At 63.9% G+C, this 56,907-nt stretch carries 51 protein-coding genes, 1 tRNA gene and 1 pseudogene (1 of these 53 only partly in view); 33 read left to right on the forward strand and 20 right to left on the reverse strand.

Annotated elements, in window-relative coordinates; translation table 11 throughout:
• The 4 genes and pseudogenes from F2P44_RS05335 to F2P44_RS05350 form a co-directional block, all read left to right on the forward strand.
• On the forward strand, positions 1-1,100 hold a 1,100-nt coding region (locus tag F2P44_RS05335), incomplete at its 5' end, for an ISL3 family transposase (RefSeq protein WP_229423398.1).
• Positions 1,101-1,423: 323 nt separating this feature from the next.
• A pseudogene (locus F2P44_RS05340) lies at positions 1,424-1,954 on the forward strand (ABC transporter substrate-binding protein); the annotation flags it as partial.
• A gap of 14 nt (positions 1,955-1,968) precedes the next feature.
• Positions 1,969-2,877, forward strand: coding sequence for a nitrate ABC transporter permease (gene ntrB / locus F2P44_RS05345; protein WP_187363247.1), 909 nt, complete (start codon positions 1,969-1,971; stop codon positions 2,875-2,877).
• 1 nt (position 2,878) lies between these two features.
• Positions 2,879-3,676, forward strand: a complete 798-nt coding sequence (locus F2P44_RS05350; protein WP_167085693.1) for an ABC transporter ATP-binding protein — start codon at positions 2,879-2,881, stop codon at positions 3,674-3,676.
• Positions 3,677-3,693: 17 nt separating this feature from the next.
• Here the strand turns inward: F2P44_RS05350 and F2P44_RS05355 are convergent, their stop codons facing one another.
• The 3 genes from F2P44_RS05355 to F2P44_RS05365 all read right to left on the reverse strand — a co-directional run bounded on the left by F2P44_RS05355 (position 3,694) and on the right by F2P44_RS05365 (position 6,920).
• Positions 3,694-4,539, reverse strand: coding sequence for an endonuclease/exonuclease/phosphatase family protein (locus tag F2P44_RS05355; protein WP_167085694.1), 846 nt, complete (start codon positions 4,537-4,539; stop codon positions 3,694-3,696).
• A 106-nt stretch (positions 4,540-4,645) separates the two neighbouring features.
• Positions 4,646-5,686: a tRNA (adenosine(37)-N6)-threonylcarbamoyltransferase complex transferase subunit TsaD gene (gene tsaD / locus F2P44_RS05360; protein WP_167085695.1), complete on the reverse strand. Its 1,041-nt coding sequence runs from the start codon at positions 5,684-5,686 to the stop codon at positions 4,646-4,648.
• Between the two features lie 175 nt (positions 5,687-5,861).
• Positions 5,862-6,920: a 3-deoxy-7-phosphoheptulonate synthase gene (locus tag F2P44_RS05365; protein ID WP_167085901.1), complete on the reverse strand. Its 1,059-nt coding sequence runs from the start codon at positions 6,918-6,920 to the stop codon at positions 5,862-5,864.
• Positions 6,921-7,106: 186 nt separating this feature from the next.
• Here F2P44_RS05365 and F2P44_RS05370 point away from each other — a divergent pair, with 186 nt between their 5' ends.
• Positions 7,107-8,795, forward strand: a complete 1,689-nt coding sequence (locus F2P44_RS05370; protein WP_167085696.1) for an alkaline phosphatase D family protein — start codon at positions 7,107-7,109, stop codon at positions 8,793-8,795.
• 61 nt (positions 8,796-8,856) lie between these two features.
• On the opposite strand, the gene F2P44_RS05375 is transcribed toward F2P44_RS05370, so the two are convergent.
• The 4 genes from F2P44_RS05375 to F2P44_RS05390 all read right to left on the reverse strand — a co-directional run bounded on the left by F2P44_RS05375 (position 8,857) and on the right by F2P44_RS05390 (position 13,031).
• Entirely contained in the window at positions 8,857-9,984 is a 1,128-nt protein-coding gene (locus F2P44_RS05375; RefSeq protein WP_167085697.1) for a HupE/UreJ family protein, read from the reverse strand.
• Entirely contained in the window at positions 9,981-11,174 is a 1,194-nt protein-coding gene (locus F2P44_RS05380; RefSeq protein ID WP_167085698.1) for a tetratricopeptide repeat protein, read from the reverse strand. The genes F2P44_RS05375 and F2P44_RS05380 overlap by 4 nt, the downstream gene beginning before the upstream one ends.
• A gap of 75 nt (positions 11,175-11,249) precedes the next feature.
• Positions 11,250-11,492 carry a hypothetical protein gene (locus tag F2P44_RS05385; RefSeq protein WP_167085699.1) on the reverse strand — a complete coding sequence of 81 codons (243 nt, stop codon included), beginning with the start codon at positions 11,490-11,492 and terminating at the stop codon, positions 11,250-11,252.
• A gap of 33 nt (positions 11,493-11,525) precedes the next feature.
• Positions 11,526-13,031 carry a DUF4331 domain-containing protein gene (locus F2P44_RS05390; RefSeq protein WP_167085700.1) on the reverse strand — a complete coding sequence of 502 codons (1,506 nt, stop codon included), beginning with the start codon at positions 13,029-13,031 and terminating at the stop codon, positions 11,526-11,528.
• Positions 13,032-13,151: 120 nt separating this feature from the next.
• Between F2P44_RS05390 and ybiB the strand changes: the two genes are divergently transcribed.
• From ybiB to F2P44_RS05435, 9 genes are all read left to right on the forward strand, one after another.
• Positions 13,152-14,141: a DNA-binding protein YbiB gene (gene ybiB / locus F2P44_RS05395; RefSeq protein WP_167085701.1), complete on the forward strand. Its 990-nt coding sequence runs from the start codon at positions 13,152-13,154 to the stop codon at positions 14,139-14,141.
• Positions 14,125-14,901 (forward strand): uroporphyrinogen-III C-methyltransferase, encoded by a 777-nt coding sequence (gene cobA / locus F2P44_RS05400; protein WP_167085702.1) that lies wholly within the window; start codon positions 14,125-14,127, stop codon positions 14,899-14,901. The genes ybiB and cobA overlap by 17 nt, the downstream gene beginning before the upstream one ends.
• A 217-nt stretch (positions 14,902-15,118) precedes the next feature.
• Positions 15,119-16,327, forward strand: coding sequence for a BaiN/RdsA family NAD(P)/FAD-dependent oxidoreductase (locus F2P44_RS05405; protein ID WP_167085703.1), 1,209 nt, complete (start codon positions 15,119-15,121; stop codon positions 16,325-16,327).
• Positions 16,328-16,449: 122 nt separating this feature from the next.
• Positions 16,450-16,662, forward strand: a complete 213-nt coding sequence (gene rpsU, locus F2P44_RS05410) for a 30S ribosomal protein S21 (RefSeq protein ID WP_008451879.1) — start codon at positions 16,450-16,452, stop codon at positions 16,660-16,662.
• 161 nt (positions 16,663-16,823) lie between these two features.
• Positions 16,824-17,273 (forward strand): GatB/YqeY domain-containing protein, encoded by a 450-nt coding sequence (locus F2P44_RS05415; protein WP_167085704.1) that lies wholly within the window; start codon positions 16,824-16,826, stop codon positions 17,271-17,273.
• Positions 17,274-17,398: 125 nt separating this feature from the next.
• A complete protein-coding gene (gene dnaG, locus F2P44_RS05420; protein ID WP_167085705.1) occupies positions 17,399-19,183 on the forward strand; it encodes a DNA primase in 1,785 nt (594 codons plus the stop codon).
• Positions 19,184-19,695: 512 nt separating this feature from the next.
• The gene (gene rpoD / locus F2P44_RS05425) at positions 19,696-21,900 is read left to right on the forward strand and encodes an RNA polymerase sigma factor RpoD (RefSeq protein WP_167085706.1); all 2,205 of its coding nucleotides are present in this window, start codon (positions 19,696-19,698) and stop codon (positions 21,898-21,900) included.
• A gap of 100 nt (positions 21,901-22,000) precedes the next feature.
• Positions 22,001-22,079, forward strand: a tRNA-Ile gene (locus tag F2P44_RS05430).
• 247 nt (positions 22,080-22,326) lie between these two features.
• On the forward strand, positions 22,327-22,812 hold the full coding sequence (locus tag F2P44_RS05435) for a nuclear transport factor 2 family protein (RefSeq protein ID WP_167085707.1): 486 nt from the start codon (positions 22,327-22,329) through the stop codon (positions 22,810-22,812).
• A gap of 167 nt (positions 22,813-22,979) precedes the next feature.
• Here F2P44_RS05435 and F2P44_RS05440 read toward each other — a convergent pair whose 3' ends face one another.
• The gene (locus tag F2P44_RS05440) at positions 22,980-24,251 is read right to left on the reverse strand and encodes a hypothetical protein (RefSeq protein ID WP_167085708.1); all 1,272 of its coding nucleotides are present in this window, start codon (positions 24,249-24,251) and stop codon (positions 22,980-22,982) included.
• Between the two features lie 204 nt (positions 24,252-24,455).
• Between F2P44_RS05440 and F2P44_RS05445 the strand changes: the two genes are divergently transcribed.
• Positions 24,456-25,424 carry a hypothetical protein gene (locus tag F2P44_RS05445; protein WP_167085709.1) on the forward strand — a complete coding sequence of 323 codons (969 nt, stop codon included), beginning with the start codon at positions 24,456-24,458 and terminating at the stop codon, positions 25,422-25,424.
• A gap of 50 nt (positions 25,425-25,474) precedes the next feature.
• Here the strand turns inward: F2P44_RS05445 and F2P44_RS05450 are convergent, their stop codons facing one another.
• Positions 25,475-25,972, reverse strand: a complete 498-nt coding sequence (locus tag F2P44_RS05450; protein WP_167085710.1) for a MarR family winged helix-turn-helix transcriptional regulator — start codon at positions 25,970-25,972, stop codon at positions 25,475-25,477.
• A 25-nt stretch (positions 25,973-25,997) separates the two neighbouring features.
• Between F2P44_RS05450 and F2P44_RS05455 the strand changes: the two genes are divergently transcribed.
• Entirely contained in the window at positions 25,998-26,732 is a 735-nt protein-coding gene (locus tag F2P44_RS05455; protein WP_167085711.1) for a siderophore-interacting protein, read from the forward strand.
• A 24-nt stretch (positions 26,733-26,756) separates the two neighbouring features.
• Here the strand turns inward: F2P44_RS05455 and F2P44_RS05460 are convergent, their stop codons facing one another.
• Together F2P44_RS05460 and F2P44_RS05465 are read right to left on the reverse strand one after the other, a co-directional pair.
• A complete protein-coding gene (locus F2P44_RS05460) occupies positions 26,757-27,236 on the reverse strand; it encodes a helix-turn-helix domain-containing protein (protein WP_229423399.1) in 480 nt (159 codons plus the stop codon).
• 95 nt (positions 27,237-27,331) lie between these two features.
• Entirely contained in the window at positions 27,332-28,762 is a 1,431-nt protein-coding gene (locus F2P44_RS05465) for a pyridoxal phosphate-dependent decarboxylase family protein (protein ID WP_167085712.1), read from the reverse strand.
• Between the two features lie 110 nt (positions 28,763-28,872).
• On the opposite strand from F2P44_RS05465, the gene F2P44_RS05470 reads away from it, so the two are divergent.
• Complete coding sequence (locus F2P44_RS05470) at positions 28,873-29,775, forward strand: LysR substrate-binding domain-containing protein (protein WP_167085713.1); 903 nt, start codon at positions 28,873-28,875, stop codon at positions 29,773-29,775.
• 106 nt (positions 29,776-29,881) lie between these two features.
• A complete protein-coding gene (locus F2P44_RS05475; protein ID WP_167085714.1) occupies positions 29,882-31,408 on the forward strand; it encodes a flavin monoamine oxidase family protein in 1,527 nt (508 codons plus the stop codon).
• An 8-nt stretch (positions 31,409-31,416) separates the two neighbouring features.
• Here the strand turns inward: F2P44_RS05475 and F2P44_RS05480 are convergent, their stop codons facing one another.
• Positions 31,417-32,058, reverse strand: coding sequence for a hypothetical protein (locus F2P44_RS05480; protein WP_167085715.1), 642 nt, complete (start codon positions 32,056-32,058; stop codon positions 31,417-31,419).
• A gap of 202 nt (positions 32,059-32,260) precedes the next feature.
• Between F2P44_RS05480 and F2P44_RS05485 the strand changes: the two genes are divergently transcribed.
• Positions 32,261-33,550, forward strand: a complete 1,290-nt coding sequence (locus F2P44_RS05485; RefSeq protein WP_167085716.1) for a hypothetical protein — start codon at positions 32,261-32,263, stop codon at positions 33,548-33,550.
• Between the two features lie 230 nt (positions 33,551-33,780).
• Positions 33,781-34,161 carry a translational machinery protein gene (locus F2P44_RS05490; protein ID WP_167085717.1) on the forward strand — a complete coding sequence of 127 codons (381 nt, stop codon included), beginning with the start codon at positions 33,781-33,783 and terminating at the stop codon, positions 34,159-34,161.
• An 86-nt stretch (positions 34,162-34,247) separates the two neighbouring features.
• Here F2P44_RS05490 and F2P44_RS05495 read toward each other — a convergent pair whose 3' ends face one another.
• The 4 genes from F2P44_RS05495 to F2P44_RS05510 form a co-directional block, all read right to left on the reverse strand.
• Positions 34,248-34,643: a YbaN family protein gene (locus tag F2P44_RS05495; RefSeq protein WP_054264462.1), complete on the reverse strand. Its 396-nt coding sequence runs from the start codon at positions 34,641-34,643 to the stop codon at positions 34,248-34,250.
• 74 nt (positions 34,644-34,717) lie between these two features.
• Positions 34,718-35,491, reverse strand: a complete 774-nt coding sequence (locus F2P44_RS05500) for a hypothetical protein (RefSeq protein ID WP_167085718.1) — start codon at positions 35,489-35,491, stop codon at positions 34,718-34,720.
• A 189-nt stretch (positions 35,492-35,680) separates the two neighbouring features.
• Positions 35,681-37,141, reverse strand: coding sequence for a catalase (locus tag F2P44_RS05505; RefSeq protein ID WP_167085719.1), 1,461 nt, complete (start codon positions 37,139-37,141; stop codon positions 35,681-35,683).
• A 254-nt stretch (positions 37,142-37,395) separates the two neighbouring features.
• On the reverse strand, positions 37,396-38,220 hold the full coding sequence (locus F2P44_RS05510; protein ID WP_167085720.1) for an alpha/beta fold hydrolase: 825 nt from the start codon (positions 38,218-38,220) through the stop codon (positions 37,396-37,398).
• A 315-nt stretch (positions 38,221-38,535) separates the two neighbouring features.
• On the opposite strand from F2P44_RS05510, the gene F2P44_RS05515 reads away from it, so the two are divergent.
• Both F2P44_RS05515 and F2P44_RS05520 read left to right on the forward strand, forming a co-directional pair.
• Positions 38,536-39,078, forward strand: coding sequence for a hypothetical protein (locus F2P44_RS05515; RefSeq protein WP_167085721.1), 543 nt, complete (start codon positions 38,536-38,538; stop codon positions 39,076-39,078).
• Positions 39,045-39,782: a substrate-binding periplasmic protein gene (locus tag F2P44_RS05520; RefSeq protein ID WP_167085722.1), complete on the forward strand. Its 738-nt coding sequence runs from the start codon at positions 39,045-39,047 to the stop codon at positions 39,780-39,782. Before F2P44_RS05515 ends, F2P44_RS05520 begins: the two co-directional genes overlap by 34 nt.
• Before the next feature lie 15 nt (positions 39,783-39,797).
• On the opposite strand, the gene trpS is transcribed toward F2P44_RS05520, so the two are convergent.
• Together trpS and F2P44_RS05530 are read right to left on the reverse strand one after the other, a co-directional pair.
• On the reverse strand, positions 39,798-40,817 hold the full coding sequence (gene trpS, locus F2P44_RS05525; protein WP_167085723.1) for a tryptophan--tRNA ligase: 1,020 nt from the start codon (positions 40,815-40,817) through the stop codon (positions 39,798-39,800).
• 210 nt (positions 40,818-41,027) lie between these two features.
• The gene (locus tag F2P44_RS05530; RefSeq protein ID WP_167085724.1) at positions 41,028-41,741 is read right to left on the reverse strand and encodes an aspartate/glutamate racemase family protein; all 714 of its coding nucleotides are present in this window, start codon (positions 41,739-41,741) and stop codon (positions 41,028-41,030) included.
• A 117-nt stretch (positions 41,742-41,858) separates the two neighbouring features.
• Here F2P44_RS05530 and F2P44_RS05535 point away from each other — a divergent pair, with 117 nt between their 5' ends.
• The gene (locus tag F2P44_RS05535) at positions 41,859-42,032 is read left to right on the forward strand and encodes a DUF6726 family protein (protein ID WP_167085725.1); all 174 of its coding nucleotides are present in this window, start codon (positions 41,859-41,861) and stop codon (positions 42,030-42,032) included.
• Positions 42,033-42,083: 51 nt separating this feature from the next.
• The gene (locus F2P44_RS05540) at positions 42,084-42,524 is read left to right on the forward strand and encodes a hypothetical protein (RefSeq protein ID WP_167085726.1); all 441 of its coding nucleotides are present in this window, start codon (positions 42,084-42,086) and stop codon (positions 42,522-42,524) included.
• On the opposite strand, the gene F2P44_RS05545 is transcribed toward F2P44_RS05540, so the two are convergent.
• Positions 42,518-44,176, reverse strand: coding sequence for a hypothetical protein (locus F2P44_RS05545; RefSeq protein ID WP_167085727.1), 1,659 nt, complete (start codon positions 44,174-44,176; stop codon positions 42,518-42,520). The genes F2P44_RS05540 and F2P44_RS05545 overlap by 7 nt on opposite strands.
• 192 nt (positions 44,177-44,368) lie before the next feature.
• Here F2P44_RS05545 and F2P44_RS05550 point away from each other — a divergent pair, with 192 nt between their 5' ends.
• The 4 genes from F2P44_RS05550 to F2P44_RS05565 all read left to right on the forward strand — a co-directional run bounded on the left by F2P44_RS05550 (position 44,369) and on the right by F2P44_RS05565 (position 47,108).
• Positions 44,369-44,986, forward strand: coding sequence for an LON peptidase substrate-binding domain-containing protein (locus F2P44_RS05550; RefSeq protein ID WP_167085728.1), 618 nt, complete (start codon positions 44,369-44,371; stop codon positions 44,984-44,986).
• Between the two features lie 123 nt (positions 44,987-45,109).
• Positions 45,110-45,856: a hypothetical protein gene (locus tag F2P44_RS05555; RefSeq protein WP_167085729.1), complete on the forward strand. Its 747-nt coding sequence runs from the start codon at positions 45,110-45,112 to the stop codon at positions 45,854-45,856.
• A 239-nt stretch (positions 45,857-46,095) separates the two neighbouring features.
• On the forward strand, positions 46,096-46,872 hold the full coding sequence (locus tag F2P44_RS05560) for a hypothetical protein (RefSeq protein WP_167085730.1): 777 nt from the start codon (positions 46,096-46,098) through the stop codon (positions 46,870-46,872).
• Entirely contained in the window at positions 46,869-47,108 is a 240-nt protein-coding gene (locus F2P44_RS05565; protein ID WP_167085731.1) for a hypothetical protein, read from the forward strand. Before F2P44_RS05560 ends, F2P44_RS05565 begins: the two co-directional genes overlap by 4 nt.
• 268 nt (positions 47,109-47,376) lie before the next feature.
• Here F2P44_RS05565 and F2P44_RS05570 read toward each other — a convergent pair whose 3' ends face one another.
• Entirely contained in the window at positions 47,377-50,499 is a 3,123-nt protein-coding gene (locus tag F2P44_RS05570) for a ligand-binding sensor domain-containing diguanylate cyclase (RefSeq protein ID WP_167085732.1), read from the reverse strand.
• Between the two features lie 312 nt (positions 50,500-50,811).
• On the opposite strand from F2P44_RS05570, the gene F2P44_RS05575 reads away from it, so the two are divergent.
• The 5 genes from F2P44_RS05575 to F2P44_RS05595 form a co-directional block, all read left to right on the forward strand.
• Positions 50,812-52,323 carry a DEAD/DEAH box helicase gene (locus tag F2P44_RS05575; RefSeq protein ID WP_167085733.1) on the forward strand — a complete coding sequence of 504 codons (1,512 nt, stop codon included), beginning with the start codon at positions 50,812-50,814 and terminating at the stop codon, positions 52,321-52,323.
• A 145-nt stretch (positions 52,324-52,468) separates the two neighbouring features.
• Positions 52,469-53,413 (forward strand): glycosyltransferase family 2 protein, encoded by a 945-nt coding sequence (locus tag F2P44_RS05580; protein WP_167085734.1) that lies wholly within the window; start codon positions 52,469-52,471, stop codon positions 53,411-53,413.
• Between the two features lie 15 nt (positions 53,414-53,428).
• Positions 53,429-53,815, forward strand: a complete 387-nt coding sequence (locus tag F2P44_RS05585; RefSeq protein WP_167085735.1) for a GtrA family protein — start codon at positions 53,429-53,431, stop codon at positions 53,813-53,815.
• Between the two features lie 40 nt (positions 53,816-53,855).
• A complete protein-coding gene (locus tag F2P44_RS05590) occupies positions 53,856-55,604 on the forward strand; it encodes a hypothetical protein (RefSeq protein ID WP_167085736.1) in 1,749 nt (582 codons plus the stop codon).
• A 143-nt stretch (positions 55,605-55,747) separates the two neighbouring features.
• A protein-coding gene (locus tag F2P44_RS05595; RefSeq protein ID WP_167085737.1) for an MBOAT family O-acyltransferase crosses the window boundary here: on the forward strand, positions 55,748-56,907 show its 5' portion. 265 nt of this gene lie beyond the right edge of the window; 1,160 of the gene's 1,425 nt are visible here — the first part of the coding sequence; it begins with the start codon at positions 55,748-55,750; its stop codon lies off the right edge, out of view.

Below are 56,907 nucleotides of genomic sequence, written 5' to 3' on the forward strand. Positions count from 1 at the left end.
TGCGCTGCCGCTCCTGCGGAAAGACCTCGCGCATCGAGGTCCCATGGTCGCGCCCTGGCAGTCATTTCACTCTACTGTTCGAGGCTCTGGCCATGTCCTTGTGCCAAACAATGACCGTGGCCGAGACAGCCCGGCTGCTGCGTGTGACGGCGCATCGCCTGTGGCGCAGCGTCGGCCATTACGTCGCCGTGGCGCGCGGCAAGGATGACATGAGCGAGGTGAAGCTCATCGGCATCGACGAGACCAGCCTTCGGCGCGGTCACCAGTACGTGACGGTCGTTCACGACCTGGATGCCAAGCGCCTGCTATTCGCCACCGAAGGCCGCGACCACGAGACGGTGGTCGCTTTCAAGGCCGATCTGATCGCCCATGGCGGGCAGCCACAGCGGATCGAGCACGTCTGCATGGACATGGGCCAGGCCTACATCAAGGGCGTCACCGAGCAATTGCCGCAGGCCCAGATCAGCTTCGACCGCTTCCACGTGATCGCCTTGGCCAACGATGCGATGGATAAGGTACGCAAGCTGGAAATGGCGGAGCATCCGCGCGTCGTTCGCAGCGCCTTGGGGACCGAACGCAAGACCGTCCGTGCGTTGATGTGGGGCATGCGCCGCGACGCGCACAGCTGGACGGCGCGCCAGCGCGACACGATGTATCTCTTGCAGCGTTCCCGACTCAAGAGCGCAAGGGCGTGGCGGCTGAAAGAAGCATTGCGGGACACCTATCGGCACGCCGTGGCCGCCAACAGCGCGGAAGCGGCGCAGGCGGCGCTGGAGCGTTGGATATCGTGGGCCCGCCGAAGCCGGCTCGAGCCGTTCAAGAAACTGGCGCTGACGCTGCGCGAGCGCCTGCCAGGCGTCGTGCGCGGCATGCTCGATGGCCGCAGCAACGCCTATGTCGAAGCGATGAACGGCATGCTTCAACAAGCCAAGCGAGCAGCACGCGGCTTCCGGAGCGCCGCCAACTTCATCGCTATCGCCTATCTGCGCATGTCCAAACTCGCTCATTTACCCGTCAATCCCTTGCAGGCCGCCGCGAAGCGGTCGGTTTCAATTAGGCGATACCGTGGCGGTCGTCAAGTTTCACCGAAAACGTCATAGAGCCCCCTTTTATCACGAGGGGGAATCGGTCGAATGAAGCATTCACCCATGCTGGCTTGCCATCCACACGCGAAGAAGCCGTATCTGTGAATTTATTGCGGGTGTAATAGGACGTGCCGTCCGGCAGTAAGATATTCGAGACCCCATCGCCAGGTCCATCAACTGTCTCCGTCAAAGTAAAACGTGGCAACACGATCCTACGAGAACCAACTTTCATCAAGATCCTTAAACTAGTCCGGGCCGCATCATAAAGGGCATCGAACATCTTGTCCATTTTTTAAAAGTACACCATGCTGTCTTGTCCCAATTAGTTTGTACATGGGAAAGACCACCCGGAAAAAACCCTGGGCACCACGCTCGACTGGGCCAGGAAATACCCGAACAGCGCGCGCGCCCTGATCGCCGCCGTATTGGAGGCGAGCAAGTGGATCGACGCCGGCCTGGTCAACAAGACCAGGATGGCGGCCACCATCGCCGACAAGTCCTACGTGAACACCTCGGTCGACGTGATCAACCAGCGCATCCTGGGCCGCTACCAGAACGGCATGGGCAAGACCTGGGACGACCCCAACTACATGAAATTCTACAACGATGGCACGGTCAACTATCCCTACCTGTCGGATGGCATGTGGTTCCTGACCCAGCACAAGCGCTGGGGCTTGCTCAAGACCGAGCCCGACTACCTGGCCACCGCCACCAGCGTCAACCAGATCGGGCTGTACACCGAGGCCGCCGCCATGGCCAAGGTGAGCCTGCCCACCTCGCCGCTGCGCACGGTGAAAATGCTCGACGGAACGGTCTGGGATGGCAAGCATCCCAAGGCCTACGCCGACTCCTTCAAGATCAAAGCCTGAACCGGGAGCCCATGATGAGTGCCGTGCTGGAATCGATGTCGAACACCCCGAGTGGCGCCGCGCTGGCCGCGCCGGTGCCTGAAAAACGCCCGCGCAGCCAGCGTCTGGCCAGCCAGGGCGTGACCTTGAGCAATGGCAAGTCACGCCTGCGCGGCGTGCTCCTGGCGGTGCTGCCGCCGCTGATGGGACTGGGCCTGCTGGTGCTGCTGTGGCAGATTCTGTCGGTCAACAACAGCAGCTTTCCCTCGCCCGCCGTGACCTTCGCCGAAGCGCTGCGCATGTTCGCCGATCCCTTCTACCGCAACGGCCCCAACGACCAGGGCATCGGCTGGAACATCCTGGCCTCGCTCAAGCGCGTGGCGCTCGGCTTCGGCCTGGCGGCCGCGGCCGGGATTCCGCTCGGCTTCATGATCGGACGCTTCAATTTTCTGGCGGGCATGTTCAATCCCATCATCAGCCTGCTCAAGCCTGTCTCGCCGCTGGCCTGGCTGCCGATCGGCTTGCTGGTGTTCAAGTCGGCCGATCCAGCCGCGATCTGGTCGATCTTCATCTGCTCGATCTGGCCGATGATCGTCAACACCGCCGCCGGCGTGCGGCGCGTGCCGCAGGACTACATGAACGTCGCGCGCGTGCTGCAACTGTCGGAATGGAAAATCTTCACCAAGATCCTGCTGCCTTCGGTATTGCCCTACATGCTGACCGGCGTGCGCCTGGCCATCGGCACCGCCTGGCTGGTGATCGTCGCCGCTGAAATGCTGACCGGCGGCGTGGGCATCGGCTTCTGGGTGTGGGATGAGTGGAACAGCCTGAACGTGCCGCACATCCTGATCGCCATCGTCGTCATCGGCGTGGTCGGGCTGGTGCTCGAACTTGCCCTGGTGGCGCTGGCCAAGGCCTTTACCTATGAAGAAGCGGGGAACTGACATGAACAAGAAATTCATTGAAGTGCAGCACGCCGAGATGGTGTTCGAGACGCGCAAGGGACGCTTCCACGCGCTTCACGACATCAACCTGACGGTGGCGCAGGGTGAATTCGTGACCCTGATCGGCCACTCGGGCTGCGGCAAGTCGACCCTGCTCAACCTGCTGGCGGGATTGACCACGGCCACCGATGGGGCCCTGATCTGCGCCGGCCGCGAGATTGCCGGGCCGTCGCCCGAGCGCGCGGTCGTGTTCCAGAACCACTCGCTGCTGCCGTGGCTGAGCTGCTTCGAGAATGTGTACCTGGCGCTCGAGCGTGTGTTCTCGAACAAGGAATCGGCCAGCCAGCTGCGCGAGCGCGCCAGCGCGGCGCTGGCGCTGGTGGGACTGGGTGCGGCGGCGAGCAAGCGCCCCAACGAGATTTCGGGCGGCATGAAGCAGCGCGTCGGCATTGCGCGCGCGCTGTCGATGGAGCCGAAAGTGCTGCTGATGGACGAACCCTTCGGCGCGCTCGACGCCCTCACGCGCGCACACCTGCAGGACGAATTGCTGCGCATCGTGGCCCAGACCGGATCGACCGTGGTCATGGTGACCCACGACGTGGACGAGGCGGTACTGCTGTCCGACCGCATCGTGATGATGAGCAACGGGCCGGCGGCGACCATCGGCGACATCGTGCAGGTGCGGCTGGCGCGCCCGCGCGAGCGGGTGGCGCTGGCGCACGACGCGCTGTACATGGAGTACCGCACGCGGGTGCTGGAGTTCCTGTATCACCGCCAGTCCAGGCCGCAGGCGGCCTGAGCAAGCTGTGTTTGAGATCAGGCAATATCAAGCACGATCGGCTGATGGTCGGAGGCTGCCGTTTCCGACTGCACTTCCACCTCGGTCACGCGCGCGGCCAGATCGTCGGTGACGAAAAAATAGTCGAAGCAATCGGCCCGCTCTGGCCACTTGAACCCGTGCAAACCGGCGGTCGGCGCGCGCGCGATCTCCGGATGGCGCAAGCGCCAGGCGTCGACCAGCGGCAGCGCGATGCTGTCGTCCGGCGCGATCAATTCCTGGTAATCGGGCGAGTCGGGCGTGAAATTGAAGTCGCCGCAATAGATCGCCGAGCCGGGCCGGTATCCGAGCTGGTATGGCGGGTCCATGGTCGGGTCCGGTTGAAAGATGCGCGCCCGTTCGCAGGCTTCCCAATGCAAATACTTGATATGCCGGACCTGCGCCATGCGCTGCACCGGCGAGTAGTATTCCAGGTGCGTGGTCAGCACGCGCACCCGGCCGCCGGGCGCATCGACGACCGCCTCGATCAGGCCGCGCGGCATGCCGGCCGGACTGCCCGGATCGGGCGGCCACGGCAGCAGGTAGCGGTGCACCTGGTTGATTCTATATTTGGAGAGCAACATATTGCCGAACTGGCGCGGCAGATTGTTTTGGTAGATTTCACTGGTCGGTTCGATCACCGGCTGGTAGCCGCCAAAGGCTCCCGCCAGCTGGCGGAACTGGTTGGCGTTGGCGTTGCCTTCAAGCTCGGCATGATTTGACGCAACTTCCTGCAGGCAAATCACATCGGGATTTAATTTGCGCAACACATCGATGATGGCATGGATGCGGATCCTGCCATCCTTGCCGCAACCCCAGTGAATATTCCAGCTAACAACACGCATACAGCACCTCCGGAAAAACAGAACCGGGCGAGTTTGCCATTCTTTGGAAAAATACGGTACACGGTAGGATCGTCATCGGCGCCGCAAGTTCAGCGCATGGGTTTTTTCAGACCACCTTGATCTCGTCGAGCGGCCAGCGCGGGCGCACGTTGAAGCTGTAGTCGCGCGTCGCCGCGTTGGGATTGATTTGCAGGCGCATGGCGCCGGCAAAGGCGATCATGGCGCCGTTATCGGTGCAGAATTCCAGCTCCGGATAAAACACGCGGAATTTTTTGGCGGAAGCGGCCGCGTTGAGCGAGGCGCGCAGCTGGGCGTTGGCGCCCACGCCACCAGCGATCACCAGGCGCTTCAAGCCGGTGTGGCGCAGCGCGCTGATGCACTTGGCGGTGAGCACATCGACGATGGCATCGACGAAGCCGCGTGCGATGTTGGCCTTGTCCTGTTCGCAGATATTGGCGATGACTTTTTCCTCGTGGTTCTTCACCACCGTCAGCACGGCCGTTTTCAGGCCCGAGAAGCTGAAGTTGAAGTCCTTCGAGTGCAGCATGGGACGCGGCAGCTTGTAGGCCAGTGGATCGCCGAATTCGGCCAGGCGCGAAATCGCCGGGCCGCCGGGGTAGCCCAGGCCGAGCAGCTTGGCCGATTTGTCGAAGGCTTCGCCGGCCGCGTCGTCCAGCGTTTCCCCGAGCAGGGTGTACTGGCCGACGCCATCGACCCGCATCAGCTGCGTATGGCCGCCCGAGACCAGCAGCGCGATGAAGGGAAATTGCGGCGGATCGCTCGCTAGCAGCGGCGAGAGCAGATGGCCTTCGAGGTGGTGCACGCCGAGCACCGGCTTGTCGAGCGCCAGCGCGAGGCTGCAAGCGATCGAGGAGCCGACCAGCAGCGCGCCAGCCAGGCCCGGACCCTGGGTGTAGGCGATGGCGTCGATATCGGCCATGGCCACGCTGGCGCGGGACAGGGTTTCTTCGAGCAGGGGGATGGCGCGCCGGATATGGTCGCGCGAAGCCAGTTCGGGCACCACGCCGCCGTACTCCTCGTGCATGGCGACCTGCGAATGCAGGGCGTGGGAGAGCAAGCCGCGTTGCGTGTCGTACAACGCAAGGCCGGTTTCATCGCAGGAGGATTCGACGCCGAGAACAATCATGGGAGGTGCGCAAGATAAGAAGGAATGCGCCATTGTAAAGCACCACTGCGTCGTTCCCGCGCCAAGGCGGCACTCGGCGGGAACCCAAGTTTGTCGATAAGCCGTTAGCTGCGCTACGAACTTGGGTTGCCGTGGGGGCGCCTAGCCCTGCGCGGGAACGACGCTGGGGTGGGTTTTAAGGACGCTGCAACAGCTCCGCGTGCGCGGCACGCAGCATGGTCTCGGTCGCATCCCAATCGATGCAGCCATCGGTCACCGAGCAGCCATACTTCAACTGCGACAGATCGGCCGGAATCTTCTGGTTGCCGCCGACGATATTCGACTCGATCATCACACCGACCAGCGACTTGTTCCCGTGACGGATCTGCTGCACCACGTCCGACATTACCAGCGGCTGCAACTCAGGCTTCTTGTAGCTGTTCGCATGCGAGCAGTCGACCACCAGGTTGGCCGGCAGCTTGGCCTTTTCCAGCGCCTGCTCCGCGATCGCGATCGACACCGAATCGTAATTCGGACGTCCGTCGCCGCCGCGCAGCACCACGTGGCCGTACGCGTTGCCGCTGGTGCGCACGATCGATACCGTGCCCTGGCCGTTGATGCCCAAAAACGAGTGCGGATGCGCCGACGACAAAATGGCGTTGATCGCGATGCTGATATCGCCATCGGTACCGTTCTTGAAGCCGACCGGGGTCGACAAGCCCGACGACATCTCGCGGTGCGTCTGCGATTCGGTGGTGCGCGCGCCGATCGCGGTCCAGGCGATCAAATCGCCCAGGTACTGCGGCGAGATCGGGTCGAGCGCTTCGGTGGCGGTGGGCAGGCCCAGTTCGCACACGTCGAGCAGGAAGCGGCGCGCTTTTTCCATGCCTTCGTCGACGCGGAAGGAATCGTCCATGTGCGGATCGTTGATATAGCCCTTCCAGCCAGTCGTGGTGCGCGGTTTTTCGAAATACACACGCATCACCAGCAGCATGGTGTCGGCCACGTCGGCTTGCAGCGCCTTGAGGCGGCGCGCATAGTCGATGCCGGCCACCGGGTCGTGGATCGAGCACGGGCCGACGACAACGAACAGGCGCTTGTCCTTGCGGTCGATGATGTCGCGCAGCGCGGCGCGGCCCTGCATGACCGTGGCAAACGCGCTGTCGCTCAGGGGAAGGCGCTTGTGCAGCTCTTCCGGGGTCGGCATGGTCGCGAACGACGTGACGTTGGTATTTTCGATGTCTGGGGTAGTAATCATGAAGGCTGCTTTTTCTCGTGTTTTTCGGCGTGGATAGGGGAGTTTAGCCCGAATCGGCCCTTCTTGCACCGCTTGCATCAAAAACGCCGCCGCTTGGGCGCCGGCCGCCATTGACCGTGTCATCAGCGAGTCATGCCGCTCCTTTAAGCTTGCCGGCTTCTCAACTCCCTACAACGAGCTGTCATGACCCAACCGAATTCACGCCGCAAGTTCCTTCGCAACCTCTCGCTCGGGACCGTCGCGGCGTCCGGCGCCGCGCTGGCCGGCTGCGGCGGCAGCGACGGCGGCGACATCGATGTCCGCTTCGCGCACGGCGTCGCCAGCGGCGATCCGATGAGCGACCGCGTGATCCTGTGGACCCGCATCAGCACCGCCGCCAGCGGCGACATCGAGGTCAAATGGGAGCTCTCCGAGGATAGCAACTTCGCCGTCATCGCCGCCACCGGCACCACCCCCACCGGCCCGGCGCGCGACTACACCGTCAAGGTCGATGCGACCGGCCTGGCCGCCAACCGCGCGTATTACTACCGCTTCGTCGCGTACGGCGCCGCCTCGCCGGTCGGCCGTACCAAGACCCTCGGCACGGGCAACCTGGCGCAGGTCAAGCTGGCGGTGTTCAGCTGCACCAACTACCCGGCTGGCTACTTCCATGTCTACGCCGAAGCGGCAAAGCTGAACGATATCGACGCCGCCATCCACCTGGGCGACTACATCTACGAATACGCCAAGGACGGTTACGCCGCCAAGGACGCCGAGGCGATGGGCCGCGTGTCGGTGCCGGCCAACGAGATCATCACCCTGAGCGACTACCGGCGCCGCTACGCCCAGTATCGCGCCGACAAGGACCTGCAGGCGATCCACGCGCGCATGCCCTTCATCACCGTGTGGGACGATCACGAACTGGCCAACGACAGCTGGCGCGAAGGCGCGGAAAACCACGACCCGGCCACCGAAGGCCTGTTCCTGGCGCGCCGCCAGATGGCGATCCAGGCCTACAACGAATGGATGCCGATCCGCCTGCCGGACGCTGGCAAGCCTGAGCGCATCTACCGCTCCTTCGACTTCGGCAACCTGCTGTCGCTGCACATGCTCGACACGCGCATCATCGGCCGCGACAAGCAGCTTGGCTACGCCAGCTATGTCGGTGCCGGCGGCGCTTTTAATGGCGCCAGCTTCGCTGCCGCCGTGGGCGACCCGGCGCGCCAGCTGATGGGCGCCGACCAGACCACCTGGCTCAAAGGCCAGATGGGCAAATCGAACGCCACCTGGCAGATGCTGGGTCAGCAGGTACTGATGGCGCGCATGAACCTGCCGGCGCCGCTGGTGCTGGGCGCGATCGGTTTCGGCGCCTACGTCGCGCTGCTGGCAAAGGCGAAGAGCGCGCCAACGACCTTGACGGCAGCCGAGCAGCAGATCCTGGCCCAGCCATCGGTGCCGTACAACCTCGACGCGTGGGACGGCTACCAGGCCGCGCGTGAAACCGTGCTGGCCACGGCCAGGGCACTGAACAAGAACCTGGTGGTGCTGGCCGGCGACACGCACAACGCCTGGGCCAGCGACCTGGCCGACATGAACGGGCAGGCGGTCGGGGTGGAGTTCGGGGTGTCGTCGGTGACCTCGCCCGGCTTCGAAGACATCTTCAAGAATGAAGATCCGGCGCTGGTGGCGGCCGGCCTGGAACAGATCATCGGGCCGCTGGTGTATGCGGAAACGAAGTCGCGCGGCTTCATGGTGGTGACGGTAACGCCATCCGAAACGCGCGCCGAGTACCGCTATGTGAGCACGGTCAAGTCGGCCAGCTACACGGCCGTTGCCGGCAAGGTCCTCAAGACGCTGCCGGGCGCCGCCAACCGCAAGCTGATCGCGGTGTAAAAAAGGGGGACGGGGCGCACGGTGGAATGCGGCTCCGTCCCCAAAACCACGCACTTACCCCTTACACGGGCAGCACTTTCATATCGAAAGCGCGCTCGAACAGCCAGACGGCGGCTACCAAGGCGATGACGACCGAGCCGGTGGTCATCAACTGACCGTAAAACCAGGTGCGGCGCGTCAGGAACGCGAGCGGCAGGAATACCGCCACGATGGCCAGCTGCCCCAGTTCCACGCCCACGTTAAAGCCCGCGAGGCTCAACGCCAGCGCGCTTTGCGGCAGGCCCAGGTCGGCCAGTACGCCGGCAAAGCCGAAACCGTGAATCAGCCCGAACACGAAGGCCGCCAGCGGCCGCCGTCCGCGAAACAGCGGGATGACGTTATTCACCGCCGCCAGCAGCACCGAGGCCGCAATCGCCGATTCCACCCAACGCGTTGGCAGCGACAGCACCTGCAGGCTGGCCAGGGTCAAGGTCAGCGAGTGCGCCAGCGTGAACGCGGTCACCACCTTGAGTACATCGGTAAAGGCCGCCCTGAGCGGCTGCTCCTGTTGCATCGCGACAGGCGCCAGCACCGCCGGCAGCAGCAGCGAGAGCAGGAACAGGATGTGGTCGAAGCCGATCCAGATATGCCACACGCCGTGTTTGACGTAGCCGGCGAACTGGACGAACTTGCCGGGCGCGCGCAGCAGCAGATCCTGGCGCGCCGCGTCGGGGCTGAAAATGGCGGTCGAGGTCACGCCTTCGTGCTCCAGCTTGACCAGTCCCTTGTGCTGCGGATCGAGGTCGGCGAACAGGCGATAGCCGACGCCGAGCGCAGTCGCGGCGGCGCGGCAGGTGGCGCGAAAGCGCAGCACCGTGTAGGCGCCGTCGGTGTGCTGGTCGATCAGCTGCTCGCCGGCGACGATGGGGCAGGCGGCGCCGCCGCTGGTGAGTGCCAGGCGCGCCAGCGCGTAGTTGGCGATGGCGGCGTGCTGGCTGCGGATTTCATCCCAGGTCAGGTCGCCGTCGCCGTCCTGGTCGAGGTCCAGGGCAAAATCGAGGTCGCGCAGGGCGATGTCCCACTGGCCATCGACCTGCTGGCCGGCCACCCTGATGGTCAGGTAGCTGTCGCTCGGCTTGTGTGCGCGCGCCGGAGCGGCGACCAGGGCCAGCGCCAGCATCAGCAGGCCAATGAAGTAGCGGCCCATCATGCGCCCGCCTTGATTTGCCTGACCAGGCGCGCCACGGCCACGTCTTCCACCGCGTGTTTGGCCACCCAGTCGATGACCGGTGCGGCGGCGGCCTTGTCGCCGGCTTTGGCGGCCGCTTCCAGCAGCACCCGCATGTCGGCCGATTCCTTCTGCACCACCCAGTTTTGCTGCGCCAGCGCGAGCGCTGTTTTGGCGTCGCCGCGGATGTGCAGCTCGTAGCGTGCCTGTTCGCGCTGGTGGACGGTGTCGCCGCGCTGCATGGCGGCGTCGAAGCGGGCCTTGAGTTCGGCGTCGGCATTGCGCAGCGTATCGCTAGCCGGGCCGTCCTGGTGCAGGGCCAGCGCGTAGCGCAGCAGCAGGCCGTCGATGCGGGTGCGGTCCTTGACCAGGGCAAGCACCTCCGCTGCGCGCTGCTGCTCCAGCAGGAAGTCGGCGTAGGCGCCGAGCAGGTAGCTGTCGCGCGGGTCGAGCACCAGCGCGCGCTTGAAGCGTTCTTCGGCGGCCTTGGCGTCGCCGCGCCGCTGCGCCATTTCACCGAGCAGTGTCAAGACCCAGACCTGCATCCCGGCGTCGGCTTCCTGGTTGCGGCGCAGGGTGAGCTCGAGCAGGGCTTCGCTCCTGGCCGAGCGTCCGGTCATGGTGCCGACGTTGGCCACGCAGGTAATCGTCACCAGTTCGGTCGACAGTGACGACAGGCGGGCGCAGCTCGCGGTGGCCGCCTGGTACTCGCCGCGCACGGTCTGCACGATGGCGCGCGTGAGCCAGGCTTGCGGATTGCTTGAATCGGCGCTGACGATGGCGTCCAGGTCGCGCAAGGCTTCGGTGAAGTGGTGGGTACTTTGCAGCAGCATGGCACGCAGCAGGCGCACCTGCGGCGGGGGCGCCGGCATGGCCCACCATGGCGCCAGCGCGGCCTGCGCGTAGCCGAAATAGCGCGGATCGGTTTCCTGGCGCGCTACCGTGATGTAGCGCTGCGCGGTGCGCGTGGCCAGGGCCACGTCGCCGGGACGGGCGGCCAGTTGCGCGCGCAGTGCGGCCAGTTCGCGTTGAAGAGGGGCGGTGCGGCGCGCCAGGCGCTCGACGACGGTGCCGCCGCTGGCGGGAAGATAAGGTGCTGCCTGAATGGCCGGCACAGCGAGCGCGTACAGCAGCAGCGCGGGAACGGCAATGCGAGCGAATCGTTTCGGCATGATGTGTTCCCGGTGCGTGAGAAGAGTTTGGGTACGACAGCGGCCGGGACGCAAGCCTCCCGGCCGGATTGGTGCTTACAGCGCCGACGGTTCCGTGTCTTCCGGCGCGCTGCTGGCGATGGCGTCGATGCTGGCCGCGTCGCTATCGTCAGGCATGGCCGCCACGGTGGTCTTCACCGAGTTGTAGAAGGCATCGGCGAGCGGGCCCGCTGGTGGTGGCGGCGGTGGCGTCGGTACTTCCGGCGCGGACGAGGTGCGGGTATCGCTGCCGCATGCCGTCAACAGCAGCAAGGCACAGATCAGGCTCAGTTTTTTCATGGTGCTCTCCGGTTCATGTGATTGCGGCGGCCATTACTTCTGTGGCGAACCCGGGATCGGCGATTTCAGGTACGGGAAGCTGGCGTTGACCATGGTCTCGTCCAGATACGCGCCGTCGGTGAAGCGCAGGGCGCCGGCCGGTGCATCGGTTGGTGCGCAGCCGATGTTGAGGGTGCACAGCTTGCCCATGACGACGCGCAGCGCGACGTCGACCACGTCGTCGCCCGGACGGCGGCCGTTCGGGAAGCCGGCGTTGTCGCCTTCGATCACGCCGAGGCGTTTTTGCATGCCCGGTGCGGTCGGGGCGATCGAGGTGTTCAGGCGCAGCATTTCCGAGGCGGTGACGGTCTTCGGCTGGTTCACGCCCTTGATCCCGGTCAGGAAGGCGGCCACCAGGTCGTTGCGCGGGAAGTTGGTCGGCGCCTTGGCGCCAGCGCTGCCGTACAGGATTTCGACCAGCGCGGGCAGGGTCGGATTGGTCACGTAGTCGGCGAACTGGCCGTCGGCCGATGGCTTGCTGTGATTGAAGCGGTCCTTGTCCTTGAGGCCGATGACGACTTCGTTCACCAGCGGCATGCCCAGGCGCGAGACCTGGACCCAGGCGCCGCCTTCTTTCGAGACGTCGGTGTTGGACTTCGGCGTCGGGTTGATCAGGCGGCCCTGGCGCAGACTGGCCGTGGTCCAACCGCCGATGACCGGGTCGCCCGCAGTGGCGCTGACCAGGCACGACGTCGGCACTTCCATGCTCAAGGTGGTCACGTTCTTGTCGGCCAGGTCGTCCTTCGCGCCGGTTTCGGCGTTGGCGCTGAACTCGACGGCTGGCGCCTTGATGTTAATCAGGTCGAAGGTTTCGCCGAGGTTGACGACGAACGGATCCTTGCGCTGGCCGACGAACAGTCTGGCCGGGGCTGCGCAGCCGGGAATGGTGGCGTTGTACAGGTGGCGGGCGGCGTAGGCGTCGTAGTTCGGGATCGACTTGTTGCCGATGTTGTCTAACGGCTTGTCGAAGGCGGTGTGGCCGGTGTCGGCATTGGCGACGACGGCGCGGGTGCCGCTGCGGCGGTCGCCGCGGACCACGGTGACGGTGAAGGTTTCGCGCACGTTGGCGCCGGCGGCGTTGGTGTCGGCGATCGGGCCGCCGTTGATCACGAGGGGAATCGAGACCTTTTTACCGCCCACGGTCAGCTGCGTATCCTTATTGGTATTCTTGAAGCGGAACTGGAAGGTGATGTCTTCCTTGGCGTCGCCATTGTTATCGACATGGATTTCGTAGAGTGCGTCCGGGTCCATCATGAAGTAATTCGGGCCGCCGTAGGCATCCTGCAGCGGCACATAGTTGGCGATCAGCGTTGTAAAATCGCTGCGGCCGGCCTGGTAACTGCGGAACATGTAGAAGTCGGTGGCATCGATCTTCGGATTGCGCGTGATGAACGGCGCTTCGCGGTGGCTCGATGCGAATGCCGACGGCGCGAATGCGCAGGCCAGCAGCTTGCCTGCCAATACCGCGCCGATGGTCGCCCGTAGTCTCATCTGGTTCATGTTGCTCTCCTCGTTATAGGGTTTCACACTGATGTGTATGCAGATATACGTGGTGCCCCCGTCGCCGGATTCACTTTATGCCAAATAAATTTTTATCAATGCAGTGTTAAGCTGAACCCCATGAACAAAACAACCGAACCATTCCTGGCCGCCACTTTTATAAAAGAAATCGGGCGCGGTAAAAAAGGAGCGCGCAGCATGACGCGCGAAAATGCGCATGCGCTGTATGAAGCGATGCTCGACGGCAGGGTGTCCGACCTGGAGCTGGGCGGCATTTTGCTGGCGATGCGCATCAAGGGCGAGTCGGTGGAAGAGATCGCCGGTTTCCTCGATGCGGGCCAAGCCTCGTTTGCGCCGCTGGTGGCGCCGGCGGGGGCGTACGCGCCGGTGCTCATTCCGAGCTACAACGGCGCGCGCAAGATGGCCAACCTGACGCCGCTGCTGGCGCTGCTGCTGGCGCGCGAAGGCGTGCCGGTGCTGGTGCATGGCGTGAGCAGCGATCCGGGGCGCGTGACGACGGCCGAGATTTTCGCCGCGATGGGGATCGGGCCGGCGGGGTCACATGCCGATGTGCAGGCCGCATTTGCCGCCGGCAAGCCGGCCTTCATGCCGATCGAGACGCTGGCGCCGAAGATGGCGCACTTGCTGTCGCTGCGCCGCATTTTGGGTGTGCGCAACTCGACCCATACCCTGGTCAAAATTTTGCAACCGTTCGCGGGGCCGGCGCTGCGGCTGGTGTCGTACACCCATCCCGAGTACCTGGACATGCTCGGCGAATACTTCACGACCATCGCGCGCGAAGGGCGGGGCGACGCCTTCCTGATGCGCGGCACCGAAGGCGAAACGGTGGCCAATGCCAACCGGGCGCAGCAGATCGACTGGTTCCACGGCGTCGAGCGCACCGTGCTGGTGCAGCGCGATGCACCAACAGATGACGTGGCGGAGGGACCGGCCGAGCGTGACGCCGCCACCACGGCAGCCTGGATTACCCGCGCGCTGGAGGGCGGCGTGGCCGTGCCTGCCTCGATTACCGAACAAGTGGCACAGTGCTTGCTAGTTTCAAAGTCAATACAGGCAAACACGGGTGCGCATGATGGAGAGCAAAGGTAAGGTTTATCTGGTCGGGGCCGGTCCGGGCGATCCGGAGCTGCTGACCTTGAAAGCGGTGAAGGCGATTGCGGCGGCCGATGTGCTGCTGGTGGACGACCTGGTCAACCTGGCGATCCTGGAGCACGCCTCGCCGTCGGCGCGTATTGTGCCGGTGGGTAAGCGCGGAGGTTGCCGGTCGACCTCGCAAGAATTCATTGAACGGTTGATGGTGGCCGAGGCGCGGGCCGGGCGCACGGTGGTGCGGCTCAAGGGAGGCGATCCCTTCATTTTCGGGCGTGGCGGCGAAGAGCGCGCGCACTTGATGGCGGAAGGCATCGCGGTCGAGGTCATCAACGGCATCAGCAGCGGGTTGGCGGCACCGTCGTCGATTGGCGTGCCGCTGACGCACCGCGACTGGAGTTCGGGTGCCATCTTCGTGACCGGGCATGAGCGCGGTGACGAGCCCGGCAGCGCCCGCACGCCGGACTGGGCATTGTTGGCGCAGACCGGGCTGACGCTGGTGATCTACATGGGCGTGGCGCGTTGCAGGCAGATCCAGGCGGCGCTGCTGGCGGGCGGCAAGGCGGGCAGCACGCCGGTGGCCGTGATCCATTCGGCGACCGGGGCGGGGGAGACGCAGCTGCTGACGACCCTGGCTGATTTGGCGGAGGATCTCGCTGCTTCCGGGCTGGGCAGTCCCAGCATCATCGTGATTGGCGACGTGGTGCGCTGCGCCGACAGCGCGGTCGAGCATATCCAGGCACTCGCACGGCCAGCCTGAATTTCCTACCCTGTGCAGAGTTTCACTGAGCCCGGCCACCTTCAAACACCTACAACCGGGGTCTGACCTCTGATTAGCAATTATTTGTGTTGCTAATCAGAGGTCAGACCCCGGTTGTGGGAATTTCTACCGCTGGTTCGGACACGTTCGGGCACTTGGCGGCCCCGGCGCGGTTTACAATCACTGTTTTAGTGATTAGCGGAAACCGGCATACGCCATGGCAAAACAATTTGATGTAGCAGTGATCGGCGCGGGCGCGGCCGGGATGATGTGCGCGGCCGTCGCCGCCCAGCGCGGCAAACGCGTGGTGTTGATCGATCATGCGGAGAAGCTTGCAGAAAAGATCAGGATTTCGGGTGGGGGGCGTTGTAACTTCACTAATATCAATGCCGCGCCGCAGAATTTTTTGTCGGATAATCCCCATTTCTGCAAGAGCGCATTATCGCGTTATACCCCGCAGGATTTTCTGACCCTTGTGAAGAAACACCGTATCGGTTTTCACGAGAAGCATCGCGGCCAGCTGTTTTGCAATGAGTCGGCCGAACAGATCATCCAGATGCTCAAGGCCGAGTGCGCCAGCGGCGATGTGACCTGGCGCATGCCGTCCAAGGTCGAGTCGCTCGAAAAAACCGCCGAGGGTTTCTTCATCCTCACCGACAGCGGCGAGATCCTGGCCGATAGCGTCGTCATTGCCACCGGCGGCTTGTCGATCCCCAAGACCGGCGCGACCGATTTCGGCTACCGCATCGCGGCCCAGTTCGACCTGATGATGGTCGAGCCACGCCCGGGCCTGGTACCGCTGACCTTCGACGGCCCCGGCTGGGAAGCCTTCGCGCCGCTGGCCGGCATCGCCCTCGAAGTCGAGGTGGAAACCGGCAGCAACAAGGGCAAGGGCAACAAGCGCGGCCATTTCCGCGAGGATTTGCTGTTCACCCACCGCGGCCTGTCGGGCCCGGCCATCCTGCAAATTTCCAGCTACTGGCAGCCGGGCACGCCGATCATCGTCAACCTGTTGCCGGAGATGGATGTGGCGCAGGAGTTGATCGAGGGCAAGAGCACGCTCAAGAAGCAACTCGGCAACGTGCTCTCGCAGTGGCTGCCGGCGCGCCTGGCCGAGGTGGTGATCGCCATCGCCGGCCTGACGCCCGATGCGCGCCTGGCCGACCTGCCGGACGCGAAACTGCGCAAGCTGGGCGACGCCATCAACCGCTGGGCCATCGTGCCGACCGGCTCGGAAGGCTACCGCAAGGCCGAGGTGACCCTGGGCGGCATCGATACGCGCGAGCTGTCGCAGCAATCGATGATGGCCAACAAGGTGCCCGGCCTGTATTTCATCGGCGAGGCGGTCGACGTGACCGGCTGGCTGGGCGGCTATAACTTCCAGTGGGCATGGGCCTCGGGCGTGGCGGCCGGGCAGGCGGTGTAAACGGCGGCGCTGTGGCTGTTGCGAAACAGCAAAAACGGAAGAGGAAAAGCGAAATACTTCCAAAGCTGTGGGATCGGTGCTATTATCTCGTTCTTCCCTAAATCTAACGGTTTGATTTTTACATGACCACTATTCGCCTTAAAGAAAACGAGCCGTTCGAAGTCGCAATGCGTCGCTTCAAACGCACCATCGAAAAAACGGGTCTGCTGACCGAACTGCGCGCACGCGAGTTCTACGAAAAGCCAACGGCTGAGCGCAAGCGCAAGCTGGCAGCTGCCGTTAAGCGCCACTACAAGCGCATCCGCAGCCAGCAACTGCCTAAGAAATTATTCTAAGACTGTCTAGTCGAAACTGATCCGGTGACGGCCAACAGCCTGACCGGGTCATTGTTTTTACTGTAGTCGCAGACCCGCTCCGGTTTACCGCAGCGGGTTTTGCTATTTGGATTTTGCTGCTTGTACTTGCTATTACATCATTTATCGAAACGAGGATTGCCATGGGCTTGAAAGAACAAATTACCGACGACATGAAAACGGCGATGCGCGCGAAAGAAGCGGCCAAGCTGGGTACGATCCGCCTGATCCTGGCCGAAATCAAGCGCCGCGAAGTCGATGAGCGCATCGAACTCGACGATGAGCAAACCCTGGCGATCATCGAAAAAATGATCAAGCAGCGCAAGGATTCGATCACCCAGTTTGAAGCGGGCAACCGCGCCGACCTGGCCGATATCGAAAAAGCCGAACTGGCCATCCTGGTCGCCTACATGCCGGCCGGCCTGTCGGAAGAAGAAATCGCCGCCGAAGTGGCCGCCGCCGTGAGCGCCTCGGGCGCCGCCGGTCCGCAAGACATGGGCAAGGTGATGGGCTTGCTCAAGGCAAAATTGCCAAAAGGCACCGACATGAGCGCCGTTTCGGGCTTGATCAAGAAGGCGCTCGCGCCCGCCTGATCGTCCCACGGAACGTTGTCGCGGAAGCGGCCGCGGCTAGCCGACGCGCCGCGTCTTGTCGCAGATCAAATCTGCGGCGGGCGCGGCGGTATAGTCTGACCTGACACAAAGACTGTTCATCGCACGTGATTCCACAATCCTTCCTGACCGATTTACTCAACCGTATCGACATCGTCGATGTGGTCGGCCGCTATGTCCAGCTGAAGAAGGGCGGGGCCAATTTCATGGGCTTGTGCCCGTTTCACAGCGAAAAATCCCCCAGTTTCACGGTCAGCCCGACCAAGCAGTTCTACCATTGCTTCGGTTGCAGCGCGCATGGCAACGCGGTCGGCTTCCTGATCGAGTATTCCGGCATGGGTTTCATCGATGCCGTCAAGGACCTGGCCCAGGGCGTCGGCATGGTCGTGCCCGATGCGGACGACAAGATTCCGCCGCTGCAGCGCGCCGCCAACCAGGCCCAGGCGTTGGCCCTGACCGAAGCCATGACCCAGGCCTGCGATTACTACCGTGGCCAGTTGCGCGGCGCCACGAATGCCATTGCCTACCTGAAAAACCGCGGCCTGACCGGCGAAGTGGCGGCCCGCTTCGGCATGGGCTACGCCCCGTCCGGCTGGGATAACCTGCGCACCGTGTTTCCCGATTACGAGGTGCTGGCGCTGGTCGAGTCCGGCCTGGTGATCGACAAGGTCGACGAAGACGGCGGCAACAAGAAACGCTATGACCGCTTCCGCGAGCGCATCATGTTCCCGATCCGTAATACCAAAGGCCAGGTGATCGGCTTCGGTGGGCGGGTGCTCGACCAGGGCGAGCCGAAATACCTGAATTCCCCGGAAACCCCGCTATTCCAGAAAGGCCTGGAGCTGTACGGCCTGTTCGAGGCGCGCCAGGCCATCCGCGACGCCGGCTATGTGCTGGTCACCGAAGGCTATATGGATGTGGTCGCGCTGGCCCAGCTCGGCTTTCCGCAAGCGGTGGCCACGCTCGGCACTGCCTGCACCAGTACCCACGTGCAAAAGTTGCTGCGCCAGACCGATAGCGTGATTTTCAGTTTCGACGGCGACAAGGCCGGCCGCCGCGCCGCCCGCCGCGCGCTCGAAGCTTGCCTGCCGCAGGTGAGCGACAACAAGATCATCAAATTCCTGTTCTTGCCGGCCGAGCACGATCCGGACAGCTTCGTGCGCGAATTCGGCGCCGATGTGTTCGAGCAAGAGATTCACGAAGCGATGCCGTTGTCGCAATTTTTGCTGCGCGAAGTGTCGGCCGAGCACGATCTTTCCACGCCGGAAGGGCGCGCCCGGGTCCAGTTCGACGCCAAGCCCTTGCTGCAATCGATGTCGCCCAGTTCCCTGCGCCTGCAGATCGTGCGCGGCCTGGCCAGCATGACCGAGTCCACGCCGGCCGAAATCGAAGCCCTGTTCGAGCTGTCCAAGCCGGTCTCGGTGGCGCGCCGGGCGCCGCCGCGCCAGGGCCGGCCCGAGCCGGTCGGGCTGGAATTGCAGATCTTGCGCCATCTGGTGGCCCATCCGCCGCTCAGCCTGGAGCTGGACGAGGCCGCCCTGGCCGCGTTCAACCATTTCGGCCCGGACGCGGCCGAGCGCTTGCTGTACCTGGTCGCCTGCGGCCAGGCGCTGGGGGCGAACGGCAGCTTTGCCGCCTTGTCCCAGCACTTGAAGGATACGAGCAACGAATACGATGGCTTGATCGCCGAGATTGCGTCCGAACCGGAATCGGATTTCGACAGCGTGAAATTGTGGCTCGTCGGGGCTGTGAGGCAGATCAAACTTGCGGCACTAAAACAGGAACTGACCCAGTTGTTTTCCGCCGGGCTGACCTCAGATCAGGTGGGTGTGCGCTACCGCGAAATCATGGCGGAGCAAAGGCGTCTGGAGGATGACGGCGCGCCGGCGTAGACCCTGCGCAAAGGGGGAAAATGGGGGGCTGCACAGGGGGCGTTTGGCACTGGAAAAAGACGGACTGCGTGCTATAATAAAACGATAAGTGTTGTGTTCGCAGAAATTTTTTCGTTGTCCGTAAGTTGTATTTCTTTCAGTGAGTTAGGCTCTTGATCGGCGCAAAGATGGTGGGGCGTCGGCGGCCAGGGCCAGCTTTGGTTGCGACGGCGCGCTGCGCGGTCGATGGCAAACATCGGTTTGCTTTTCAACCACACACGGCTCGCGCCTCCAACCGCCGTTGTTTGCAGTAGACTACTGCCGAAATCGCGCGGGTCGTGCCCGTAAGGTGATGTAAAGGTGTTATGAGTGCAGCAATGCCGGAGCGGTCTGCGGGCCGGTTCGGGACGTAGGGCCCAAAAGGCCGGCAACAAACTTTATCTTAATCCACCATAAAGCTAGTCGTTGTGACATCGAAAGCGCCTGTGCCAATCAAGAAACCTGAAACCCAAGCGGCTGATAAGCCAACGAGAATGTCCGCCAAGGCGGATAAAGCGCAAGACAAGGCCGAAACGCGCAGCACCAGTACGAGCGCGAGCGCCACGCCTGTCGTCAGCCAGACCACCGATGCCGCCGCGCTGGCCGCGATCGACACGTCCGGTTACGTGCTGCCCTCAGTCAAGGTACCGGGCAGGCGCGGGCGCAAGCCAAAAGAATTCCAGCCCGAGAACGATGAAGTGGCCGCCCTCAACGCGGTCGAGCGGGCCGAGCTGAAAGCGGTCGACAAGGCCAAGGCCAAGGACCGCAAGGCCAAGGAAAAAGCCCTGCTGAAAGATGCGTTTTCGTCGGATACGGAAGCGACCGAGGAAGAGCTCGAACGGCGCCGCCAGAAACTGAAAACCCTGATCAAATTCGGCAAGGAACGCGGTTTCCTCACCTACGCCGAAATCAACGATCACTTGCCCGAAAATATCGTCGATCCGGAAGCGATCGAAGGCATCATCGGCACCTTCAACGACATGGGGATTGCGGTCTACGAACACGCGCCCGATGCCGAGACCCTGCTGCTGTCCGACAATGTCGCTACCGTCACCAGCGATGACGAAGCCGAGGCCGCGGCCGAAGCGGCGCTGTCGACGGTCGACTCCGACTTCGGCCGCACCACTGATCCGGTGCGCATGTATATGCGCGAAATGGGCTCGGTCGAGCTGCTCACGCGCGAAGGCGAGATCGAGATCGCCAAGCGCATCGAAGATGGCCTCAAGGACATGATCCAGGCCATTTCCGCCTGCCCGGTGACGATCGCCGAAATCATTTCCGCCGCCATCCGCATCCAGAACGACGAAATCAAGATCGACGAAATCGTCGACGGCATGGTCGATCCGGACGAGCCGCTCGAGCCGGTCGTGGCGCCGGCCGCCACCGACGAGGATGAAGACGAAGAAGAGGCCGACGAGGAAGAAGAGGAAGAGGAAGAAGAGAACAACGCTTCCGGCGCCGCGGGATTCTCGGCCGAACAGCTCGAAGCGCTGAAAAACCAGGCGCTGGAAAAGTTCGACATCATCTCCGTGCAGTTCGACAAGATGCGCAAGGCCTTCGAGAAAGATGGCTACAACTCGAAAGCCTACGTCAAGGCGCAGGAATCGATTTCCAACGAACTGCTCGGCATCCGCTTTACCGCCAAGGTGGTCGAGAAGCTGTGCGACACCCTGCGCGGACAAGTCGATGAAGTGCGCCATATCGAGAAGCAGATTCTGGACGTGGCGGTGAACAAGTGCGGCATGCCGCGCGCCCACTTCATCAAGGTTTTCCCGGGCAATGAAACCAATCTGGAATGGGTCGATGGCGAAGTCAACGCCGGCCATGCCTACTCCGCCATCCTCGGCCGCAATATTCCGACGATCAAGGAACTGCAGCAGCGCCTGATCGACCTGCAGGCGCGCGTGGTATTGCCGCTGCCGGACTTGCGCAACATCAACCGCCAGATGGCGGCCGGTGAAATGAAGGCGCGCAAGGCCAAGCGCGAAATGACCGAGGCTAACTTGCGCCTGGTAATTTCGATCGCCAAGAAGTACACCAACCGCGGCCTGCAATTCCTCGACCTGATCCAGGAAGGCAATATCGGCTTGATGAAGGCCGTGGACAAGTTCGAGTATCGCCGCGGCTACAAGTTTTCGACCTATGCGACCTGGTGGATCCGCCAGGCCATCACGCGCTCGATCGCCGACCAGGCGCGCACGATCCGCATTCCGGTGCACATGATCGAGACGATCAACAAGATGAACCGCATCTCGCGCCAAATCTTGCAGGAAACCGGCGCGGAACCCGATCCGGCGACCCTGGCGATCAAGATGGAAATGCCAGAAGACAAGATCCGCAAGATCATGAAGATCGCGAAAGAGCCGATCTCGATGGAAACGCCGATTGGCGACGATGACGATTCCCACCTGGGCGACTTCATCGAAGACAATAACACCCTGGCGCCATCGGACGCGGCGCTGCACGCTTCGATGCGTGGCGTGGTCAAGGATGTGCTCGATTCCCTGACGCCGCGCGAAGCGAAAGTGCTGCGCATGCGTTTCGGTATCGAGATGTCGACCGACCACACCTTGGAAGAAGTGGGCAAGCAATTCGACGTCACGCGCGAGCGGATCCGCCAGATCGAAGCGAAGGCGCTGCGCAAGCTGCGTCACCCATCGCGCTCCGACAAGCTCAAGAGCTTCCTGGAAGGTAATTAAGCCTTGACGGGCTGATGCGAAAAGCCATATCCTCTCGCCACTTTGTGACGGGAGGCTATCTTTATGGTGGCCGTATCAGCATCCCCGTCGCACCGATTTCGGGCCTCTAGCTCATGCTTGGTTAGAGCAGCGGACTCATAATCCGTTGGTGCCGTGTTCGACTCACGGGAGGCCCACCAAATTCAGTAAAGAAAAAAGGGAGACACGAAACTGTCTCCCTTTTTTCATTTTAAAACTCCGGGAGTCGATTTCGGGCGCGGTCGTGCCAGCCGCTTCGGCGCGAAGGGTGTATGCACTTTTTAATGCACACCGCGACCTTTTCCTGCATTAAACTCCAAACCGCATGAGCGCAATCTCGCGCTCGTCGCCTGGGACGCCGCGGTCGGGAAATGACGGGCCCCCGGCATTTCTGGACAGGAGCATCGATTGAACAAGGTATTCATTTCGCTGGTATCGGCATGCGCATTCGCACTTCCACTGCAAGCCGCGGCTCAGGACCCCGTGCAAGCCTCGGCCGATCACGACCAATTGCTGTCAAGCCCGGTTCCCAAACTGGCCGCCAATAAGCGTCTTGTCTACGATTTCTGGCGCGAGGTATTGGAAGGCGGTCACCTCGAACTGGCGGACAAATACCTTGCCGATTCCTACATCCAGCACAATCCCACCGTGCCCGGCGGCCGCGAGGGATTCGTCACTTTCTTTTCCAAGTTTTCCAAGGCAAAACCAATTGCAGCGGCCATTAAGACGCCACTGGTGACGATCATGGCCGAGGACGACCTGGTCATGCTTGGTTTCGTGAGGGAGTATCCGGACCCTGCCGCCGCTGGCCAAACATATACCACCACCTGGTTCGACATGTTCCGCATCAGGGACGGGAAAATCGTCGAGCATTGGGATCCGGCAAGAAAATAAGCACTCCCGAGGTCGGCAACATCTCTCGAACAGGCCATTCTGCGCAGTGACCCGGAAACCAGGCTGAAAAAATGCCATCCGAAGAGGATCTCGCCCAGTATCGCCTTGCTGATGGAAAGACCCGACGCGAAGGGCGGTTCCCGCGCCGGCCGCCCCGCCGTGACGCCCTAATTGCCCGCCAGGATAATCAGCGAACTGTATTTTTCCAGCAGCACCGCAATCCCGTACAGGGACGCGCCCAGCGCGCCGGCGCCGATCAGTACATTGGTCCTGAAACCCAGATAGGCGATCCATTCGAGCACCAGCAGGACAAAAAAGCACAACAGAATGCTGGCGATGACTTTCAGGTCCAGGAACAGGTAGCCCAGGCTCGCCCATACCGCTAGCACGATAAACAAGGCCAGATACCGGTTGCGCTGCGCCCGGCTGGGCCACGGCGATGCGCCGACCAATAGCGCGAGCGACAGGCCGATGGTGCAGTAATACTCCAGGCCCGCCTCGAAATACTGGATGGATTCCCAATGGATGCCATGGGTGCGCACGACACAATAGGCCGCCAGCACGCTCAGGTGGCCGACAACAACGCCCTTGAGCATCCGCTCGTCCAATTTCAGATACAGCGTGCCGGGCGTGTAGACCATGTAAAAGGAAAGCACACCCGACAAACAGACTGCGGCGAAAAATCCGAAAATGCCGGACTGATGCATCAATGCCAGCGCGCCAAAATAGACCATTCCCAGCGCGCAGGCGGTACTGAGCGGCGCGCGGCGAAAGGGCGGGAACAATTTTTTCAGCGTGTCCGGCACCACCTTGCAGGTATCGACAATCCAGCCAACCAGCAGCACGTTCGCAAAGCCGCAAAACAGCGCCACATACAAGGCTTGCGATGGCCATATCGCCTCCGGCCACAGCGTTCCAACGCCTGTCAGGGAGAGGAAAACCAGCTGATACACAATGGTCGGCACCTTGATCACATAGGTCCACAGGGCCCTGGCCAGTTTCAGGATCGTTTCGTAAAACACCACCAGGAAGCAGATCACTGCAACGACCTTGATCAGATTTACCCAGGACATATAGCGCGACCAGACCGGTGGTTGGCTCGCTTGCGCTGTGACGGCGCCTGCCGCCGTTTCCCGGAAATCGCCCGGGCTGACATATTTTCCGGCGACTTCCTTTGCCATCCGTTCGCTCAGATAGCCATCGTTCTGCATCTGCCTAATCAGTTCGGTCTTGATATCGCCAGCCGTGCGCGCAGGCGCGGCGCTTGCAGGTGCCTGATGAGGTACTGCGGCGCGATCCTGGGCAAAAACACCTGCGCTCATGATCAGCATCCATCCAATAAAGACAAGTCGCCACGCAAAAAGCATATTATTCCGCCTGAATATATTAATAGGATGATAACGCATCCGATGCCGATTGCGGCGGCAGCGAATCGCCACCTCTCCGTAGACCGCGCGCTGAATTGCAGGCCTGTACCGGGCGTCATGCCGAAAAACAGCGCTCTCAGCAGTTGAGAAGCCTCAAACGGAGGCCAGTATCGACCGATACACTCGACCCTTGAAGCAGCCCAGTTTGCACTCTGTGCACGGCGGCATCGACCTTTCGCTGCCATCTTTTTGCGCAGCAATTTCAAGGAGAAACTCATGAAAACAATACTCTCAACCATCGCCGCAGCGTTCGCCCTGGCGTTTGCCAGCGGCGCCGTCTCGGCCCAGCCGACCGTGTCCACCTCGCAAGTGGGTACAGGCAACAGCCTGTACGTGGACCAGAAGGCGCCCGACTACGAATTCTATGAATTGAGGGCCACCATCAAGCAGACAGGCAATAACAATGTCGCGGGCGACCCGGTATCCAAAACGCCCGGCATTCTTCAGGTGCGCTCCTACGATGCCTATGCCGACATTGTCCAGACCGGAAACAAAAACGCAGCGAGCATAGCCCAGGACAATATCACCCGCAGCGGTACCGTCATCAAGCAGCTCGGCAGCGAAAACAAGGCGCTCGTGAAGCAAAAGAATTCCGGCGAAGTAGGGAATACGATCGAGCAAGTCGGCAACCGCAATGCGGTCAATGTCGATCAGCTCGGGTTATTCCCTTTCAGTATCCGGGCTTACCAGACCGGCAATGACAACGACATCACGGCGAAACAGGTCAATTCGGGTTTTGGCGGACCGCTGGTCGTACAGACCGGCAATTTGAACAAGGTCACGATCGACCAGAACGACGCCGTGTATTCGGGTGTGGAGGTGCAGCAGGTGGGCCATGCCAATAACGCCAGCGTCAGGCAGCACAATTCCTACTTCACGCGCGAACAGACCATTCTCCAGAAAGGAAATAACAACCTGGCCAGCAGCGACGAGCAAGGCCAGGATAATGCCAGCCGCATTGTCCAGACCGGCAATCTGAATAAAGCCACCGTCGTGCAGCGCCTGGACTACAGCCAGTCGCTCATTAACCAGACCGGTAACATCAATATCGCGTCCGTCACGCAAAACGGCGGCACTAACTACGACACGCCGAACAAGGCGACGATCACCCAGAACGGCAATGGCTTCTCCGCCGCCATCGCGCAATCGGGCAGCGGCAACCAGGCTGGCATCGTGCAGCACTAGCAGTATCCCGGGAGCCCGCGTTGGCAGGTTCCCGGGCGCGTCTGCGGTGCTTACCCGCCCCGGTTCAGATTATCCTTCACCTGCAACAGCAGACCGAGCAGCATCTCTTGCTGCTCCCCGTTCATCCCCCGTACCGCCTGCGCGTTCAGCTTGCCCGCTTCGGCCTGCGCCGCCTGCTGGATGGCCCTGCCGGCATCGGTCAGCGACAGGCGCGTGTTGCGGCGGTCGGCCGCATCGGCTTCCCCGTGCAGCAAGCCGCGTTCGCGCAGCCCCGTGATCAGGCGCGCCACCTGTGCCTTGTCGCGTCCGCTGTGACGCGCCAGCTCGCTCTGGGTCGAGCCCGGATGATGGCCGAAAAACGCCAGCACCTTCGCTTCCATGTGCGTCAGCTCATGCTGGCCGTCGCGCAATGCCTGGAATTGCTGCGAACGGTACTGGTGCATGATCGAATGAATCAGCTCCAGGACGGCATCCTGCCGCGCCGCGCCAGGCCGGGCCGCGCCAGAATGGTTGACATTGTCATTTGATTCGTGGATGATAGGTGACATTGTCAGCCAATTGAAAGATAAAGACATGAGTATAGACTCTCCCGTCAGCCGTGTGCAGCGTGTGCGCCACGAGCTCAAGATTCGCCAGGTCGAGGTGCTGGGTGTGCGCGCCATCGGCAGCCATTTCCGCAGCATTACTTTCGGCGGCGCGGCGCTGCACGACTTCCACAGCGCCTCGTTCGACGATCACATCAAGTTCATCCTTGGCGACGGTCCCGACGCCACCAGGCGCGACTACACCCCGCGCAGCTTCGATCCGGCCACCGGCGAGCTGGTCATCGAATTCGCCCTGCATGGCGACGGCCCCTGCGCGGCATGGGCAGCCCAGGCCGCGGCGGGCCAGCAAGCGATCATTGGCGGCCCCAAGGGTTCGCTGATCATTCCGGTCGATTACGCCTGGCATCTGCTGGTTGGCGATGAAACCGGCTTGCCGGCCATTGCACGCCGCCTGGAGGAACTGCCCGCCGGCACCCGCGCCACCGTCATCGTCAAGGTCGACGATGCGGCCGACCGCCGCGTGTTTGCCGGCCAGGCCGAGGTGGACCTGCGCTGGGTCGGCAGCGACGCCGAGCTGCTTGCCGCCGTGCAAGCCTGGACCCTGCCTGCGGGCGACGGCTATGCCTGGTGCGCGGGCGAAGCCGCGACCATGGCCGCCGTGCGCCAGGAACTGGTGGGCGTCAAGGGCTTGGACAAGACCGCCATCCGCGCCGCTGCCTACTGGAAGCGTGGCGGCAGCGGGTTTCACGAAAACCTGGAGTAAGCCGCTGCGGCTGGCGCGCCCTCGTCAGGCGGCGCGCGCGTCGCCCTCCACGGGGGCATCGAACCAGATGCCGTAGCGGTCGCCTTGCCACGACAGCAAGGAAAACAAATACGCCGTGGACAGCATGATCAAGCCGCCAGCCAGCGCCGCTTCGCTCACGAAGCCCAGCAAGCAAAACAGGAATCCGCTGACGTGCGACACGGCTTCGATGCGTTTGGCAACGCGCCGGGTTGGGTGCATGTGCAGAAAGCCGAAGCCAAACCAGCAGCGCAGCCACAGCGGCAGCGTGTGCCAGTTGAGTGCATGTTTATCGATCACGAAAGTCTCCTCGTTCAGGGTTGACACCTCCACCTCGAGTACCGCAGCAAGACATTTGAGCGACTCCACACTGGCCTTGTGGCCACTTTCAATGCGCTGGATGGTCCTGGCGCTCAAGCCCGACATCTGGGCTAATTGTTCTTGAGAAAGATGGCGGCTGAGACGCAGTTGTTTAAGAATCATCATGGTTCCCGGGGCTGGTGAGCTGCGAGTATTGACCGATTTGGGCCGTGTCGGTGACGAAAATCACCCGACAGCGGCCCGACAGTGCCTCGTTTCCTCTATTTCCCCGCGTTTTCATGGGCCCGCAAGACCTGTGCGACCGCTGCCACCGCGCGCGCGACATCGGCGTTGCCGGTCTGCCAATTGCACACCGATACCCGCATGCAGCGCTTGCCGCGCCAGCTCGTGTTACTGAACAGCGCCTCGCCACTGGCCAGCACGGCGCTGGTAACCTCATCCGTCCACCGGTCGTGATCGCTCTGCGTGGCGCCTGGCGCGGGATCGAAAAAACGCAGCAGTCCTTGATTGACCTGCGGTTCCCACACAAGTTCAACGCCGGGCAGGGCGGCAATGCCGGTCACGAGCGCGTGCGCGGCGGCGCAACAGCGCTCGATCATGGCTACGACGCCGCCGCGTCCGAGCTCGCGCAGGGCGGCATAGGCGGCCACGCCGCGTCCACGGCGCGACCATTCCGGGTTCCAGTCCGCCGGCTCGCGCACCTGATCGTTGTGGGCAACATAACTGGCTTGGTAGGACATGGCGCGCCGCTGCGCAGCGGCATCGGCAATAAAGGCAAACCCGCTGTCGTAGGGCACGTTCAACCACTTGTGACCATCGGTCGCCCAGGAATCGGCCTGCGCCACGCCGGCCAGCAGATGGCGGTAACGCGCGCTGGCGTTGGCCCACAGGCCGAAGGCGCCATCCACGTGTACCCAGGCGCCGTAGCGGTGCGCCAAGGGAATCAGGTCGGCGAACCGGTCGTAGGCGCCGATATTGAGGTCGCCTGCCTGCAGCAGCACGATGACGGCTGTGCCGGCGCTGTCGGCCAGCGCCTGTTCCAGCGTCGCCGCGTCGAGCTGGCCAGCCTGGTTGACGGGCAGGCCGGTCACGGCGCCCGTGCCCAGGCCCAGCAAGCGGGCTGCGCGCGTGATGCTGCCGTGGAACTGGTCGCCGCTCAGAATGCGGATCGGCGGCGCGCCGCACAGGCCGTCGCGCTCCACATCCCATCCACGGCGCGCCAGCAGCGCATTGCGGGCAGCCGCCAGGGCGGTCGCGTGCGCCATCTGGCAGCCGCTGGTGAGGGCGAAGCTGGCGTCGAGCGGCAAGCCGAGCAATTCCTTCAGCCAGGCGCCGCAGACCTCTTCAATCACGGTCACGGCCGGCGCGCAGGCGTACGTGGCCGCGTTCTGGTCCCAGGCGCTGGTGAGCCAGTCGGCCGCCAGCGCGGCCGGCAAGGCACCGCCGATCACCCAGCCGAAGAAGCGCCCGCCGGCGCTGCCATGGATGCCGCCGGCCGTATCGGCGGCCAGCTCGTCGATCACTTGTGCGGCCGGCATGCCGCCATCGCCTAACGGCCTTGATAGACGTGCGCGCAGCGTGTCGAGGCTGGCACGGGCGCCGACCGGTTGCTGGTCCAGATGATCCAGATGGGCCAGCGCGTGGCTCAGGGCACGTTCCAGTGCCGGTCGAAACGGGGATGTGGTATGCATGGCGATCGCAGTGGCCTTATTTAACGGTGTAGGTCCGAGCGTAAAGCCGGCGCCTGGTGAGCGCAAACGATCTGTTGCCGCCGTCACGTTAGCTGAGCTAAAGTGACGCCATGCACATCCCGTTCCAGACCTTCTATGCATTCTTTGTCGTTTGCCGCGCCGGCAGCATGAAAGAGGCGGCGCGCGAATTGCATGTCAGCGCAGGCGCCATCAGCCAGCGCATGCGCGAGCTGGAACAGCGGCACGGTCAGCGCCTGTTCGAGCGCACCCGTGCCGGCGTCACGCCAACGGCGGCCGGCGCGGCCTTGTATGCAGATCTCCGGGCGCCGTTTCGGCAGATCGAAACGGTTTCGCGCCGCAATCTGCACGATCACGCTGCACGGCAACTGGTGGTGAGCGTGATGCCATCGCTCGCTTGCGCTTGGTTGTTGCCGCGCCTGGGCGACTTTGCCAGCCGCCATCCGGACGTCTCGCTCTCGATCGACAGCGATGCGCGCGTGGTCGACCTGAAAAATGAAGCGGTCGATTTCGCTATCCGGCACGGCCTGGGAAGCTATCCCGGACTCGAATCGCGCTGGCTGATGTCGCCCGAAATGATCGTGGTCGGCGCCCCGGCCTTGCTGCGCCAGGGGCCGCCGATTCGCTGCCCGGCCGATTGCCTGGCCTACCCCCTGCTGCATGACGGGGAACGCCGCGATTGGTCGTTGTGGCTGCAGGCCCACGGCAGCACCTCGCCCAAGGCGCGGCGCGGGCTGTCGTTCAGCGACGAACATTTGCTGGTGCGCGCCGCGACCGAAGGGCAGGGGCTGGCGCTGGTGCGCGATATCTACGCCGGCGCCGACCTGGCGAAGGGCCATCTGCGCAAGGCGCTGGAGCAGCAATGGCCGACGCAGTTCGGCTATTACCTGGTCGGTTTGCCGGACACCTTTGCCGCACCGGGGGCGCGCGCTTTCGTGGAATGGATTCAGGCCGAAGCCGCGCAATCGCTGTCTGCGCCGGCGCTGAAGCGGTAGCGCTAACACCACCAAAGTGGCGATGCGCCCCCTGCCAAGCTCATCAATTACATGGCACAATCGCGCCCTTGGTGCCCAAGGCACCCCATCCGCGTGAATCTTTCCCATGTCAGAACAACAAATCGTCATTGCCGGCGGCGGCGTCTCCGGCCTGTATTGCGCCATCCGCCTGGCCGAAGCCGGGCACCAGGTCCTGATCCTGGAAGCGTCCTCCGACCGCTGGGGCGGGCGCATCGAAACCGAAGACATGGATGGCTTCATCGCCGAATACGGACCGATGCGCTTCGAGCCGACCCTGCAGCCGCGCTTCGCCCAGCTGTGCGCCGAACTCGGGGTGGGCCTGGTCGATTTTTCCGGTCCCTCGGCCGACGAAATCAGCGCACCCGACAGCCAGCTGCCGCCCGAAGAACAGGGCCTGAACTCGCTGCAACTGCTCAAGCGCGGCATCATGCTGGTGATGGGCCGCGATCCGGAAGACCAGGCCTGGATCGATGGCCTGACCGAAGCGGACTACAACCGCCTGCGCCGCCACGCGCAGCTGCACGGCCATCCGCTGTGGGCCACCGGTTTCTGGAACGTGATGTCCGGCCACGGCATCCTGAGCCACCGCGCGCTGGTCAAGCTGCGCGACACCGGCACCTTTTATCACATGATTCCGGAAAACCTGAACGCGATCGAATGGATCATCTGGTGGCTGCGCGCGCTGAAAACCGTGGGCCAGAAGCTGGCCAGCATCGCCGGCGGCTCGGCCAAGCTGACCGACGGCCTGATGGCCAAGATCCACAGCCTGCCCAACATCACCCTGGCCGGCGGCCACACCCTGCTGGGTTTCCGCCCCACCGGACTGGGCCAGGCGACCATGGAACTGGACGTGCGCACCAAGAACGACACCATCAAGCTGCAGGCGGCACGCCTGATCCTGGCGCTGCCGCGCATGCCGCTGGTCAAGCTGGCGCCGCACTTGCCCGAGCACATCGCGACCCATCTGGATGCCGTCAACGGCTTTCCGATGCTGAAGATTTTCTTCGTGAGCAACGCGCCCTGGTGGGATTACGAGCAGCCGCCGCAGCAATACGCCAATTGCCTGCCGACCCGCGAAGTGCATTACTTCCGCCGCCCGCAGGGCAGCGACCATGATGGCCACGGCATGGTGCTGCTGTACATGGACCGCCCGTCGACCGAATTCTGGCGCCATTACCTGAGCGAGCCGGACAAGCACGACCGCGCCGAAGTCGACCAGGATGCGCGCATCGTCGACGCCTTCGCCCTGTTCGTCGCGCGCGACGTCAAGCGCTTGCTGGAAACGAACGAATCGCACCTCAAGCTCAACGATCATTCGAAGGCGGTGTTCCGCGACCAGACCCTGGACCAGGCCACGGCCTACATCAAGAATTCGATCATCACCTACGGCATCCGCGACTGGGCGCGCGCGCCGTACGGTGCCGCCAACCATGGCTGGCAGCCGGGCGTGCGCTCGTGGAAAGTGATGGATGCCTTCAAGGCTTTCGACTTCGGCAGCGGCGCGAAAAACGTGCACATCGTCGGTGAAGCGTATTCCGATTACCAGGGCTTTGTCGAAGGGGCCTTGAACAGTTCCGAGCTGGCGCTGGAAGCGATCTTGCAGGGGCGTTGAGGGACTGCTTATCTGCAAATGAGGCAGGGGCTACTAAACAGTAGCATCACAATCAACACCGGCGCTGCCAGGATGAGAAGGACATTTTCCGCTGTCTCGTTCGCGCGGTGCGTGCTCGGCTCGGGCATTGCACGTGCATCGCCGATCATGTCGACCGTTACAACGTAGTTCTGGTTCAAGGCCGATGCGTCCATGTCTTTAGCCAGCGCCGCCGATTCAAAACGGGTGCCGCCGATCGTCGCGGCGATGTCAAAACGGCCGTCCGGCAGCTGGCTGAATCCAAGGTGCCGCGCTTCTTCGCCTTGCTCGGGGCTGAGCGCATTGCGGGTCTGGATGCGGTAGCTGCCTGAAATGGTATCGTCGGGATCGACCGTGAATTTGCCGAAGGAACCTGCGAGTTCTTTTTTGAATGTCGCGCCCATGATTTTTTCCAGCCCGGCCTTGTCGTCGAACAGGTAGTGGTAGCGCTCACCGAGCACGATCAATTTGCCCGTGGTCGGCGAAAGCAGAATGTTCATGATTTTTTCGTCGTAGCTGAATCGTATCCGCGGCTGCGGCTGCGCCTCCACTCTTGCGCCGCTCATCATCAATAGTGAGGCGGCGCCTGCCAGCAGCAGCTTTCTGCGTGTTTTGCTTGGTTCATTGCGCATCGGGCATACCAGTCAGGAAAATGAAGATGGTGGATGGTACGGTACCGCTGCCGGGCGTACTTTGCGCTTCTTTTGGTATCGGGATGTGATGCCGGCCGTATAGGCGGAATACACCGGCGCTGTTCCGGTAGGCTGCCGGTTTCGTTGCCGGTCCAGACCGGAACAACACCCACGTCAGACGCCACCGCGAAAGGGCAATCCAGTGCCATCGACATTCAATCAATTCATATCCGGCGCAGGCCTGATGCCGGTCGCGTGCGTGGTTTTCGCGCTGGGCGGCTGCTCCACGCCAAAGATCGATCCAATCTACGATCAGATAGACAAGGAAAAGCTGGCTCTGCCTGGCAAGGTTTCTACCGAGTCGCTATCGCTCAGCGCCGGTTTTTTACGCGCACCGTGGATTGTTGAGCTGCTCAGCGACCGGAATGTGAAAATGCTGGAAGTCACGCCGGTGCGCTCGACTCGCGACGCTCAACTGGCGAGACTGGCGTTCGACGAAGGAGAATGGACCATGCCGGTTGCCTTGTTCAAGTTCGTGCAGTTTCGACTGGCGCTCAGCGGCGATGCGACATGCATTCCGGACGAGAAGTTGCGATCCGGTTTGCGCAGCGCATTACAAAGCCCTCCGATCGCTCCGGGTACCTGTCTTTCCATGGTGATCTCGCCGGTCAGCACGGCGCGGCATGCGATTCGCCTGCGCAAACGTGAAGGGGGCATGGCATATGACCGGTGGGAGCTTGTCGATACGATAAGCAGCAGAACTGAAGCATTCATGAGTACCGGAGAGTCGCCATTGTGGCAATGGCCTGGCAGGGATTTGCGGCAGTTCGACAAGCGGGAGCCCCATACTAATCTACTTCGTCTGATTGATCGCAGCGACACGACGCAGGCACCGTCGGACCGGTTTTACGTGAAGCGTGTCGTTGCCGCATCTGCCCACCCGGATCCACAAATATCCGGCAAAACCGGGGCCGACGTGCCGGTTTCGATGCGTCGGGTGGTTTACCAGAAACCAAAGATCGGCTTTCTCAGTAGCGAGGATTGGCCAAAGGCCGTTACCGAAGCGCGTACGAAGGGGTGGGGTTATTATCAGCGCGATTTGCTGGAACAAGCCTGCGGCGCACGTTGGAACCTGAGCCTTGCGCAATTCGAAACGGGTCGCTCCACCTCTGATCGAATAACTTTTAAGGTAGAGGCGGGCGACCGGGGCTTTTATGTTTCTCCAGATACCTTTGACCCGCAGAAACGGGAGTGGCTGAGCCACTACGATGCCAAAGGACAGCTGCTCTGGCAGGTATTTGTTCCACGTGTCACCTCTGAACACCGTTCCTGCTCCGGGCACTTCAAGCTTGCACGCGCTACCCATGAAGAGATTGTCTTTGATCGGAACTGCTATGCATCCGGTGACGATGAAGGGTTTCAGCAGGTGGAAGAACTGTTCATCAAAAAGAAAGATATCGCCGCGCAGCTCGGGCGACCGAACCTGAACTGATCATGTATGGGTATGCGCAACGCAAGCTTGCCATCCCGCCTACGTGCGCTTCCGAACGGACGGGCCCGCCTGACGCGGGCACACTGGCTTCATTCGATTGCAATGCCCCGGCTCCGGCCGGTGCACTTTCCGTTTAAGGCGCGGCCCAGATGCCGCGCCGTCTTTTTGCGTCGTGCCTCGCAATGGCCGCCGTCCGCGCACGATCACGCTTCATCTCAAGGAATACCACCATGTCATTCAATCACGTCGTCGTCTGGCTCGACCAGGCCGAAGCTCACGTTATCCATTTCACGCGCGATGCCGCCGAAGCGGAAGTCATCAAGACCGCCTCCGTCCATGCGCGTCATAAAAAAGCCGGTGTCGATGCCAGCATCGAATCGGAACAGGATCCCGACTACCTGAACGAGATCGCCGCTGCCATTGCCGCCGCCCAGGAAATCCTGGTCGTCGGCCCTGGCCAGGAAAAGCTGGTCTTCATCAAGCACCTGGAAAAGCAGCATCCCGCCGTGGCTGACAAAGTGGTCAGCGTCGAAACCGTCGACCACCCGAACGATGGCCAGCTGCTCGCCTACGCGCGCAAGTATTTTGTCAAAGAAGGCATCATGCATTAATTGATGCGCAAAAAAAACCGGGAGCGCCGTTAGCGGGCGTTCCCGGTTTTTTTTGCCCGGATCGAACGCGGCCCGTTACGCCACGATCAGCCCGGCCCGGGTCCGTCCAGCCGCGCCGCGCGCGGCGCACCCGTGGGCACATAGCGCAGCAGGTAAATCGTCACGCCGGCGCCGATACAGAGCAGCATCAGGGTCAGGCCGGTGCGCTGCAGGCGCAGCATCGAATACGCCAGCGAGGCCCACATCAGCACGAGAATGGTGATCTTGGCGCGGCGCGGAATGCCGCGTCCCTGCTCAAAATCGCTGAGATATTTTCCGAAGACTTTGTTCCCCAGCAGCCAGGCGTGCATGCGGGTCGAGCCGCGCGCAAAACAGGCCGAGGCGAGCAGCAGGAAGGGTGTTGTTGGCAACAATGGCAGGAAAATGCCGAGGATGCCCAGCAGCACGGCAAGGCAACCGATCGTGTTCAGCAGCAGTTTCATGTGAGGTCCTTGGCGGCCGTGGAGGAGGGCGCCGCGCATCCTACCATGGCGGCCGGGGCCGCCACCTCAGGCGATCAGGAATACGGGCGGGTTGCCGTCATGCGTTCCCAGACGCGTTCGAGCAGGGCTTGCACGAAGTAAACGGCGCGGTTGACCATGCCCTTGTACGCCATCGCAAACGGCGACGGCATCGGCGCCCGTGGGGCCGGCGGGCGCGGCGCGCTGGGCGCGGCAGCGACCTTGGCCGCCGCTTTCTGCGCCGAGCGCGACGGTTCTTTCTCGACGCTGCAGTTGCAGCCGAGCAGCTGCATGGTGGCCACCAGGCGCTGCGCCGTTACGTGGTCGAGCCGGCTGCGCAGGACCGCGTTCGGCGTGGCCAGCATCGTTAACGCCTGTTCGGGCGTGCATTTCAGCAGCGGCACCAGCTTGCCCAGCATGGCCGTCGTGTTCACGTTTTTCTGGATGCTGGTGAGCACCACGCGAAAGCGCGCGGGACGGTACACCAGGCCGGCCTGGGTGTCGATCACCGTCAGCGACAGCGCGCCCGCCCGGCGCAGCAAAAAGGAGAGCACTTCGATGTTCTTGTACGACAGGCTGATCACGCCGATGTCGCCCGTCAGGCAATCGATCAGGGGCGTGTCGGCCCACGGGCAGGCGGCCGCGCTGGCCTTGCTGTAGGCGCCGCTCGACGCGCACGGATACCTGGCCGTGATGGCTTCGTAAAACTGCAGCAGCCTGGCCGACGGCGGCAAATCCATCGACGTATGCGCGAGCGTGTTGGCAAACCCCCGGACAGAAAGATTGTCGGAAGGGACTGGCGGTACCACCACTTTCAAGATGTAGCTCATCCGAAAATTTTGATGCTTATGGGAAACGCATAGTGTATGCCATTTGGAGGCGTGCGCGGAAGAAGCGCGCAGCAGCGTGGCGCGATTGAGACAAATAATCGAAAAACGTCGGCTTGGAATGGTGCGCTTGGCAAGCTTCTCCGGCAAGGGCGGCGGCGCGCCCTTGCTGTTCAGATAAAAGCGGTGTCCTTACACGACCGCATTCGGCGTCGGCGAGGCTGCGCCGCGTTCCAGCGCGGCCGCCACCCCGGCGCCGTAGGCCACATCGGCCTTGCCGCAGTTGGCGATATGGCGCTCCTGCACCGCGCGCGAGGCGCCGCCGAGCGAGCGCGCCGTATTGTCCATCAAGACTTGCTGCTGGGCCGGCGTCATCAGGCGGAACAGGGCGCCGGGCTGACTGTAATAATCGTCGTCGGCGCGCTGGTCCCAGTGCGCGGCGGCGCCCTCGATGGCCAGCGGCGGCTCGGAAAAATCGGGCTGCTGCTGCCACGCTCCCTTGGAATTGGGCTCGTAGCCGATGGTCGCGCCGTGGTTGCCGTCGACGCGCATGGCGCCGTCGCGGTGGTAGCTGTGCACCGGGCAGCGCGGCGCGTTGACGGGAATCTGGTGATGGTTCACGCCAAGCCGGTAGCGCTGCGCGTCGCCGTACGAAAACAGGCGCGACTGCAGCATCTTGTCCGGCGAAAAACTCACGCCCGGCACCACGTTGGCCGGCGAAAATGCCGCCTGCTCGACGTCGGCAAAGTAGTTTTCGGCATTGCGGTTCAGTTCCAGCACGCCCACATCGATCAGGGGGTAATCCTGGTGCGGCCAGACCTTGGTCAGGTCGAACGGATTGAGGTGGTAAGTCGCGGCATCGCGTTCCGGCATGATCTGCACCTGGAAGCGCCAGCGCGGGAACTCGCCGTTTTCGATGCTGTCGAACAGGTCACGCTGGTGGGTTTCGCGGTCGCGTCCCACCAGGTCGGTTGCTTCGGCATCGCTCAGGTTTTTGATGCCCTGCTGGCAAATGAAGTGGAACTTGACCCAGAAGCGTTCGTTCGCGGCGTTGATGAAACTGTACGTGTGCGAGCCGAAGCCGTGCATGTGGCGGTACGAGGCGGGAATGCCGCGTTCGCTCATCACAATGGTGACCTGGTGCAGCGCTTCGGGCAGCAGGGTCCAGAAGTCCCAGTTGTTTTCGGCGCTGCGCAGATTGGTTTTCGGGTCGCGCTTGACCGCGTGGTTCAGGTCGGGGAACTTGAGCGGGTCGCGCAGGAAAAACACTGGGGTATTGTTGCCGACAATATCCCAGTTGCCTTGTTCGGTGTAGAGCTTGACGGCAAAACCGCGGATGTCGCGTTCGGCGTCGGCCGCGCCGCGCTCGCCGGCCACGGTCGAAAAGCGCATGAACAGCGGCGTCGTCTTGCCCACGTCGGCAAACAGGGTGGCCTTGGTATAGCGCGTGATGTCGTTGGTGACGGTAAACGTCCCGAAGGCGCCCGAGCCCTTGGCGTGCATGCGCCGTTCCGGGATCACTTCGCGGTCGAAGTGGGCCAGTTTTTCCAGGTGCCACACGTCCTGCAGCAGCAGCGGGCCGCGCGGACCGGCGCTTTGCGTGTTCTGATTGTCGGGCACAGGCGCGCCGGCGGCCGTGGTGAGTTTGTTCATGTCATGGTCTTTCATAGGAAGGGACGGGGCGGCGGCGCCGTCAAAGGGCGCCGTCCGATTGTTTTTATGGGTGAAACCTTGTGTGCATGACGGGCATGGTGGTTCAGTGACGCCCACGGAAGTGTGTGGACGAATCTGGCTTGGTTGCGCCGCTCGTGGCGGGCCGCGCGATCGCCGGGGCACGCCAGCCACCGGCGTACCTTACGGTGCCGGGCGGACTTCATCGACGGGCGGCCGTGCGTCGCAGGAGCTGGTCAGGACTTGATAAACGCCAGCAAGTCCGCGTTCACCTTGTCCTTGTGGGTATCGGTCAGGCCGTGCGGCGCGCCCGGGTACACCAGCAGCGTGGCATGTTTGACCAGCCTGGCGGCCGCCTTGCCGGCCGCTTCGATCGGCACGATCTGGTCGTCGTCGCCATGGATGATCAGGGTCGGGATGCTGAACTTTTTCAGATCGTCGGTGAAGTCGGTTTCCGAAAACGCCTTGATCGAATCGTAGGTGTTCTTGTGGCCGCCCATCATGCCCTGCATCCACCACGCCTGCACCAGGCCTTCGGACCTGGTCGCGCCAGGGCGGTTGAAGCCGTAAAACGGTCCGCCGGCAATATCGCGGTACAGCTCGGCGCGGTTGGCCAGCGCGCCAGCGCGGATGCCGTCGAACACGCTGATCGGCAGTCCTCCCGGATTGGCGTCGGTCTGGAGCATCAGTGGCGGCACCGCCGAGATCAGCCCGGCCTTGGCCACGCGCCGGGTGCCGTGGCGGCCGATGTAGCGCGCCACTTCGCCGCCACCGGTCGAAAAACCGAACAGCACCGCATCCTTGATGTCGAGCTTGTCGAGCAGCTGGGCCAGGTCGTCGGCGTAATGATCCATGTCGTTGCCGCTCCACGGCTGGCTCGAACGGCCGTGCCCGCGACGGTCGTGGGCGATGCAGCGGTAGCCCTGGCTGGCCAGGAAGATCATCTGCGATTCCCAGCTGTCGGAATTGAGCGGCCAACCGTGACAGAACACGATGGGCTGGCCTTGGCCCCAGTCCTTGTAATAGATCTCGACGCCGTCGCTGGTCGTAAATGTGCTCATCGGTGAATCTCCGTGGGATGGTTGAGAAGTGCAGGGTGCGGCCGCCGCCACGCCGGTGGGACGTGCCAGGGACCCGGAGCAGGATAAAACGAGGCGCGCGGGCCCGCATCACCTCAACAAGGTAGCACCGGGTAACCGGAAAGAGGGATGCTCAAATTGGCAATTGTGTGGCAGGCGGCGTGCCGGCCCGATTCCGCACGGGTTGGAATGAAAAAATATTCCTATTTGCGCTTGACGTCCTCGGGCATGACCCGGAGTGACTTGGCAAGGCATTTGCAAGTATGATCGATCCCTTGAGCAATTTCTTCTCCCGCCATGCGCATACTCCGGCTGCTCGCCATTTTCTTCGCCATCTGCTCACTGCCGGCAGTGCTGGCCTGGTGTTTCATCACCGTGGTCGGCGGTTTCTTCATGCTTCCCGCGCTCGGTCCGGGCGCATTGGCCGCTAATTCGCCCGTCGCCGGCTTTGCCTGCGTGATGCTGATGGGCTGGGTCAGCCTGGCCGCCCTGGGCTGGACCGCGCGCCATTTTTCCACCCTCATCAGCCCGACGCCGCGCTGGGTGCTGGCCGGCTATGGGTTTGGTGCCTTCGTCGTCGTCCTGCTGCTGTGGCGCACGCCGCTGTTTCCCCCGCCCGCGCACCGCGCCGATGTCTTGCTGCTCTATCTTGCCGGCCCCGCCTGCCTGTTGCTGCTGGCCGCATGGCGCCTGTTGCTGATCCGGCGCTTTTACGCTATCCCCGTGGCCGAGGAGCAACAAAATAATGCATTGGATGATGGTGGCGATGGTACATTGGATACACCCACCGACCATCTGGCCAGCCCATGTTCAAGCGTTCCGCCTGCCTCGCCGCGCTGATTGTCCCTCTCGCAGGCGCTGCCGCGCCGGCCGCCGCCGCGCCGGCCGCCGACCTGATCATGATCGCGCCCCTGAACCAGGCCATGCCGCTGGCGCAGTTCCACAACGATAAGCTCAGCGGCGGCATCCTGAAAGACCTGGACGAGGCGATCGCGCAGCGGCTCGGGCGCAGCATCGTCCATGTCAGTGTGGCGGGGGAGCAGGTGAGCGAGGCGCTGGCCGCCGGCAAGGCCGATGGCATCTGTTATGTGCGCCCGTTCTGGATCGACGGGCAGTACGACTGGAGCCGGCCGCTCATTCCCGATGCCGAAATGGTCGCCTCGGTCCAGGGCGCGCCGCCGGTGCGCTCGCTGGCCGACCTGCGCGACCGTCCGGTCGGCACGGTGGCCGGCTACCGCTATCCGCGCGTCGAGCAGGTGCTGGGGCTGCGTTTCCAGCGCAGCGAATCGCTCACCATGGAAGAGAACCTGCGCAAGCTGATGGCCGGCGGGGTGCGCCATACCGTGATTGCGCGCTCGACCCTGGCATACCAGATGCGCATCAACAAGTCCCTGCGCCTGCGCCAGGACCTGGTGTTCGCCTCGTTCAAGGCGCAGTGCGCATTCTCGAAGACGGCGGGGGTGCCGTTCGAGGAAATCAACCAGGCCATCAATGGCCTGATCGACGACGGCAGCGTGGACCAGATCCTGGCGCGCTACCGCTGACCGCCTGGAACGCGCTTAAAAGTAGCTCAGGCCCATCGCGCGCTTGACTTCGTCGGCCGTGCGCGCCGCCACCTCGCGTGCGCGTGCGGTGCCTTCTTTCAGGATCTGCATCACGTGTCCGCGATCCTTTTCCAGCTCGGCGCGGCGGGCGCGGATCGGTGTCAGGAATTCCTGCAGGCACACTTCCAGGCGTGCCTTGACGATGCTGTCGGCCAGGCCGCCGCGCTGGTAATGCGCTTTCATCTCGGCCAGCGCTTCTTTTTCCGGATCGAAGGCATCCAGGTAGGCGAACGCGATATTGCCCTCGATATGGCCGGGATCGGCCACGCGCAGGTGCAGCGGGTCGGTGTAGACCTTCTTGACGGCCGCGCGCACTTCATCGACGCTGGCCGAAAGGTTGATCGTGTTGCCAAGCGACTTGCTCATCTTGGCCTTGCCGTCGATGCCCGCCAGGCGCCCGATTTCCGGCACCAGCGCCTTCGCTTCGACCAGCACCTCGGCGCCGGCGATGCGGTTAAAGCGGCGCACGATTTCATTGGTCTGTTCGATCATCGGCACCTGGTCTTCGCCGACCGGCACCAGCACCGCCTTGAATGCGGTGATGTCGGCCGCCTGGCTGGCCGGGTAGGTCAGGAAGCCGGCCGGAATGTCGCGCTCGAAGCCGCGCAGGCGGATTTCTTCCTTGACGGTCGGGTTGCGTTCCAGCCGCGCCACCGTCACCAGGTTCAGGTAGTAAAAGGTCAGTTCGGCCAGTTCCGGAATCTGCGACTGGATCAGGATGGTCGACTGGGCCGGGTCGATCCCGGTCGCCAGGTAGTCGAGTGCCACTTCGATCACGTTGCGCTGGACCTTGGCCGGATCGTCCATATTGTCGGTCAGGGCCTGGGCGTCGGCCAGCATGATGAACTGGCGGTAGTCGCGCTGGTAAGCGACGCGGTTGCGCAGGCTGCCTACGTAATGGCCAAGGTGGAGCGGGCCGGTCGGGCGGTCGCCGGTCAGGATGATGGGTGCTGCGGTAGTCGCTGGTGCGGGCATGTCGATCGTCTCTCGGGTGGTGCCCCTATCGGAAAACGCTCATGAAAAACGCCGCCCAATCGAGGCGGCGTTCATGGAAAACACATGATGGTGCAGGCGCCGCGCGATGTCAGCGCAGCCACCAATTCGAACACAAGGCATGTGAATTAATCATAGTCATGCGCGTATCCTCGCAGTTTTGCGCGCCCCTGTCAATCCGGCCGGGTCCGCTCATGCCGGCTGTCCGGTGGCGTGCCGCAGCGCGGCGCGCGCCAGCAGGCGGGTGGTGTCGAGGGTGGGCAGGGGCGAATTGCCATCGTTCATGAGCAGCGGAATTTCGGTGCAGCCCAGCAGCACCGCATCGCAGCCGCCATCTTTCATGCGCATAATGGTTTTCTGGAAGTAGGCAACCGCCGCCGGCTTGCATTCGCCGCTGACCAGTTCATCCATGATGATGCGGTTGATTTCGATGCGCGCCGCCAGCCCGGGCCGCACCGTGGCCAGGGCGTGCGCGGCGAAGCGCTCGGGATAGACGTCGCTGTCGAGCATCCAGCGCGTGCCGGTCAGGCCGATGCGCTGGTAGCCGCGCGCCAGCGCTTCGGCGGCGGCGACGTCGGCAATATGCAGCCAGGGCAGGGGCGAGCGCGCCCGCACCAGGGCCAGCGCCTGGTGCACGGTATTGTCGGGGCAGATCAGGAAGTCGGCGCCGGCGCTGGCCAGCTTGTGCGCCGACGAGAGCATCAGTTCGCCCACGCCGTGCCAGTCGTCCAGGTCGATGCAGCGCATGTAGGCCGCCAGCGAATGCGAGTGCATCGACAGTTCCGGATGCTCGTATGGCCCGAGCAGGCGCGCGCCTTCGTGGCAGATGCTGCGGTAGCACAGCGCCGCACCCTCGGCGGAGCAGGCGACGATGCCGATATGCTGTTGGTTTTCAGGCGCGTTCATGTGGAATATCCTAGCATCCTTGTGGCAGGTACACGTTTTGTTACCTCGATTTTCTTGTCGGCAGTGTGGCGCGCCACTTACAATTCCTTCTCATACTGACTTTTGCCCGGATTCACCATGAATGCCCGCCTTTGCCGTCTCGCCATCTTTCTCTTGCTGCCAGCCGTACTGGGCGGTTGCGGCGTGATGGCCGCACCCTGCCGCGTCGGTTCGGCCGTGATCAAAATGGTTCCCGTGGTCGGCAAAGTGGCAGCGCTGCCGACCGATGCCTGCGCCGCGATTATCGATTGACGTCCCGTTTGCCGGCTTTGACAGTGACGCCCGCGGCGGGCGGCTAGGCGCATGGAACAGCACCTGCGCCGCCACTGGCTCGCCTCGATCCTGCTGGGCGCCTGCCTGCTGCTGCTGGTCTGGGCCGCGATGGCGCCGATCCGGCCGGGCAGCCGCGACTTCCTGCTCGACATTCCCGAACACGCGGCCGAACGCCGCCTGGCCGGCGACCGGGCCGAGGTACTGCCGCCCGTGGTGCGCCTGACCGTGGGCTTGCGCGATGTGCTGCTGTTGAGGAATAGCGACAGCGTGCCGCATCAGGTCGGCGGCCTGCGCCTGATGCCGGGCCAGGAATTTCGCTTGCCCTTCGAGCGCGCCACCGAACTGCAACTGCCGTGCAGCGCGCGCGTCAGCGGCGAGCTGACGGTGCTGGTCGGCCTGCATCCGAATCCCGGACCGGACCGGCTGCGCTGGCGCCTGCATGCGCTGGAGCAGGCCGTGCGCGCCTACTGAGCGTTGGCCGGCGCCAGGTCGAGGCGCCGCACTTCCCTCAGGCGTCCGTTCTTGAGTTTGCCTTCCACCAATTCGTCACCCATCAGCGCGAATACCCGTCCCTGCACGAACAGCGGCATGACGCCGGCGCCGGCATCGTGCCGCTCGCCGCTTTGCGCCTTGAGGGTGCCCAGTTCGCGCAGCTTGAGCGCGGTATTGCGCAGGTAGACCACCGATACGGCGGCCTCGGGCGCGTCGGGCTGGCGCATTTCCACGAGCGGCAAGCCGACCATGCCCTGGCCCGGGCGCTGCGAGGTGTACTGGAAGGCGTGGCGCACGCTGGCGCTGTCCTCGTCGATGGCGTGCACATGGCTGTTGGCCAGGGCGGCTTGCTGGCCCAGGCGCACGCTGCTCAGGTGCAAGGCGCCCTGGCCATGCCCGCTCACCACGGCATCCTCGCCCATGGCCTCGATGCGCTCGGCCGGATGCGCCAGCGCCAGCCGTTGCGGCGCACCCGTGGCGTCGCAGCGCAGCGCGTACAGCGGCGTGGCGGCCGCCTCGGCGCTGCCGTACAGCAGCCAGGGGCCGACAAAGCGGCTGCGCAGCTGCGGGCTGAAGCCGGGCAAGTCCTTGTAGCTGGCCGGTGCGGCGCTGTCGCTGCCGTCGGACAAGGCCGTCAGCGGCAGCCGCAGCAGCGCCAGGCCATCCGCGCCGGCCTGTCCGACCAGCACGTTCACGTGGCCATCCGCGCTTTCGTGCAAGGCCGACGGATCGTGCGGCACGCCCGTCACGCGGATGGCGCCGGGGGCGCCGCCGTTCAGGGGAATCCGGTACAGGCTGGCGCTGGCGCCCTCCTTGTGCGGCGCGCTCCAGACATACACCGCCTCGGAAGCCATGTGGATCATGCGTGCCGGCGCTCCCAGCACGGCGCTGGCGTCGCAGCGCAGCGCGCGCGCGGCCAGGTCGCAGATGGTCACGCTGTGCAGCACCAGGCCCGCCTGCGCGTCCGGCGCCGCCTCGCCATGGTAAATCCGGGTGGCCGGGGCGATGCGGGTGAAGGGCGCCGCCGCCGGGTCGGCCCCGGCCAGCCATCCGCGCAGCGCCGGCAGGGCCGCGCGCTGGCCGGGCGCGGGCGCAGCCAGGGGGAGCGGGCTGTACAGCACCAGCTTGGCGCCGATCTGGCGCAGGCTCTCGCGCAGGGCCGGGGCCTGCGCGCCGGCGCGCAGCTGGTAGCTGGCGCGGTAGCGCAGGCGGCCGCCGGCGTCGATGTCGAACAGGGCGATGGCGGTGCCGTCCGGGCGGCGCCCGACCAGCGCCACCGTGTCGCCGGCCACCACCAGCTGGTCCTGCCCGTCGCCGCCCGGTGCGTGCGCATCGACCGCCGCCACCAGCTTGAGCTGGTCCTTGCCGATATCGACCGTCAGCAGGCGCCCGTGGCGCAGCAGCACCAGGTGGCGTCCATGTTCGCCCACGCCGCCGCCAGTCGCGGGCGGCGCCGGCGCGGCCGCCGGCGTGCCGGCCGGCCCGGCGGCGTCCTTGAGAAACGCGTCCAGCTGCGCCTCGTCCTGGAACGCGTGCATGGTTTTCTGCGGCGCCGGCCCGCTGGCACGCGGCTGGCAGCCCGCAAGCGCGGCCAGCGACAGCGCCAGGCCGGCGGCGAGATAGTGCGACATGAATGGCTCTCCTGTTTTTGTCTCTGGTCCGCTGCGACTGTTGCGCATTGGCGGGACATGGAATGTAACGGAAGCGGCCCCAAAAAGGGGTTGCTTGATGCAAAAAAAGTAAAATGACGACACATCACCCGCTGCGCATGCGGCCTGACAATCGTGCTTCGCTGGCGGCCCGGATTCTGGCATCATGGGGCGATGGCGACCCTCTCTTTCCCTCTCTTTCCTCTTGGTACGGTCCTGTTTCCGGACGGCGTGCTGCCCTTGCAGATTTTCGAGGTGCGCTACCTCGACATGGTGGGCAAGTGCATCGCCAACGGCACCCCGTTCGGCGTGGTGCTGCTCACCGAAGGCCACGAGGTGCGCACGCCCGAGGGCCAGGAGCGCTTCCACCCGGGCGGCACCCTGGCCTCGGTGCAGGACAGCGGCATGAGCGCGCCGGGGTTGCTGCAGGTCACTTGCCGTGGCGCCGCGCGCTTTCGCATCCTGGCCAGCGAACGCCGCGCCAACGGCTTGTGGATGGCCGATACCGAACTGATCGAAGACGACCACGCGGTGCCGGTGCCGTCCGAACTGCAGGGCGCGGCCGATGCCCTCGACCGCGTGCTGGCCTCGCTCGACGAGGTGCCCGAGCAGCGCTGGCCGGTGCTGCCGCCATTCCGCCTCGACGATTGCGGCTGGGTCGCGAACCGCTGGTGCGACTTGCTGCCCTTGCCGAACGACCAGAAATACCGCCTGTTGATGCTCGACAATCCGGTCATCCGGCTCGAATTGTTGCACGACATGCTAGACGAACATGGCCTGATTACTTCCTGAAAGGCGGCGCCGTGACATGCCGCCATGGCTGAATGATAATATAGGGACCAGCGCAACACCTGCAATACCAGCAAGCGGCGCCGCCCGGCACGCCGGGCATCCCGATCAGACGAGGACGGCAGCATGAGCTTTTCCGATGACATCCTGAGGGCCTACGCCGATGGCGCGCTCGGCGACGCCACCCGCCAGGCGCTGGAACAGGCGCTGCGCCAGGACCCGGTGCTGGCGGCACGCTTGCGCCAGTTGCAGGCCCAGCGCAGCAATGCCTTCGCCGGCTTCGGCCAGGGCGAGGGCGCGCCGCGCTGCCCGCCGGCGGCGCCGCGCTCGGCCAAGGTGGTGCACCTGCATGCGGTGCGCGCGGCGCGCGCCGTCCCGCTGCCCGCCGCGCTGGTCGAGGAAAGAGCGCGCGACTGGTCCTGGAGCGTCTGGAGCGGCCTGGCCGCCACCCTGGTGCTGGGCCTGCTGGCCGGGGCCGGGATCAGCATTGCCTTGCAGCGCGAAGGCTTGGCGCTGATCGATGGCGATGGCGCCGCCATGACGGCGCGCGGCGCGCTGGCGCAGGCGCTCACGCAGCAGCTCTCGGGCACGCCGGAAGCCGACGCGCCGGTGCGCATCGATACCAGTTTCCTGTCCAAGGAAGGGGCATATTGCCGCAGCTTCCGGCTGGCCAACGGCGGCGGGCTGGCGTGCCGCAGCGGCGCCGGCTGGCAGATTGCCCTGTATGCGCGCATGGAGGGCGCCAGCGACGAGTACCGCACCCCGGGCGGCGGCATGCCGCGCGCGGTGCAGGACGGGGTCACGCTGCGCAGCGCCGACCCGCTCGACCCGATCGCGGAACGGGCCGCACGCGACCGCGGCTGGAAGCGCTGAACGCTACGCATCATGGTGGCTGCGCAGCGTCCCGACAGTCACAGGCCGGCCAGCCGCGGGTGATGGTGAGCATCTCCTCCGAGGGCGCGGCTGCCGGCAGATCTCGGGCACAACGCCGCCAGATGACGTGTGCCGTGCGGCCGCGATCCGCACAAGTGCCGGCGCAATGTCCCGACAACTTGCAAGACACCCCCAGATATTTTCCTGACTGGTCGCGGTCCCCTCACTTCAATGCTTGAATGGACCAAAACGATCCTTTTGAGCGCGACAACTTGGAGCCGGCGGAAGCCTTGCTGATGGCGCAGGAGAACGCCCGCGATTATTTTCAGGGCGAGCTGTATCAGAAAGATGGCAAGCAGCGACTCGAAGGCATCACCATTGAAAGGCCGGGCGATGCCACCTTGGAACTCGACGAAGCGGAGACGGGCAAGTTGTTCATGATCCCGGACGGTTCAACCGTATGGGCGCTCACCGTGAGGGAAAAAGAAGACGCGCCGGCCGGCCTGGACGTCATGTCGAACAACGTTTTCATGGCCGAGAACGAGAACGCCAGCGTCATCGCCTACAGGGATGAAGAGGGTACCGCCCTTCGTGTCGACGCGCTCTATATTCGCAGGCTGATTCTGTCAGCCGACGCTCCCGAGCGCCTGGCGACCGTGTCCTTTGGCCTCATGGCCATCACGGCATACCGACTGGGTTTCGATCATATCGAGCTCTTTGCCGCTGGAAACGGACCGGTCGATCAGGACGATCCCGACGGCTTCGTCGGATTTGCCGTCTGGCCGAAGTTCGGCTTCGACGCCGGACTCAATCCTGTTGAACTGAGCAAAGCGCCATCGGAAGCGTTGCGGGCCTGTGAAACGGTTCAGGACGTGCTTGCAACCGATCCGGACTGGTGGGCGCAGCACGGTCGCGGCAGGGAGATGCGCTTTGACCTGACCGCGCACAGTCGCAGCTGGAGGATTCTGCTAAACTACCTATACGACGTACTCCCCCTGCCGGAGCTTGAATCATGACCGCTCTTAAGAAGACGCCACCTGACCAGAACAGCGCCTACAAATTGGCGGCGGCCGCCCGCCGCGCCAGGGTTGCCTCCATGGCCACGCCAGTTGTTGGCGAACTCAAGCCGTCCCAAGGCCGCATCCGGGTCACCCTGGCCGGCAAGCCCATCAGCCGCGACCGCAGGTCGGCGGTGTTCGGACCGTCGTCGATCGACATCCCGGAGTTTTCCAGCGTCCGGAAACCCAAGTGAGCATACAACGAGCGGCCAACAGGCCGCTTTTTTTGGCCCGGAACTTTCTCCTTGAGTGATCTTCCTATTTATCACTCAAGCATTTTTGGTGTTTTTCGGCGTGAAACCGGATACCGTTTGGTTTTAAAGCGCATGAGGGACGTCGAAAAAAACTGTAGCTTACGGCGCAAGTGCCGTTCGGGAAGCACAGCCGTACGAGCTACGGTGCACTACACGCGCGCTCATGAACATCGGAGCCACACACTGGCCGGCTTATCCCGCGATCAACTCAGGCGCACAGCGCGCGGTTGCGGCCCTCGGTCTTGGCGCGGTACATGGCGCGGTCGGCATGCTCGACCAGCTGTTCCGGGCTGCCGGTCTCGTCGGCCATCAGCGACACCACCCCGATACTGATCGTCACCACCCCGTACGGCGACTTGGCGTGCGGCAGCGCCAGCTTTTCCAGCGCCAGGCACAGCGCGCCGGCCAGTTCCAGCGCTTCGGCGGCGCTGGTGGCGGGCGCCAGCAGCGCGAATTCCTCGCCCCCGTAACGCGCCACCAGGTCGGTGGTGCGGCGCGCGTGCGCGGCAATCACACCGGCCACCGCGCGCAGGCACTGGTCGCCCGCCTGGTGCCCGTAATGGTCGTTGTAGCTCTTGAAGTGGTCGACGTCGAGCATGGCCAGCGCCACCGGATAGCCGTTGCGCGCGGCGCGCCGCCATTCGGACTCGAGCGCGGTGTCGAAGCCGCGCCGGTTGTTGATGCCGGTCAGCCCATCGGTGCTCGACAGCGCCGCCAGCTTGGCGTTGCTCGCTTCCAGCTCGGCGGTGCGCTCGGCCACCATGTGCTGCAACTGTTTCTGGCGCCGGGTCAGGTCGCGCACGCGGGCCCGGTAGGCGCTGCTGACCAAGCCCAGCGCCAGCAAGGCCAGGATCAGGCGGAACCACCAGGTTTTCCACCACGGCGGCAGGATCGTCACCGTCATGCTGGCCGCGTTGTCGCTCCACATGCCCTGGTGGTTGGCGGCGCGCACCGAAAACACATAGGTGCCCGGGTCGAGGTTGGTGTAGGTGGCGCTGCGGTGGGCGGCGTCGGTCACCACCCATGCGCGGTCGAAGCCGGCCAGGCGGTATTTGTAGGTGTTGCGCACCGGATCGGTGAAGTGCAGGGCCGCGAATTCGATCGAGAATACCGAACCGTCGCCGGCCAGGGTCAGGTTGAGCGGGGCCGTCACCGCGCCATCGAGGCGCAGCCCGGGTACCGCACAGCCGTCGCGCAGCGAGCGGTTGAACACGCTGATATCGGTGATCGCCACCTGCGGCGGGGCCGACACGCTGCGCACCGCCGCCGGGGTCACCCCGGTGATGCCCTTGACGCCGCCGAAGTACAGGCGGCCGTTGGGCGCGGCGTGCGCGGCGCCGGTGGAAAACCCTTCCGACAAGCCATCCGCGGCGGAAAAGCGCGCCACCTTGCCGCTGTCCGGATCGAGCCGCAGCAAGCCATTTGCGGTGCTCAGCCACAGCTGGCCGGCCTGGTCGCTGCGCATGGCCAGGATCTTGACCTGCCCCACGCTGTCGGGCTGCTCGTAGCGCTGGAAGCGGATCGCGCCCTTGGCATCGGTGAGGATCTGGTTCACCCCGCGCGCGGTGCCGGCCCACAGGCGCCCGCGCGGGTCCTGGTACAGCGAGACCACGTTATTGTCCGACAGCGAAGCGGGGTCGCTGGCGCGGTAGCGCAGGTGGCGGAACTTGCCGCTGGCCTGGTCCAGCACGTCGAGCCCGCCGCCGCCCCATTCCGAGCCCATCCAGACGCGCCCGAGCCGGTCTTCGACGATGCTGGTGGTGCTGTTCACGCTGCGGCTGTCGGGCCGGGCCGGGTCGGACGGGAACTGGGTGCTCTCGCCCGTGGCCGGGTCGTAGCGCACCACGTGCTGGCCGGTGCCGAGCCACAGGGCGCCGCCGGCGGCCGGGGCGATGGTGTTGATGAAGTCGCTGCCGACCGAGCCGAAGCTGACCACCTTGACCGGCACGCCGACCCCGTCCAGCCGGTTCAGGCCGGCCGCGGTGCCGATCCATAGCGGCCCGCCCGGCTGCTGGTGCAGGCTGTACACGATGTTGCTGCTGAGCGCGCCCGGCTTGCCGTCGGCGCGGTAGCTGCGCAGCACCGCGCCGCTGGCGCTGTCGAACAGGGACAGGCCGGCATTGTTGGCCAGCCACATGCGCCCGTCGGGCGCGCCTTCCATGGCGCGCATGGCATTGTTGGGACGCAGGTTGTTGGCCTCGACATCGAACGGAATGTAGCGCTGGAAACCTTCGCTGTTCAGGTTGACCAGGCTGATGCCATCGGTGATCGAGCCGATCCACAGCATGCCGCTGCGGTCGTGCATGACGGCGCGGATATCGTCCGACGGCAAGCTGTAGGAATCGTTGGCGCGGTGCACGTAATGCACGGGGGTGCTGCTGGCCTGGTCCGCGGCTTTATCCCAGCGCAGCAAGCCCGCCGCCAGGGTGCCGGCCCAGACCGTGTCGTTGCGGTCGCCGTACAGGTAATTGATGCGGGTGGCGGGCGAGGGCACTTGCTGGCGCGCGCTCCAGGGCTGCTCGGTGCGCCAGGTCACCACCCCGGTTTCGGTGCCGATCCAGAGCGTGCGGTCGGGCGCGAAATGCAGGGCGCGCACGATGTTGAGCTTGGGATCGGGGGATTCGGGCCGGTCGACCCGGTAGTGCACGAACTGGTCGGCGCCCGGCGCCAGGTAATCGAGACCGCCCGGCCAGGTGGCGGCCCACACGCCGCCGTGCTGGTCCATGGCGATGGCGTTCAGGTCGTTGGAAGCCAGGCTGCCCGAGCGCGCCGCGTCGTGCAGGTACAGGGTAAACTTGCCGCTGGCCGGGTCGAAATGCTGCAGGCCGCCCCAGGTGGCCAGCCACATGCCGCCCTTGCCGTCGCCAATGATTTCCTTGATGATGCGCTGCGCGCCCGGACCCGGACCCGGCGGCGGCGCGAAGCGGGTGAAGTTGTTGGTCTGGGGATTGAAGCGCGCCAGCCCGTTCTGGGTCGCCACCCAGATGGTGCCGGCCGCGTCTTCGTACAGGTCCGACACGCGGTCGTGCGGCAAGTTGCCGCCGCTGTTGGCGTTGCTGACGTACTTGACCGCGTGGTAGCCGTTGTAGCGGTACAGTCCGCCGCTATGGGTGCCGATCCAGACGAAGCCCTGGCGGTCTTGCAGCAGCGCCAGGATGGACAGCTCGTCCGAGTCGAAGGAGGCGAGGCGCTTGAAGCGCAGCGGCGAGGTCGGGGTGGCGCTGGCCTGGGCCGCGCCCTGCAGACACAGGCAAGCGCACAGGCAGGCGCACAGCAGCATGCGCAACAGGGCGGACAGGCGGTGCGCGGAGGCGGTAAATACGGTTGGCATGTCAAATAGGTGTCTACAGTACCGGTCACCCCAGGAATGCCGGGGAACCCGGGCAGTGTAAACCAAGTTGACTCTGCGGCAATACCTCTTTCTTGATCTTATATCGATGTACAGTTGCCGGGATTTAGGGTATCGTTTACGGCACTATTATTGCATCTACGTCCGTACGGCCGGTTCTGCCGACGCTGTCGTGGCACACTTCGAGCTGGCCACCGGTCTTGCCACTGCCCGGCTCGTTCCCGTCCATCCTGGAAGTTCCCCGCGTCGGCCTGTCCGGACGTAGAGCATATCGAACCAACGCCCGGAAAACTTATGTCTGAAACACCGATTACCATCGAAGCCGACAGTGAACCCACCGTCAAGTTCGCCGATTTCGGCCTTGCGCCGGAGATCCTGCGCGCACTGACGGACCAGGGCTATATCCACCCGACGCCGATCCAGGCCGCCGCCATTCCGATCGTCCTGCAGGGGCGCGACGTCATGGGCGCGGCCCAGACCGGCACAGGCAAGACCGCCGGTTTTTCGCTGCCCATCATCCAGCTGCTGCTGGCCCACGCCAGCCCCAGCATGTCGCCGGCGCGCCATCCGGTGCGCGCCCTGGTGCTGACCCCCACGCGCGAGCTGGCGGTGCAGGTGGCCGAGAACGTCAAGGCCTACGCCCAGCACACTCCGCTGCGCTCGACCGTGGTGTTCGGCGGCATGGACATGAAGGGCCAGACCATCATCCTCAAGGGTGGGGTCGAGATCGTGATCGCCACCCCGGGCCGCCTGCTCGACCATATCGAACAGAAAAACGTCAGCCTGGGCCAGGTGCAGATGCTGGTCATGGATGAAGCCGACCGCATGCTCGACATGGGCTTCCTGCCGGATTTGCAGCGCATCATCAACCTGCTGCCGAAAAAGCGCCAGAACCTGATGTTCTCGGCAACCTTCTCGCCGGAAATCAAGAAGCTGGCCAACAGTTTCCTGACCGATCCGGTGACCATCGAAGTGGCGCGCAGCAATGCCACCGCCGACAAGGTGACCCAGATCGTCTACAAGGTCGCCGACGAAGCCAAGCGCGACGTGGTCGAATTCCTGATCCGCGGCCGCGACCTCAAGCAGGTGCTGGTGTTTTCGAACACCAAGATCGGCGCTTCGCGCCTGTCGCGCCACCTGGAGCAGGGCGGCATCAAGGCCACCGCGATTCATGGCGACAAGACCCAGCAAGAACGCATGGCCGCGCTCGACGCCTTCAAAAAAGGCGAGATCGACGTGCTGGTCGCCACCGACGTGGCCGCGCGCGGCCTCGATATTTCCGACCTGCCGTGCGTGATCAACTTCGACTTGCCGTACAACGCCGAAGATTATGTGCACCGGATCGGCCGCACCGGCCGCGCCGGCGCCTCGGGCGACGCCTTGTCGGTGTTTTCGGACAAGGACGAGCGCTTGCTGGTCGATATCGAAAAACTGATCAAGCAGACCATCACGCGCGGTGAACTGGCCGGCTTCGTGGCCAGCAGCGCCGCCAGCGGCGGGCGCAGCGACGCATCCGGCGAGCGCCGTCCGCGCCGCGACGACAGCCCTGCCGGCGCCGCCCGCCCAGCCGGGCGTCCGGCCGAGCGCAGCAGCGGCGGCGAACGCAGTTTCGAGCGCAGTTCCAGCAGTAGTTCTTCCGGTCCGCGTTCGGGGCCGTATCCGCGCCGCGAAAAGGTCGATCCCTGGTTCCTGGCCCCGTACGAGCCGGCCAAGAAGACCACGCCGGTGATTGCCGACCAGGTCAGCACCAGCACCAAGCCCAAGCAGAAGATTGCCGTCCTGCTCGGCGGTTCGCCCAAGCAGTAAGCAGCCGGCCCGGCGCCGCTTCGCGCGCGCCGCGCTGCCGGCCGATTGTTGCCTGGATGTATAATTTGCTTATATGCAATGCCGCCACCCGCTTGGCTTTCCGGCCGGGCGCCGCGGCGTTTCTCTTTTTACTCAATGTCTAGCCATGAACAAACTAATTAATCAAAGCATCGCCATCCTCGTGCCTTGTTATAACGAGGAATTGACGGTTGCCGCGATTGTTCGCGACTTCAACGCCTGCCTGCCGCAAGCCGTGGTGTATGTATTCGACAACAATTCCAAGGATGCCACCGTGCGCCTGGCGCTTGACGCCGGCGCCGTGGTGCGCAATGTGCCGCTGCAAGGCAAGGGCAATGTGATCCGGCGCATGTTTGCCGACGTCGACGCCGATATCTACATCATGGTCGACGGCGACAATACCTACGACGCCAGCGTGGCGCCCCAGCTGGCCGAAAAACTGGTCGACGAAGGCCTCGACATGGTGGTCGGCACGCGCGTCTCGACCGAACAGGAAGCCTACCGCTTCGGCCACCGCTTCGGCAACCGCCTGCTGACCGGTTCGGTCGCCGCGGTGTTCGGCAATACCTTCACCGACATGCTGTCCGGCTACCGCGTGTTTTCGCGCCGCTACGCCAAGTCCTTCGCGGCCCACTCGGCCGGTTTCGAGACCGAAACCGAACTGACCGTGCACGCGCTGGAGTTGCGCATGCCGGTGGCCGAGGTCGAAACCATTTACCGCTCGCGTCCGGAAGGCTCGGTCAGCAAGCTCAATACCTACCGCGACGGCGTGCGCATCCTGTGGACCATCGTCAAGCTGTTCAAGACCGAAAAGCCGCTGGCCTTCTTCTCGCTGGCGTTTTTCGCCTTCATGCTGGCCGCTGTCGGCCTGGCCTTCCCGCTGCTCCAGACTTACCTGGAAACCGGCCTGGTGCCGCGCCTGCCGACCGCGATCCTGTCGGTTGCGCTGAGCCTGTTCGGCGTGATTTCGCTCAATTGCGGCCTGATCCTCGATACCGTCACCAAGGGCCGCATCGAACAGAAGCGTTTCGCCTACCTGGCCATTTCCGCTCCGCGCGTCAAGCATGCCTGAGGCGGGTAGTCAGCGATGAAGCTCGGTACCCAGGTGCTGCGCTTCGGCGTGGCCGGCGTGGCCGGCCTGCTGGTCGACCTGGCCGTGCTCGAACTGGCGCGGCGCGCCGGCATGAATCCCTATGCCGGCCGCGCCGCTTCCTTCCTGTGCGCGGTGTTCGCCACCTGGCAGATCAACCGCCGCTACACCTTCCATCCGGCCGGCATCTCGCTGTGGACCGAATGGTGGCGCTACCTGCTGGCCATGAGCGGCGGCGGGGCGGTCAATGTCGCCACCTACAGCGCCATCGTCTGGAGCTTCCCGAACGTGCCTCACATCCTCTCGTGGGGCGTGTGCGCCGGTTCGCTGGCCGGCATGGCGGTCAATTTCGTCGGCGCGCGCTGGTTCGTCTTTCAACGGTAATCCCCCTTAACGGTAATCCCCCTTATATCGCAGGTGTGGCATGAATGCAGTGACTCGAGCAATTTCCCGCCTGGATGCGGGCGTGGTGCGCCTGTGGGATGGGCTTGACCGCGCCGTGGTACTGCGCCTGTCGATGTGGCTCGGGCCGGTGCTGGCCGGGCTGGTGTCGATGTGGCTGGGGCAGGATGCCAACTGGGATTTGCGCAATTATCACTGGTATAACCCGTACGCCTTCCTGAACGGCAAGATCGGCTTCGATCTCAATCCCGGCCAGTTCCAGAGCTATTTCAATCCCACCATCGACTTGCTGTACTACGGCCTGGCCACGCATTTTCCGACCCGCGTGACCGGCTTCGTGATGGGCTTTTTGCACGGCCTCAATTACGTGCTGCTGCTCATGATCACGCGCCAGGTGCTGCGCAGCGGCGAGCCGGCCGCGGCCGGCGCGGCGCCCTACCGCCTGCCGCTGATGCTGGCGCTGGCCGGCTGCACCGGCTTTGCCTTCCTCAGCCAGCTCGGCAACACCATGGGCGACAACCTGACCACGCTCACCGTGCTGGGCGCCATCGCGCTGCTGCTTAACCAGTGGCCGCAGCTGCTGGCCGGCGGCGCGCGCGGCGCCATGGTGGCCGCGCTGGCGGGCTTGATCATCGGCGCCGGCACCGGCTTGAAGCTGACCAATGCCAACTATGCGCTGGCCCTGTGCCTGGCGCTGCTGACCCTGCGCGCCAGCCTGTGGCGGCGTATCGGCACCGCCTTCGTGTTCGGCCTGGGCACCCTGGCCGGCATCGCCGCCAGCGCCGGCCACTGGTACTGGCTGATGTGGAAGCAGTTCGGCAATCCTCTGTTCCCCCAATTTAACAATATCTTCAAGGGCCCGCTGGCCGCGCCGATCAGCGTGGCCGACATGGGCTGGGTGCCCAAGGGCTTGAGCGAATTCCTGCTGTGGCCGTTCATCTTCACCTTCAATCCGCGCCGCGTGATCGAGTTGCCGATGACCCAGATCCTGTGGCCGATCGTGTACCTCGCTTTCATCGTCTTCATCGCCCAGCGCCTGCGCCGCCTGTGGCTGGCCGCGCCGGCGCCGTCCGCCACCGCAACAGCGGGCGCCGACGCTGCCGGCGCGCGCATGCTGCTGGTGTTCTTCGCGCTCTCGTATGTGATCTGGCTCAAGCTGTTTGGTATTTACCGCTACCTGGTGCCGCTCGAACTGATCGCGCCGCTGGTGCTGTGGCTGCTGCTGCACCGCCTGTGCGCGCTGCCGACCGCGCGCGTGATCGGCGCCAGCTGCCTGCTGCTGGCCGTCGTGGCCGGCATGCCGCGCGTGAACTGGGGCCACCATTTCAATGGCCCGACCAGTTTCCAGGTCCAGGTGCCGGCCTTCGCCGATCCATCCCAGAGCATGGTGTTTACCGTGCATGGCGACCCGCCGATGTCGTGGCTGATACCGAATTTCCCGTCGCGCCTGGCATTCGCCGCGCTCGGCTCGGGCTTCCCCGAGTCGCCGCAATTTGCCGCGCGCGTGGCCGAGATGGTCGCCGCCCGCAAGGGACCGCTGTATGTCATGCTCACCGCCAACGGCCTGGCCCCCGGCCCGCGCCAGGGCGGCGCCGTGCCCGACCCCGACACCATCGCGCGCCAGCTGCGCGTGCATGTAGCCGGCCAGGAAATCCTCAAGCGCTACGGCCTGACCTTCAACGACGCCAGTTGCATCGTCTACGAAGCCGGCTTCGGCGGCAGCAAGAACAGCGATCCCTACCAGCTGTGCGAGGTCGGCAAGCTGCCCTGAACGCCTGCACCGGGCGCGCCTCCTTGCGCCCATTGCAATAATTGATTTGTGGCAATTTTCGATTTTTCGCAACAAGGCGATGCTATAATCGCGCGCTTATCCGGCGCCGCCATCGCCGCCGTTTTTATCTGACGAGACATTCTATGGTTTTCAGTTCGGCAATTTTCCTGTTCTATTTCTTCCCGATTTTCTTGCTGTTGTATTACTCGCTGCCATGGAAAAATGCCATCCTGCTGATCGGAAGCCTGGTCTTCTATGCCTGGGGCGAGCCGCGTTTCGTGCCGCTGCTGATGCTCTCGGCCTTCCTCAATTACAGTTTCGGCTACCTGATCGCGCGCGCGGGCGGCCAGCGCAAGGCCTTGCTGGCGACCGGCATCACGCTCAACCTGGCGATGCTTGGCTACTATAAATACCTGGGCTTTTTCGCCGGCATCCTGAATGCGCTGGGTTTGCGCGAAGGGGCGCTGCCGGCCATCGTGCTGCCGCTGGGCATTTCGTTTTTCGTCTTCCAGGGTATTTCCTACCTGATCGACGTGTACCGCCGCGACATCACGGCGCAAAGCAGTTTCCTGCGCTTTGCCATGTACAAGGCCATGTTCCCGCAACTGATTGCCGGCCCGATCGTGCGCTACCGCCAGATCGCCGGCGAAGTCGATCATCGTTCGCTGTCCAACGAGCGCATCTGGATGGGCTTCCGCCTGTTCGTGCTGGGCATGGCGCAAAAGGTCTTGATCGCCAACTACGTGGCCCAGACCGCCGACTTCATCTTCGCCGTCGATCCGTCCAAGCTCGACGCGCCGGGCGCCTGGCTCGGCATCGCCTGCTACTCGATCCAGATCCTGTTCGACTTCGCCGGCTACTCGAACATGGCGATCGGGATCGGCCACATGCTCGGCTTTTCCTATCCGCCCAACTTCAACCGCCCGTATTCGGCCACCTCGATCACCGATTTCTGGCGCCGCTGGCACATCAGCCTGTCGACCTGGTTCCGCGATTACCTCTACATTCCGCTGGGCGGCAACCGCGCTTCGCCCCTGCGCACTTACTTCAACCTGGCGCTGGTATTCTTCCTGTGCGGCCTGTGGCATGGCGCGGCCTGGACCTTCGTGATCTGGGGCTTGTGGCACGGTGCCCTGCTGGTGCTCGAACGCCTGGGCGGCGCCAGGCTGCTGGCGCGCATGCCCGCGTCCCTGGCCCAGGCCTGGACCATGCTGTGCGTGATGATCGGCTGGGTGTTCTTCCGCGCCGACAATGTGCCGTACGCGCTCAAGTACCTGGGCAGCATGTTCGGCGCCTACGATGG

The organism is Massilia frigida, from assembly GCF_011682175.1.
Lineage (GTDB): Bacteria > Pseudomonadota > Gammaproteobacteria > Burkholderiales > Burkholderiaceae_D > Telluria_A > Telluria_A frigida.

Coding starts and splice junctions, on each gene's coding strand:
- F2P44_RS05530 (WP_167085724.1), bottom strand. CDS start 41,741: ATGAACGCGCCTGAAAACCAACAGCATATCGGCATCGTCGCCTGCTCC.
- F2P44_RS05370 (WP_167085696.1), top strand. CDS start 7,107: ATGACCCAACCGAATTCACGCCGCAAGTTCCTTCGCAACCTCTCGCTC.
- F2P44_RS05480 (WP_167085715.1), bottom strand. CDS start 32,058: ATGCGCAATGAACCAAGCAAAACACGCAGAAAGCTGCTGCTGGCAGGC.
- F2P44_RS05355 (WP_167085694.1), bottom strand. CDS start 4,539: ATGCGTGTTGTTAGCTGGAATATTCACTGGGGTTGCGGCAAGGATGGC.
- F2P44_RS05350 (WP_167085693.1), top strand. CDS start 2,879: ATGAACAAGAAATTCATTGAAGTGCAGCACGCCGAGATGGTGTTCGAG.
- F2P44_RS05415 (WP_167085704.1), top strand. CDS start 16,824: ATGGGCTTGAAAGAACAAATTACCGACGACATGAAAACGGCGATGCGC.
- F2P44_RS05510 (WP_167085720.1), bottom strand. CDS start 38,220: ATGAGCACATTTACGACCAGCGACGGCGTCGAGATCTATTACAAGGAC.
- F2P44_RS05560 (WP_167085730.1), top strand. CDS start 46,096: ATGGACCAAAACGATCCTTTTGAGCGCGACAACTTGGAGCCGGCGGAA.
- F2P44_RS05520 (WP_167085722.1), top strand. CDS start 39,045: ATGTTCAAGCGTTCCGCCTGCCTCGCCGCGCTGATTGTCCCTCTCGCA.
- F2P44_RS05470 (WP_167085713.1), top strand. CDS start 28,873: ATGCACATCCCGTTCCAGACCTTCTATGCATTCTTTGTCGTTTGCCGC.
- F2P44_RS05570 (WP_167085732.1), bottom strand. CDS start 50,499: ATGCCAACCGTATTTACCGCCTCCGCGCACCGCCTGTCCGCCCTGTTG.
- F2P44_RS05585 (WP_167085735.1), top strand. CDS start 53,429: ATGAAGCTCGGTACCCAGGTGCTGCGCTTCGGCGTGGCCGGCGTGGCC.
- F2P44_RS05385 (WP_167085699.1), bottom strand. CDS start 11,492: ATGAAAAAACTGAGCCTGATCTGTGCCTTGCTGCTGTTGACGGCATGC.
- F2P44_RS05555 (WP_167085729.1), top strand. CDS start 45,110: ATGAGCTTTTCCGATGACATCCTGAGGGCCTACGCCGATGGCGCGCTC.
- rpoD (WP_167085706.1), top strand. CDS start 19,696: ATGTCCGCCAAGGCGGATAAAGCGCAAGACAAGGCCGAAACGCGCAGC.
- F2P44_RS05500 (WP_167085718.1), bottom strand. CDS start 35,491: ATGAGCTACATCTTGAAAGTGGTGGTACCGCCAGTCCCTTCCGACAAT.
- F2P44_RS05475 (WP_167085714.1), top strand. CDS start 29,882: ATGTCAGAACAACAAATCGTCATTGCCGGCGGCGGCGTCTCCGGCCTG.
- F2P44_RS05550 (WP_167085728.1), top strand. CDS start 44,369: ATGGCGACCCTCTCTTTCCCTCTCTTTCCTCTTGGTACGGTCCTGTTT.
- F2P44_RS05390 (WP_167085700.1), bottom strand. CDS start 13,031: ATGAACCAGATGAGACTACGGGCGACCATCGGCGCGGTATTGGCAGGC.
- F2P44_RS05405 (WP_167085703.1), top strand. CDS start 15,119: ATGGCAAAACAATTTGATGTAGCAGTGATCGGCGCGGGCGCGGCCGGG.
- F2P44_RS05575 (WP_167085733.1), top strand. CDS start 50,812: ATGTCTGAAACACCGATTACCATCGAAGCCGACAGTGAACCCACCGTC.
- F2P44_RS05515 (WP_167085721.1), top strand. CDS start 38,536: ATGCGCATACTCCGGCTGCTCGCCATTTTCTTCGCCATCTGCTCACTG.
- trpS (WP_167085723.1), bottom strand. CDS start 40,817: ATGCCCGCACCAGCGACTACCGCAGCACCCATCATCCTGACCGGCGAC.
- F2P44_RS05565 (WP_167085731.1), top strand. CDS start 46,869: ATGACCGCTCTTAAGAAGACGCCACCTGACCAGAACAGCGCCTACAAA.
- F2P44_RS05495 (WP_054264462.1), bottom strand. CDS start 34,643: ATGAAACTGCTGCTGAACACGATCGGTTGCCTTGCCGTGCTGCTGGGC.
- F2P44_RS05455 (WP_167085711.1), top strand. CDS start 25,998: ATGAGTATAGACTCTCCCGTCAGCCGTGTGCAGCGTGTGCGCCACGAG.
- rpsU (WP_008451879.1), top strand. CDS start 16,450: ATGACCACTATTCGCCTTAAAGAAAACGAGCCGTTCGAAGTCGCAATG.
- F2P44_RS05450 (WP_167085710.1), bottom strand. CDS start 25,972: ATGTCACCTATCATCCACGAATCAAATGACAATGTCAACCATTCTGGC.
- F2P44_RS05490 (WP_167085717.1), top strand. CDS start 33,781: ATGTCATTCAATCACGTCGTCGTCTGGCTCGACCAGGCCGAAGCTCAC.
- F2P44_RS05535 (WP_167085725.1), top strand. CDS start 41,859: ATGAATGCCCGCCTTTGCCGTCTCGCCATCTTTCTCTTGCTGCCAGCC.
- ybiB (WP_167085701.1), top strand. CDS start 13,152: ATGAACAAAACAACCGAACCATTCCTGGCCGCCACTTTTATAAAAGAA.
- cobA (WP_167085702.1), top strand. CDS start 14,125: ATGGAGAGCAAAGGTAAGGTTTATCTGGTCGGGGCCGGTCCGGGCGAT.
- F2P44_RS05505 (WP_167085719.1), bottom strand. CDS start 37,141: ATGAACAAACTCACCACGGCCGCCGGCGCGCCTGTGCCCGACAATCAG.
- tsaD (WP_167085695.1), bottom strand. CDS start 5,686: ATGATTGTTCTCGGCGTCGAATCCTCCTGCGATGAAACCGGCCTTGCG.
- F2P44_RS05375 (WP_167085697.1), bottom strand. CDS start 9,984: ATGATGGGCCGCTACTTCATTGGCCTGCTGATGCTGGCGCTGGCCCTG.
- F2P44_RS05590 (WP_167085736.1), top strand. CDS start 53,856: ATGAATGCAGTGACTCGAGCAATTTCCCGCCTGGATGCGGGCGTGGTG.
- F2P44_RS05460 (WP_229423399.1), bottom strand. CDS start 27,236: ATGATGATTCTTAAACAACTGCGTCTCAGCCGCCATCTTTCTCAAGAA.
- F2P44_RS05545 (WP_167085727.1), bottom strand. CDS start 44,176: ATGTCGCACTATCTCGCCGCCGGCCTGGCGCTGTCGCTGGCCGCGCTT.
- F2P44_RS05445 (WP_167085709.1), top strand. CDS start 24,456: ATGAAAACAATACTCTCAACCATCGCCGCAGCGTTCGCCCTGGCGTTT.
- F2P44_RS05540 (WP_167085726.1), top strand. CDS start 42,084: ATGGAACAGCACCTGCGCCGCCACTGGCTCGCCTCGATCCTGCTGGGC.
- ntrB (WP_187363247.1), top strand. CDS start 1,969: ATGAGTGCCGTGCTGGAATCGATGTCGAACACCCCGAGTGGCGCCGCG.
- F2P44_RS05380 (WP_167085698.1), bottom strand. CDS start 11,174: ATGCCGAAACGATTCGCTCGCATTGCCGTTCCCGCGCTGCTGCTGTAC.
- F2P44_RS05465 (WP_167085712.1), bottom strand. CDS start 28,762: ATGCATACCACATCCCCGTTTCGACCGGCACTGGAACGTGCCCTGAGC.
- F2P44_RS05580 (WP_167085734.1), top strand. CDS start 52,469: ATGAACAAACTAATTAATCAAAGCATCGCCATCCTCGTGCCTTGTTAT.